Origin of the sequence: Litchfieldia salsa (assembly GCF_900104555.1) — a bacterium.
Classification (GTDB): domain Bacteria; phylum Bacillota; class Bacilli; order Bacillales; family Bacillaceae_L; genus Litchfieldia; species Litchfieldia salsa.
Map to the genome: position 1 here is coordinate 1 of NZ_FNJU01000021.1, position 48,757 is coordinate 48,757.

The following is a 48,757-nucleotide window of genomic DNA, read 5'->3' on the forward strand; positions in this document are numbered from 1 at the left end:
AATAGTATCCAAATCAACAATTTCATTTTTTTCTATTGCAGAAAATACTCCCCAGATAAAATAAACTTCTTTCATATTTGCAAGTTTGTTAAGGTTTTCTCCTGTTATTAAATAATTATTGCGACAGTGACTACTATCGTCATAAATACGATAATCCATAAAGTAATCGAGGTAGTTATCAGGATAAGACCAGTCTAAATCGGTTAGCAGCCAATTATATTCTTTTTCAAGACCATTAAAGGAATTCAAAATTTCTTTTAACTCTAAAAAGTCCTCTAAAATAGTGTTCATTACCTTGCACCTCAATTTATATTTACCTTTATAATAACATTTCTTTCTTAAATTAAACTGCTCCTATAACGAAAGAAGCGACTGCTGCTTATTCAGCAATCGCCCCCGTTAGTGGAACATAGACACTTACTTTTTACCTTTTTTCTTAAAGTCATCTTTTTTATAAGTAAATGTCCCCTGTATTATCTGGCATAATTCTACTTGGTCAGCTTCCCATAATCTATATGCCTCTTCTCCAACAAAAACTCCACCTATTTTTCCTACCGACAGTTTCCGTATTAAACCTTGTAACATTTTATATACATCTTTTTCAAAAGTTGCTTGTTTAATATTCCCTAAATCATCTTCCCATTGCGTAGTAATAGCAATTCTTCCAGTATCAATTCTGTTATGGGATTGCCTTGATAATTGTAATTGAATTGCCCTTGAATTTAGGTTATCTAATGGAAAATTTTCTCCACCTTTCGCTAATTTTACGGTTCTCCATTTTACTAAGTGTGTTTCAGTTTTTGGAACAACAAAATAATGAAGGTAATCTATATCAAAACTGCTGTTCAGGGTATGAATGGGTAATTGTTTAAAAATGTCATCAACAGTGTGTTTATATAAAACTAAATCCCCTTCAAAGAGTAGTTGGACCAACTTTTCATTGTCATATTTATCAAAAATAAAACTTGTTGTATTCCCTTTTAAAAAAGAAGCCATATTTCCTCCAAAACAACAGTTTTTATAAGCTATTTTATCGCTATTCTTCTTAAACTAAACTTCTCCTATACTTGAATAAGGAAAGCCACTACATAGAATGTTTATTTTTTTATAATTTGCCATCCTAAATTTTTATTAGATGCTACTTCTCTAAACATGTATATTGGAATGTTTATTTGCTTATCCAAGAGAAGATTATTAATAACCTCCTCATCTATTTCCTCTTGTTCACTATGGAAAAGACTCATTACTTTCCCTGCGTTTATTTCTACATAGCCATAATTACCAGTTACTTCGGATAAAACGATTCCTATCACTTCGGTTTGTATGTTTACTGAAAGATCTAGAAGAAGTTTATAATCATTTACTTCTTTCGATTCAATGATTGAAATCCAACCTTTACTTACCTGTGAAACTGCTATTTTTCTATTATTTTCTATCGCTAAGATTGAATCATAAGAATTAGGTATTCCAACATCTGGTTGTGTACCAAAAGTGTCAGGTAAACTAACCAATCTTTCTTTTATATTATCAATAATATTATCTATCTTCTCCGTTTTAATAAAAGCTAGTTCGACATTCATCACTAACTCCTCTTTCCTACTTTTACTGAATTTTAGATCCTTGTTCAACTATCCTGCCCGTTACTTCAACAAGGAATGCCAGATATCTTTGTTCAGCATTCGCCCTCTTTAGCTTAATAAAACCTTTAATAAAAAATCTGCTATTTGGCAAAAATGATAATAATATAGCCTTGATAAAGGAGAAACGGAATGCTTTATGAGATTATATCTGGGATACTCCAAAGTATAGGGCAAGACAGCTCTCTAAATACTGAAAAAATCGATAAGAATATAAAACAACTACGGAAATACGAATGGTTCAATGGGTTATATGAAAGTGAAACTTACCGACATTTATTCTTCGGCAATAGGAAAGTTAGAAAATACTTACAAAGCAGTCTTACTGCAAAAAAAATGATGAGAAATCAGGAAGCACAAGAAAAGTTTAAACAATTACTTGATAAGCAAGAAAAAGATTATCAAAACGCCTTAAAATAGACCTTAACATTGGGTCTTTTTTATGTACTTACGTTTTTTAATCGCCCATAAATAGTACAAGAGTATCTCAGTTTCTTCTAAATGAAAATAATATCCTAAATAATAGCGTCTCTGTTTATTAAGGTAATTGTTGGTGGTTCAGTAGCAACTACGTCTACAATGTGGTTTAGTGCAGTAATACCATAGTGCTTAAAAGGTCCAGGATAATCATCTGATGCAATTGTACTTACATTAATAAAATCCAAATATCTTGAGCGTTTATAAATACGGAATGCCTTCCCTTCATAAACTTCATAATCATCCATTATGGAGAAACTTTCGTTTGTTATGGAATATCGAATATACCAATTGAACTCAAAACGGAGAATAGGGAGAGAGTTGTCAATATCAATAGAGTGAGTGTCTTCAATAATATTATCTCCAATTCTAATATCTTCAGATGTTTCGTTTATTCTACAACGTTCTATTGTTAGAATTAAACTGTTATCCTCAGGCTCGTATATTGAGGTCAAATATATATATCCTTGGTAAGTAAGCAATTCAGAGTATTTCACATAGCACCCTCCAAAACCATTGAAAATCTTATTTCTTTATATTACTCCAATAATACTGTATTAATCAGATGTTAATTCTTGTTCAAAAAACCTGCTCCAATAGTGAAATGAGCGTTTCTGCTTGTTCCAGAAACGCACCCGTTACTTCAATAACTCAATATCATTCTTGCTCACTGTTAATAAGTCTAATGTTTTACCCTGAGTATCTACAAATTCAACTTCAACTTCCTCTTCATTGTGAATTATCAGGATAGTTCCCAGTGTTCCAATATCAATATTAGGCGATAATGTTTTGAGACTCTTTATCACATCAAATTCTTTAAACATTTTTAATCTCCTTCAGCACCCACAACAAACTTCTTAATATCATTCTTAATAATCCCTGTTAATTCTTCTGTTTTAAATCCACCTGAATACGCTTCTATATCCTCATAGCAATTGTTTTTTGCTTCGTCTAATGTTTTAGCATATTCAAGAAAATAACCATAATTGTCAGCTTTCGAAAGGGAATAGTATCCACCTTTGAACTCGAAATTTTCTCTACCATTGATGACTACTTTATTAAAATTTAGTTCTGTAAAATATTGATTTATTTCCTTAATTACTACGTCAATATCCTCACTCATATTTATCAACCTTCTTTCAATATCTGCCTCGTTAGTTTAAGTGAAAACCTTCACAATATCATAAATCTTTATACTAAAATCATACCAGAAGATAACGAATTATTGTTCATATTTTCCACAATTATGGTAATCGTAATTGCGCAGTATTAGTCTACTGTGCAGCAAACGATCCCTGTTGTAAATGATCGGTCTTGTTCAACTAAAGCCCCGTTTGTTTAAGTACAATGGTTCACAATTTCATAATGCTTAAGTTTACTTGCTACTAATTCAGAAAGGAATAGTTATCTATATTATCCAAGATAACTATTCCCAATATAAGAAGTATAGTTGTACTGCTCCTTTTCCTAAATTGTCAGATCTAAAAACAAGTACTATTTGTTCGTGATAACTTAGTGAGCTGCTTAAATAAGCGTTAACTCTTAAAATAAGCGTTAATCCTTCTTAGATCATCACTCACCTTTATCTAAACAAGAATTTCCTTTTCTCGTCAGAATATTCTCCATTAAAATCAGTAAGACATTCTATTAAAGTATTGGCATCAGAAGGTAATTTTTCTTCTAGATTAGACCAGCCAATAAATTGTATATTCATTGGTAGATCAATAAGACCTGTTATTGCATCCCAAAAAGCATTCCAGTTCTCACCATAGAAATCAGGAAGTTCAAGGGATTCTTTTAATAATAAATGTAATTCTTTTGATGTTTTAATACTTGATACATCAATCGTTAACATCGTTTGTTCGCCACTCAAATTAAACACCTCAATAAGAATAATGCACCCTTTAGTTGAATATGAAACATAAATTTTTAGTGCCTATTCTTTGGCTTATTCCAATATTTCAGACCTTCCATTGCTCTTTCTAAGTCATCCATATCGTCATCTCCAAGTGTATTATCAAACTTTTGTGATAATATCATTCTAATTTTCGCAAGTCTTTGCGTTACTTTCCAATCATCAATGAAATGTGTTGTTTCGGAGAAATATTCACGTTCTTTTTCTTTATCCAATTTTCCATTGTCGTCAATAAATTCGGCATAGTACGAACCTTGCTTATGCAATGACCTTAATATAATCTCAACTTCTTTAAGAACCTCGATTATTTCTTCACCAGAATATGTTAGCCTTTTATTATTTTCTAACATCCTTAATTCTCCTTTAATTTGTTGGTACCGACTTTTTTTCTCCTTATATTCTGCCAATCTTGAAGGACAGCATTACCGTGTTGTCGTAATCGCTCCCGTTAGTTACACAACTCCGTTAACTCTTCATTCCAAACTTCTTTTAATGTATTTCTAAATAACAGGTCAAGTTCCATTGTTGGATCAGGAATATCTAAGTTTAATCCTTTTGTATAAGCCTCTAAATGCTCTATTTCCTTGTTTATATATTCGTTAATAATATCAACCTTTGGTTCAAGATTTAACTCTTCACCTGCTATTTTACGCTTCAATAACGTAGAAACAGACTCTTTTAATTCTCCTGGTTCCAATATATCTTCTAGTAATGCTTGAAATTCCATTGGTGGGATAGCATTATATTTCTCAATCCATTTAGCAGCTAATATTGGCCGAAGTACATAAAAGTATTTTTTTATTCTTACTTCATTTCCTTGAAGATACTCACGGAAATTTCCCTTTGCCATGTTCAAATAATGATATAGGCAAGAAGTGGGTGAAAATATATTTTTATCTAGTTCTCTCATTCTCTCTATTGTTGAATATGATTGGTAATAAACAATACTTGATTTAAGCCATTCTAATAGAGGGGTATTTGACTTTCTAAATAGCCTAAGTGCCTTTGTTAACTCCCATCCACTAAGGTCTAATAATGGATCCATCGGAATTGATATATGATCCCTAGTTGGTATTTCTATAACATCTCTTTTTTGATCAATTGATAGATACCAGTTAGGTTTATGGATATATATAAACCTAACATCATAATCACTATCTTTAGATGGGAATCCCCATGCTCTACTTCCTGATTCACAAGCGAATAATATTTTAACATCGTTATCTTGTTCTATTTGTTTTATTACTTCATTAATGTGTTCTCTCATATTAATACCTCCATCCGATTAACCAAAACCAAACCATGTTACATTCCTAAACATACTACATCTAGATTTATTCTATTTCTATCATTCATTACCCTTTTTACATAGCAAAAAAGCGTATCATTTTAGATACGCACCCCTTTAGCTGAATAGGAACTCAACGTTTAACCTTGTGGTAAAGCTTCATATTTAAGCCATTCACCACCTATATTCACAATGAGAAAATCGTTACCGATACCAAGAGAAGTAGCATATATCTCAGTACCAATTGAGAGGATCGTTGCCATTCCATTTTGAAAAGTTTCTCCTGGTGAATATTGTTCCTGTATTTCTCCAATTTTTTCTTCAGCGGTTTTTTCAACATCACCATTTGATGAAACTTTCTCATAAACACTGTCATTAAACATAAATATATCTGCATTTTCGTTGTTCTCAACAATTTCATCCGCAATACCTTGGGCTTCAGTCAACACTTTTTCTTCTCCTGTGTTACAGCCAACTATCACTATCATCGAAATACAGACAAGTAATAAAATTTTTTTCAAAATAGCCCCCCTTTCTTTTATAGACGGTAATTCCTATCAAAGGTTTCTTCTTCTACAAGCCTGATTCGTTAGTAAAAAAGGTGACTGTCCCTATTTCGCAATCGCAACCCTTTAGCATAATAAGAGTCAATCTTGTTCCCATCTTAAAAAAGCCCAAAATTGCAACATTTCCATTTTTAAAGGCTGTGTATGATTTAAATATTCTTCATTAACAACCTTAATTACGGGAAAATCAGCTATTACCTCGGTACAGGCGATACTTAATAATTCTTTTTCTTCCTCAGTTGGTTCCCCATCAAAATAACCTTTCCAGTACAACGTTTCGTTATCTAATGCTACTGTTAGTCCTCTTAATCTGTTGGGTATTGAACCTAAAAGGGAGTAATGGCAACTAATAATCATATCATTTATTGCTGAAACCATAATAAAAACCTCTATTTAACAATTGATCCTCAATAAATTATAGCATTTCAAATTCAAGTAACCTGACCCTTTACTTCAATAAAGAAAGGTACTAATCCTGCTTGGATCGTGCCAATTCTTATTCCATATTCGCCCCCAATAGTTTAAGTGTAATAATTCACAAGTAAAAGAAGGAACTTTTATGTTTTATTAAATCTTCAATTTAATTCAAATCGATTCTAACCTTTTCTAATTCAACAGGAATATTGGCACTCAATGTTCCCATATTAACTCTTATTACATAGTCATTTAAGTTAAAATCATTAATTTCACTAATATCAAATGTGCTTCTAAAGCGTAAGTCATTTTTATTAATTGCTTCGACTGAGTGTTTAATGGGCTTCTGATAAATATCTTTTTCTGACTCTTTAACTAAAGTGACATCATTACGAGCAAAATTTTCATAGAAAGAGATATGTTTCTCCATGTTATTCCCATTATTTACTTGAAAGTCAAAAGTAATGCTTTTATCTTGAACAGTAATATGTTCTATTTCAACAGCTAGTTCTTGCCTTGCAGCATTAACTTCAACAGGAGTTGCTTCATCTAACCTTATAAAATGATCAGGTTCACTTAATGCCACTTTAGGACGCACTTCTATATAACTAGTTTCTCCCTTTTTTGACTGTGGAATAATGCTTCTACCTTTAACAATAATTCTATTGTTCTCTTTAATTGTTTCTAAATCTATTCCGTCCGTGGAGATATTGATTTCCTTACCTTGGTCATCATAAGCCTCTAGTCGTACTTGATCATGTTTTCCTTCAAGTGGAAAAGTTGCTGTATAATTAATAGCGGTTGACGCTTTACCTTGGATAATTGAATCAAAATGGATATTTATTTCTGCATTCTCTTTACTTGTTCCTTTGTCCACAATTACTGTCTCAAACGGTAATTGGTTTATCGGAACATCGAACCGCCAACTACCTTCTTTTCCACCTATCCTCTTGAATTCAAGTGGGAAAGAGGTTTCTGAAGGTAAAACGTTTTTTGGATAGCTTAATTGTATATGCCCTATATAGCCATCCTCTGATTGCTCCATATATACTAATTCTTTGCTATCTGAAATACCACCCTTACCATCAAAAATTTCATAAAACCCTTGAAGACTTCCATCTTTTTCAGTTTTTACATTTCCTTTAACAGAGAAAGTGACTCCTACAACAGCTCCATCATAATAAGCACTTGTAATAGATACAGCAACACCTTTATAACTAGAGACTTGATTCAACTCTGTTATTAAATCTTGGGATTGTAAACTCCGACCTATAGCATCATTAAATACAGCATATACATTCCCTAGCAACGGTACTTCTGCCATTGCTTGCGATAAGGTAGGTGAAATGAAACTTGAGGAAATAAATATAGTTGCAGCCGCGACTGCTGGCAAAACAAACTTTCTTGATCTTTTTTTACTTTTAGATACATCATGACTAGCACGATTCTTACCAGCCGTTATGGCACTTAAGACATCATCTTTAGGCACTTCAATCTTTTCATATACTTCTTGAAATGATTTTTTCTCCATTATGGTTCATTCCTCCTAACAATTTTTTTAATCGTTCTTTCCCTCTTCTCAAATGGGTTTTTATAGTATTTTCAGGTAAGTTCATCACTTTGGCTATTTCACCTATAGGGAGATCATGAAAATAAAACAGAATTATAGCATTTTTATGATTTTCATTTAGCGTATTTATAGCCTCTAATAAATCTAAGGTTTCGGCTCTTCTCTCACTTTTTCCATCCAGAGTGAGCTCGATTACACTGTTTAAAGGTAACTCTTTTTTGCTCTTTCTTAAAATATCATACGAGCAGTTTATAAGTATTTTTGTTAGCCAAGTTAAAAAGAACGCTTCATTTTTTAATTGACTAATCGATAAAAAGGCTTTGTAAGATGTCTCTTGAACGACATCCAAGGCATCCTCTCGATTCCGAACATATAAGTAAGCAGTACGATACAATTGGTCTCCATGTATTATAAGAAGTTCCTCTAGACATTCCTTGTTTCCATTTATCGCCTTCTTAATAAGGGTAAGTTCTTGCATCAACGTGACCTCCTTTTCTGCTTATTAGAGCGAGATAGTTATGAAAAAGTTTCAACATTTTTTAAATACTATGAAAAATTCTTTTAACTAAAAAAAGAGCGTCTTATGACGGCTCTTCTAATATAACATCTATATGAAAGTTTATTTGTAGTTTAAGAAAAGCCTCCTTCTATTAACCTGCTCCTTTACTTCAACAAAGAAGGTCGAATGCCCTTGTTAAGCATTCGCACCCGTTAACGCAATAAGAGGAGACCCTCATTAGTAGCCTTTTAGCTTAATATTACTCTTTTAAGGAAATATACTTTTCATACCACTCTTTACCTGTTGACCATTCTTTTACAGGATTCTCTTCACCTAAAATTTCCACAGAAGCAGCAGCCATAATATATTCTTCTAATCCGTTCTCATCACTTTTTTCAAACTTACTTAAGAAGTGGTTAATTGCGATTTCTTTTTGTGAGACTATGTTTTCAAATTCATTTAAATGAGCTTCAATATAATCATTGGGATTTGAAGAAATTTTATTTAGAGCGTTCGAATTAACTATTGTTTCTAAGTCTCTTTCAATTTGTTGGATTATATCCATTTCTTTCTCAGCAGATGTACAAGCAGTTAATACCATTAAAACACAAAGTAAAAATATCTTTCTCATTAAATTCCACCCCTTATTTATGACTTCACTATTGATTAACCTGATCCATTAGTCAAAAAGCGTTCCTGCTGCTGTTGCAGAAACGCCCCCGTTAATTCAATAAGCATCTTCCCATTTTAGAAAGCCTTCGTCCCAGCTACTGATATTGTCAACTTCAAACTTATCTATGTGAAAGCACTCTAAAGGATGATCTTTAAAGCCTGGCAATGAATTGTATTTATCAATAACTTTCTCAGCATTTTCTTTTGTTGCAAAAACACCAATTATCTTTATTTCATCAAAGATTTCACCTTTATATTCATACTCATAGCTATGTTGTAAGAGATATACATATTTCATAGAGTTCACCCTCAATTGACTTTAATTATAGTAATTCCTTCTTAAACTATTCTGCACCTTTAGTTTAATAACTTCTATTAAAAGTGCTTTAATCCTTCTTGGATCAAAGCATCCTTTAGCACAAGAAACGACTGCTCTTATTCAGCACTTGTCCACCGTTTCTTAAAGAATCTACCACTAAAATAGTCCAGTACCTGATAATTTTAGCAATGTGTTTACTATGTATTTTTGACCAAGTTCATAATCATTAAAGACTTCATCATTGTAGATATTACCTCTCTCTCTAAAGCAGGTATACCATTTACCATCTTCCTCAAAAAAATGGAACCCATCAGTCATAGAATATCTACTCGTTGAATAATTCTGTGGGATACCATTAATTGAGACATATTCATATATTTCTTCTTTACTGACCGTAAAAACTTCAGAGTAATTATGATTTTGCATATCTTTAACTCCAAGCAATCTACATGCAAATTTTAATGGATCTCCACAGAGTAGTATCTTTATTTGTGTTTCTTTATCAACCAAAAATATCCACTCCTTATTTATAGAATTTTTTAAACTATCCTGTTAGTTAGCACAAGAAGCGACTGCTCTTATTGAACACTCGAACCCTTTAGTTTAATAAAGAAGCAGTATTAAGAGAAGCATTTAATTCATTTTCTAACTTTTGATAATCTAAACTCCAGTAATATCCATTGCTTCCCTGAACAATGTTTTCTCCCATTGTAAATAGATTACCACCATAAGTGGTGTTATCATTTATTCGGATAAGAACTTTTGTGTAATCACCAGAAGTGTTTATTGAATAGGAGTCAGAAACCTCCACTTTTGAGTGTTTTTTCACTGTTGAAATTTCCTTTGCAATCGTTAACACAGTCTCTTTATCAGTAATCAGGTAAGATGAATTTTCAGTTTGAACGATTACATCTTTAATGTCTTTTTTGGCGAGGTTAAATCCCCATATTGATATATGTGATTGCTGGTAATAAACAAAAGATAAAATTACTATTAAACTTATAGAAATTAAAATACTCCAACCCTTTTTGTTCATGAACTCGACTCTCCTTTTTATAAATACATCTTACATTATTTTAAACCCTCTTGTTCAACTCTTCTGACCCGTTAGTACAATAACTTCCAAAAAAAAACATATCTCCTTCTTATAGAAATCCCGGTAGTTAATCATTAACTGGTATTTTTTTGTTAATTGCAATATGTTCTTCCCATTTACTTTTGATGATGAAATTGTATCAATTATTCCTTCAGGATATATTGGTCTTGCTTAGATTTCATCTAGTATTTTCCAGTCAATATTATATTATTTAAGATTCATTGAGTTGTAGAGTTACTTTCTCTTCATGCATTTTTTCTTCATCTTTCCCTCGCCATTGAACAATCGCATAAACTTCTTCAATATCTTGTATGCTAACTGGGTCTCCTTGAATATTTTTATAAGATTCATGCTCCCCGTAGTATTCTCCGGTAGGTTCCTCTGATATTTCTAGTTCCTCTGGCTTAACTTCAGGATTTGCTTCTGCGATTACATAGTCGTGTAGGGGAATAGGACCTTTACCTTTAAACACAATAAAGAATTCCTTTTGAAAATGAGCTGCTTGATACATCTCTTGTCCCTTCATATACATCCGCCCTTCAAACGTTCGAAACAAAGCCGGTGTAGCTTTCACAGTATAATTTACGATTCTCCAATGCTCACTTTCGCCGCTAAAAATCCCGGTAGTTTGTTCCTTGGGCAATTCTCTTTCATAATAGAGTTTTTCAGCTTCATCAAGCAGTGTATACAATGGAAATCTATTAATAAAGATTTCATTCGTATTCGGATAATTATTCAATTGCTCATACAACTGATTTATATCATCCAATGTTACTCCTGTCCGAAGTTTTAGCCCTTCTTTCTTTAACGTCTCCACAGAATCTTCCGTACTTACTCCTAGAAACAATCCATAAATAGCTTCACGACTAGAAGACAAGGGGTCATCGGAGTCATTCCAATCCAATTTATTAATACTGGTTAAAATCAAAACAAGTATAAGAATTATTACTTGGATTCTCGGAATCACTTCTCTAATATAGGAGGGATTATGAGCTGTGAACGTTTCAATATTTTGCTTAAGGATGTTTCGAAGTTCTTCTATTGTAACGTCTCCTTGCCCCTTTTTCGGTATCTGAATACATTTCCCTTCTTTATCAAATAGAAAGAAATAATTAATATCTTCTACTACTTGAATATAGTGTTTCCAATCGAAAAATTGTCTTTTAGACAGAGATACTAACTCAACGCCAGTCTCTTTTAGAATAAGACTTCTATCCCCTAGGAAGTTGCTATTTACCCGAACTTTATCCCTTATGTAATACAAACTACGTTCCACGGTCGGGAAAACTAAGGCAGACCAAATAAATGTTCTTACGACTGAATAAAGTAATGTCTGGCCAAGAGATAATAGAAAAGTTCCACAGATTAAAATAGTATACAACCAAAAGCGTGTAGTTTTAATTTGTGGAGAATACATACGGGCCTTCTTTGATAACTCCCAGTAATCATTTGAATCTAACTTATATTGTAATTTCATCACTTAACTCCTTCTTATTTTCTGCCATCGAAATAATAAACGATTAAGTTTATTGGGAAGAGTTACTATTTATAAAGGGAATGCCTGTAAAAGATCCACTAGTTTGTTAGAAAAACATATAATTTTATCTTGGATACTCTTCTAGAACTATTTTTACGTGTTCCCCATTGGATATATAATGAGGTTCTTCTAATACTTCGACAGGTCTAGGCTTTATAATAATAAAAGAGAAGATAAAGAAATCACGGCTTATTCCAAAATAATTATCTAATTCTTGTTGGTTTCGTAAATCTTTCATACTTTGATAGGAATCTAGAAATTTTAGTAGATTATTGTATATTAAATGATCATTTTCACTTGATTTTTCTAAAGCATCTTTTAAAATTCTAATTTTGTTATCTATATCATTGATAATATTTTGCTTTACAGACGAGTCGACTTTATCCCAAGCTAACAGTGGTTTGAAGAATTCAGTTCCCTCTGCTACACTAAAGTCTCCTGTATTTAACACGTAGTTTCTGCCGATTTCATTTAAAAGATGCGATAATAACACTTGTTGGTCATACTCTAAATCTAAAAATGCATTTTCTATTTCCTTCCATTCTTTTCCGACTATATATATTGTATCTTTATGATCGTTAAATTCCCCAAAATAATCATTGATTGGTAATTTCTCAGTTAACGCTTCGAGTTTGTAAATAGATAGTGAGTCTGTAGTCTCTTGTGCAATAGCTATTTTTTCTCTAAAATCAGCATCATTATTGTATGAATACAGTAGATTTTCGTTAAACTTGTTTTTTATACCATCAGGTAATCTGCGATATTCTTGCAGAGCTTCAATGTTTGTTAACATTTCTTTAACTAAATCACTCTCCTTTTCTGGAGTTTTGATATCATTTGTTGCTTGATTATTTTCAATTCCATCTTCCACAATTTTCAAATTAAGAAGGTAAATAGTAACTATGAGGAATGAAAAACAAACACAAACAGTTACTACACGATTGAAGATTAACTGTCTTCGGTTAGAAGTGGTAAGCTGCTTCTCTACTTGAGTAATTTTTCTAATCGCTCTTTCTTTTATTACTGCATTATAAGGATTTTCTTTAAAAACCTCTTCATCTAAAGCATTTTTAAATTCTTCCTTATTATTCAAACCAATCACTCCTATTGAATTTGCTTTTGAGTAGCTTGCGTGCACGATTTAATTTTGTTTTGACAGTTGATACATTTTGATTTAAAGTTTCGGCTATTTCACTAGTAGTAAAATCCTCATAATAATATAAAATTATGATTTCTCTATATTTTATCGGTATTTCTAATACTGTACGTGTTACTCTGCTTCTCTCCGTAGAAGAAATAAATAGTTCTTCAGGTGATGATTTATCATTGTTGCCAAAGTGCCCCATAAAGTCTAGGAGTATATCTCTCTTTAAGTAATTTTTTCTTAATAAGTCTTTACTTTTGTTAACTGTAATTTTGTATATCCAAGCTTTATACGAGGATATATGAGGAAGTTTATCGGCATTTTTATATATACTTACAAAAACCTCCTGCATTACATCTTCAGCTAACCTCCAATCTTTAACATATGTATAGGCTAAATTCATCATGGGTTTCCCAAACTCATCGATTAACTCTTCTATACTTTTATCTGAAGTACCTTCTTTATTAAGTGGGATATTCACAGATTCTTCACCTTCTTAAAATAAATATCATATTAGAAAGACGTAGAAAGAAATGTATTGGATTCAACTAATTAAATTTATTTCTTTTCCGTTTGTTATGTTTGTTCCAAAAAATAGGACTTATATATAGAGTGGCTAATGATATTTTTACTTATTTGAGTATCCTGACCGTTGATTCAATAAGTCTTCATTTCGATAAAATGGTCAATATTTCCTTTGAAAATAAGTTTTATATTGAGGAGGAATTAAATTGTTATTGTCTAAAGCATGGGAAAAATATGAGTCTGATAATAGGATCGAGGGATTTTCTCCTCATACATTAAAAGCGTACCGCCTTCAAGCAACACTACTTATTCGCTATTTTAACGACATAGAGATTGCTACCCTTACAACAGAACAATTAAAATGCTACCTATCTGAATCTAGTGAACAGCTAAAAGCATCAAGCCTTGCACATAGAATCCGTTTTATGAAGTCTCTGTTTCGTTGGTCACATGAGGAAGGGCATATCCCTAAAAATCCAGCTTCAAAAATCAGAGAACCCAAAGTCGGAAAACGAATCCCTAAATTCTTAACTGAAAGAGAAATTGAGCATTTACGTGAAGCATGCTTAACATCTATGGAAAAAGCCTTATTCGAATTTATGTTCTCAACTGGGTGCCGAATTGGAGAAATTGTTTCACTTGAGAAAAATTGTATTAATTGGTCTGATCGTTCAGCTATAGTTAGAGGCAAAGGAGATAAAGAAAGAGAGGTATATTTTAATATTCGCTGCGACATTTGGCTGAGGAGATACATAGATAGCCGTACAGATAAAGACCCTGCTATCTTTGTCACAGAACGGTATCCTCATCGAATGAGCATTGCACAAATGAGGAATGTCATTAAACGGATTTCCAGTCGTGCAGGTATTAATAAGGAAATTCATCCCCACCAACTTAGGCACAGCTATGCTACCCATTTACTAAACAACGGTGCCCCACTTGAAGTAATTCAAAGTTTAATGGGGCATGAGAAGAGTGAAACAACACGTATTTATGCTCAATTAAGTGGGAGGCTTCGAAAAGAGTTTTATCAGAAATACATCCAATCATTGTTGGAGCAACACTTACTAATGTGTTGCTCTTTTTAATTCTCGCCCCCTATAGTTGAATAAGGTGAACTTTCATTTTGCCTTTATAAGTTCATATAAAATTATTCAATACCATATCCTATTTCTTCAATTTTCACCAATTTTCCGTTTCTAAATACTTCGAATTTAGTTGGTGTCATTTTATCTATCTGAATATTATAAACTAAATTCTTCTCTCCTGTGGTGTTTTCATCAGTAATATAAATCTGTAAATTCCCCCTCATTTCAACTTTTTCAATCTCTGTTTTCATTGAATCATCCTTAGAATAGATAGTAAAAACCCTTTTACCTGAATGAGCTTTAAGCCCATTCACATATACACCATCTGATATTGTATTTTCTTCTGACTTTATTGGTTTATTAGTATAGTTAGAGTCAGGGGCAAAAGGCAGCTTGATTAACTCCAGTTCATTTTCAACGTGAGTTATAATCTGTTTATTAGTTTCTTCTAACGAAATTTCAGAAGTCGGTTGAACATTACCATTTGTAATAAAAAACAAAGTTGAACAAATGACTATGAAGGCTAAATTTAAAGAAGAGATAATATTTTTCATCAAGAAGATAGTCCTCCAAAAAGATGGTATTAGTACAACTTATGTTTATCTATTCATCAGTATTCAATTAACCTTCTCTGTTAATGAAAAAGCGAATGTTCTTGTTGAACACTCGCAATCCGTTTGTTTAAGTACATTTGTTCACAATCTTACTTCGAACAGGAAAAGGGCTCTTTAGACAGTCTTTCCTGTAAAATCTCGATAGTTTTGCAAGATTTTTTATTATGTTCCTTGTATTTGAGTTTTTATAACTAAACAATCTTTGCAAAAATAATAGAAAATATTCATTTCACCTAATTGAAAATCGACAACAGAAATAAGTTTCCGTTCACCAAGGTCTTGAGTTATTGTTGCAATGTACTTCATCTCTTGGTTACAAATCGGACAGGCTAAGTCTTCAGGGACTTCATCATACAAAGGGGCACCCAAAAATCTACATAAATATTCCGAACCAAATAAATCAAAAGCCGTATCATAATTGGCTTCACTAGATGGGATATCTTCGACCTTCATTTCAATAAGTTTTACATTTGTCCTTGGAAGTGGTACAGGGAGTCTATCTTCCTCATCTTGAACCCAATCTTCTTCAATATTTTCTTGACTTATTACTTGAATGGATTTCCCTCCATTACTTAACTGAAAATATTGAGGTTCCCACACCATCGAACAGTTCAAGCAAGAAACTAACGGTAGAACGTTTAGTCCTTCAGCCTTTATTTCGGAAAGTCTTTCATCTTTTAAATCATAACAAAATATTTGATGCATTTTCTCCCCGCATAATGGACAAACAGGCAATTCACAATCTTGACCACCAAAATAGTGTTTATATACATCGTTTCCTTCTATTACCCTGTACCCTTTTATATCTTTCCAATACTTCCCATAAGGTTTCTTTTTCATATTAAATCCCCGCCTAAGTAAATCTAAATTCAAAACATATTAAAATATATTCCACTTACATTTCCTTCTTGTGCTAACCTGACCAATAGTAAAACAGCGACTGCGGCTTGTTCAGCAATCGCCCCCTATAGTTGAAGAAGGAAACAAATTTAGTTAGATAAGTATAATTAATTTTTAATATTGATTTTAAACCATTTTCCAATTACGCCACCTATACTCATAGCAACGAAAATCCCCCAATTTATCTCTATATTTAGAAATAAACTAAATGTAAACTGCCAAAAAAACAAAAATAAAATCCAATAAATAGAGAATTTTAGTATATCTTTAAACACACTCTCCCCTCCTTAACAATCCTGATCCGTTAGCTTTATAAGCAATTGTCGTTTTCTTCTATGGTTATATTCAACTTTTGACATAAAGCATTGACCACATCCAATGCTTCTTCTCGCTGTTTATAATCAGAAGTGCAAAATCTTATCATTTCTAAATCATTTTCTGTTTGTTTTACAAGTCCTGCTATATCTTCTGGTAAGGTTATCCATGAAAAATTATGTACTAACTCTGCAATACTATATATACCTTCGATAAACTTACGACAAGCCAACTTTAACTCATACATATCATCGTTAAATGGCTTCCAATCAGGGTCTCTTTTATCGTCCTTATTTGGTTTTCTAACTAATCGATTCGCTTCCATTTCACAAGCACCATACCGAATATAATTCTTTTGTCCTTCTACTAATGGAATTTTATTGGCTCCTAAATCATATTCATTCATTTCTTGAAAGGGGTCGTCTTCCCAAAAACATATTGGACATATATCATAATTCCCATCACTGTCTAACGTTTTGTACCCACAACATTGGCATGTATATTTTTTCAAAGCACACCTCAATTCCTTTTAACAACTCTATCTAAAATAGTAAACCCTTTATTTCATTATCCTTCCCTTTACTTCAAGAAGAAGGTGTGAAAATCCTTCTTGGATCATCGCACCCGTTAGTTACACAACCACTTCAAGGAAATCTTTTGATAATGCACCCAAAAACAACGTTCTCCCATTATCATCACAAATTTCTATTTCAAAATGGTTATCATCGTAAACTTCTAAAATCGTACCAATTTGCCCTTTAGTAATACCTTCAACGGGGTAATCTTTTGTAATTTTTACTACGTCAAATTGTTGCACTATAACAACTCCTTGTTTGACTTTTGCTCCCATTAGCATAACAGAAATTAGTCATTAAACATCTTTTCAATATCGTTTTGTTCTATCATTTCTTCTTCTGCACGATAATCATTAAACTCATTTTCAACATTTATACTTAACAGCCCATTCTGAAAGAATGATAATAACCTTCTTGCTTCAGTAACCATCTTAGGTTTAATATTTTTTAATATTTCTCTCTTCCTATCGAACTCGTCGCTATCCCATTTATCTTTTTGTTTTAATTTAGGGAGGTCTTCAATTCAGTAACATAATTAAGTCCTAAATATCGTAGAAATGAATATCCTCTACAATAATCATCATAAATCTGCTCTAAAACTTCTACTAAATCATCTACTTCATAAATTATTTTTTCCAATAGTGAAACAATCCGCATTTGTTCAAATTCACCAAATGGGATTTTTGTTTCAATAACTTTCTCTAAATAATTTTTTATATGCCTATTTCTATAATTCAAATCAAGTAAGTTGAAGTAAAAAACATCGCCATAAACATCTTCAATTTCTGGTGTGTTATAGAGCCATTCCTCAAATTCTGCAACGTTAATTAGTCCTTTGTAAATTTTATAAAATTGCTTTTGAATGTCTTTTTCTTTGTTCATTCTCCTACCTCAACTCCTTTAACTAAGAACTTTTCTTCTTCAATAATCCTGACCGTTAGTAAAAAAGCGTTTCTATTGCAGAAACGCCCTGTTAGTTGTGTAAGGATAAAAATTCATTGGTAATTGATCTCAGTTCATCACTACAATTATGAGAATGGAGGACATTTTGCAATACATTTAAGTAGAATTTCTTTTTCTCTTTTTTCTCTCCCTCACTATCATTTATTATTCGATTTAGCATCCAAACAGTATGAGAAGTAGGGAACCTTTCTATTGATTGAACTAGCTTATCTTCATAACCATTTCCATAGAACTGTTCAACGAAATGTACTAACGGTCCTGGAGAACCAAAGTCTATATCTGGGTTTTGTTCTATAAGGTTTAAAACATGTTCAACAGCATCAAAAGCATTTTCATGTGTTTCTATATCTTCAATAACATCATAAGCAATATCAATAAAATCTTCGTTCAAAACAGAATTATCTAAAATTTCTATTTGTTTCTTTAATCTGCTATCCATATAATCACCTCTCAATATTTAATTCATCTGCCACTATTCTGACCTCTAGTTGAATAAATTCCACAAATAAAGCGTTAATCCCTTCTTAGATTAACGCTACCAAATATTAGAAGATCAAACTGTTTTTACTCCTAAAAAATCGCATCCAGTAATCCCTTGTTTTAAGACAGCATCTTTACATATTTCTGAAACAAACATCGGTATTTCGTAACCTTTAACTTTAAATATATGATAATCACTTACTGCACTTTTGTTTATAGCATATTTTCTTATCGAATAAACCTTTTCATCATCAACTTCAATAACGCTATAATCAGAATGTTCAAGGTTCAATACATCCAATAAGCTAAGGATATTCGCGACAGAATAACCTTTTATTATAGAATTGTCCTTTGAGTTAACAACTCTTATTGGGAGATACTGTATTTGACTTTTATCAATTTCTATTAATAAACTTTTTAATTTATCCGAAACAAGAAACCAACCTAAATTGTTTGCCAAGTAATCTGTCTGCTCGCTACCTTCTTCAGGGTTGAAGTAAAAGGTTAAATCCTCATTCCAATTTTTTATTAACTTTCCTTCTTTGAGATGGAATTGCTCAAACCCTTTACTGTCTTTACAAAAGCATACTATATCGTTTTGATTACTATCATCAAGAAGCAATTTATAATATTTCATATGTACACCAACCACATTTTTCTCTATATTTTACCATAACCTTCTTGCACTATCCTGACCTTTAGCTTAATAAGGATTTCAACAAAAAGGTGCCTTAATCCTTCTTGAATCAAAGCTCCCGTTAGCGTAATAAAAATCTTAATCATTCAAATAGGCATCCCAATCATAATCATCAATTTCTTCAAATAAACCTTCTTTATTTCTTTCAAATGCACACAGGGGTTTTTCATCAATAATAGATAAAATTGAGTCATCAATATTTAATATTACACCGATAGAAATGGGTTGGAAATTTTCAGAGTTACTTAGAAAGTCATCTTCTTCATAACCACTTAATACTGTCCAACCAGAGTCTTGTTCATTATTAGGATTATCTCGTAACATAAAGTTGAATTCCCTTCTATCGAGAACATCTTTACTAACCATAATTTTTGTATCAAAATAATAGTCCCATTCATATGAAGAAGGGTCTTCATACTCTGTATCACAAATATGTTCAACTTTAAATAAAACTTCTTGTCCAACTTTTAACTCCTTTAAATCATAAGGCTCATTAGTCAATAACCCTTTAAAATCTTCGCCATTTCTTTCAGTAATTTCTACCCACATTCTTTCTCCTGCAAGACCATCTTTTTCAGACTCACCCAAAAATATTAGCTTTACAATGTCACCAATATCTAATAGGGCAATTACTTGTTTGCTTGGAATATAAAAAGTATAAGGAGATTCTTTATTTCTATCATAGACATTATCTAATTCCCAAGACAATTGTTATTCCTCCTTTATGCTACTGCTCATAATTACAATTAGTTATCATGTCGTTTTTTACTAAACTGATCCTTTACTTCAATTAGCAGTATGGAGCTGTCGTAACAACTCCGTGATAAGCCAAGTGTCCAATGGAATTAAATTTATATATCCGGATTTTTATCTTTTGTGTTATTCGATAAGTACCTAATAAATAGGATACCAATTAATATAAAAATAGTAATTACACCAATTGTGAATCCAAGTGGATGATCAGTTGCCCTAACCCACAATGGAGTGCTTAGAATACCATCTCTCCAACCATTTTCTCCACTATACACCGTGCCTTCTGTTCTATATAGAATAGCCCATGATAGGTACACTTTTGAAACCAGTAAACCAAGAACAAATCCGAAAAATGCTCCCCAAAGTACATTATTTTCATTATTCATTGTGTATTTCTCACCTCTTCTATTCTAATTACCAACTCTACGCCTTTAGTAGCAAGTAGTCATAGATAAAGTCTAGTAAAAATAGTAGAAAATAAATAAACTCTTACCCTAAATTGCATACTCTTTCATCTAAGACCTTCTTTTATTAACCTGACTATTCCTTTACTAAGTCTTCAATTCTATAAAGAGGGCAATAATTCCTTTAAAGTATGTTTTCATTAGGAGGAATTGAATTGTTATTATCAAGAGCATGGGAAAAGTATGAATCTGATAAAAAGATTGAGGGATTTTCACCTCATACACTGAAAGCCTATCGACTTCAAGCTACACTTCTTATTCGCCATTTTAACGACATTGAGATAGGTACACTTACTACTGAACAATTAAAAAGCTATCTATCTGAATCTAGTGAACAATTAAAACCATCAAGCCTTGCACATAGAATCCGTTTCATGAAGTCTCTATTTCGATGGTCACATTAGGAAGGGCATATCCCTAAAAATCCAGCTTCAAAAATTAGAGAGCCGAAAGTCGGAAAACGAATTCCAAAATTCTTAACTGAAAGAGAGATTGAACACTTACGTGAAGCTTGTTGGACCTCTATGGAAAAAGCATTATTCGAATTCATGTTTTCAACTGGGTGCCGCATTGGAGAAATTGTTTCTCTTGAGAAGAATTGTATTAATTGGTCTGATCGTTCAGCGATTGTTAGAGGTAAAGGAGATAAGGAAAGAGAAGTATATTTTAATATCCGCTGCGACATTTGGTTAAAGCGATATATAGATAGCCGTAAAGATAAAGACACTGCTATCATTGTCACAGAACGGTATCCTCATCGAATGAGCATTGCACAAATGAGGTATGTTATTAAACGGATTTCCAGTCGTGCTGGTATTAATAAGGAAATTCATCCCCACCAACTAAGGCACAGCTATGCTACCCATTTACTAAACAACGGTGCCCCACTTGAAGTGATTCAAAGTCTAATGGGGCATGAGAAGAGTGAAACAACACGTATTTATGCTCAACTAAGTGGGAGACTTAGGAAGGAGTTTTATCAGAAGTATTTCTAATTGAATAACTGCTAGAGCAACACTTTGTAATGTGTTGCTCTTTTCAATTCTCGCACCCGTTAGCACAACAAGAACTGTAGTTATTTTATTTCTGAAAGGTTAACCCATATAACTGCTTCTATAGGATGCTTATAAGGGGTAATACCAGCGTAGCTGTCACCAAGGGCAAAGTATATGGCTATAAATGTACCAATTGCATTCTGTTCGTTGAACTATCGTACCGATTAGCGCAATGAAGCAGTTGTAAAGAGATCCCGCGGCAGTACAAAAAGACTAAATATTTCGTTTCTCGTACTCAAAGGGTACTTCACACGAGTAAATTTCATGGAAAAAACCCTTATACGGAATATCGTCTTCCAGGCATTTTATGAGATACGACAGCTCCTCGTCACACTCCGGCTCTTCGCTATTATTGTGCATCACCTCAAATGCATCTACAATATTTTCCATGAGGGTTACCTTTATAAATAAGGACAATTTATCCAACATTGTACAATCGATCGTGGTCTCGGATCTATATCCTTCGAGGACTGTTTTAAAGTAATCATCCATAAACTTTTTGCGTTTATCCGCGTCTGGTTCAGCTGCTATCCAGCACACTCCGTGTGTCCAGAGATCTGCCAAGTCATACATATACCAACCGAAACATGAATTATCAAAATCATATACGGTTATTTGCCCTGTATCAAAATCTATCGAATAATTCCCATCGTTGTAATCAAAATGGATCATACCATAAGACTCACGGTTCCTGTCCAATCCTTCTAAGGTATTAAGGAGCTCTACCAGTTTCTCCTTAAGCAGAGATAAGGAGCTGGGTATCAGTTTATCGAAATATTCGGCATTGTATTTATCAAAAAAACTATACCGACGATGGACAGGAGTATATCCTTTCGACAATGATGCAGTTTCCCCAGAACTTTACCGCAGTTATAATAATATTCGGTAATAGGAACGCCTTTCCGGTACCGATAATGATTTTCTACAAGCATTTTTCCCTTCGCTTTTTTAAACAGGCACATAAAAAAGATATGATTATTATGATTGACCTCTTCCAGGAGATTCCCCTTCCGGGAGCTGACTACATCCGAGACACTTCCGCCATGCTCGAATAGATACCTGATATACTCAACTTCGCCCAGTAAATCTTCCCGACTCCGATCAGGTAAGAAAGCAATTCTGAGTATTTTGGCATTCGCGCCCTCTTTCTCACAGGTATATACAACATTCCGCCCTCCGTCATGTCCTGGAATCAGCTGGATGTCATAGCCTTCTAACCCGAACAACTCCGATGCTAATGGAAGTAAATAGGTATTGCCAATTGAAACAACTTCGTTATAATTCATACTATCTCCTTTTCGTAAAAAATCTATTTTTTATACAATAAGAACAAATCAAAATAGCGGTACGTTCTATGAACTTTTTTGATCAATTTAAGTGTATTTCACTCTGATGAGCGCAAACCATTCCATTTGACAATATTGGCCATCATATACATCTGTATCGATCTTTTCGAAAAAAAATTCGTTATCCAGAAGCTCATATCTCCCTTTGTGCTCCTCTACTAGCCTATCGATCGCGTTATACAGTGCCTCTGCGCGCAGTGCGTCAATCTCCTCGTAATGATGGTTACCAATATAGAGAAAGCCGACGCACAAGGAAGCAGGGACGGTGCAGCCTGAAAAGCCGTTAGGAATATCACTCAGATTCTTTACACGCATAGAAGGTAGATAGTACGTCCAACTTAGCGATGGATCAAGTGTATTCGTTAGACCGTAATAGATGTTGGGCTCCACTGGATCAGGCACTTTGTGACGATTGTTCCACCAAAACTGCTTGGCAGCTTCGGGCGCTTTTGTAAGAGAATCAGCGATTTCAATTCGATAACTTTGCCCGATTAAATGAAAAGATGGGATCATTACCATATCAGGTCCGTACACCACATTACCGCAAACATTGTTCTTTGGAAACAGATTAAAAGGAGGTGTTACCTGAATGATTCTGCCGGAATGTCTGCATTCGCCAGGTGTAAGACCATACTCGCGTTTAAACGCGCGTATGTAGGTTTGCTCATGTTCATAACCGCATTCGATTGCAATGTCGAGGACACGTTTCTCGGTTAACATAAAAGTCTCCAAGCTGGCGGCTAGCTTTCGAGAGCGGATATAGCATTGTAGTGGAACGCCGAAAGCAATTTAAAGAGTCGACGCAAATGTTGCTAAACTAGTAACCTTCTTACGCAACCTACCTTTTATCGCCACGAGCTTTGTCAATCTCGTTAGTTTGTCAACCATTCCATATCATAACTATTCCTGCCATGTAAAATGTCATCTCGCCTATTTCTCTTTCCTATTCATTTCCCGTAAAGTATTAAAACGATACTCCTTGATGGTACAACCATCATGAGCTCTCGATTCTCAAACAAATCATTTTCTTATTGTCTCACTCAAATATCAGCTGATTTAGTATAAATTAAAGTAAAAAACCTTGAAAGGCATTTAGCCAATCAAGGTTCTCAAATTTTTCCTTATGATAGTCCCCAAACACTTAACTCATAAAAATATTCCGTTCGTTCAATACACAAACCAAAATTAAAATCTTCTGCAACTAGAATAAAATCTCCATATCCAACTGAAAACTTTGTTAACTCAATAATTTCATTTAAGTGACTAAATACTTCATTAACATTAACCAACACTGCTTCTATTTCATTTTCTCTAAAAAACAATAGTCTTCCTTGTTTTGGTATTACTTCGATATTATCAATAGTATCATTTAACAATTGTATTGATTTTTGAATATGTTCTTTATAGCTATCTCCTTGCAATTGAATCTTATTTTCCCTTGTGTTAAGTAGCGAAAACACATTCTTACAAAATAAATCATTATCTTCAATATCTAAAAAAGGTTCCTCTGTAAGATTCATGAAGTTTATTTCTTTTACCAAATTCTTTCTTCTACTTTGTCTTTTTAACAGCTCCATTTTTGTTTTTCTTTCGTCACTCAAATTAATCACCTTTCTCATGGTCGACCCTTCTTTTTATAACCAACAAAATCTTCCGGGGAATGTCCAGGATACTGATTATATCTTCCTTTTTCCAATGGGCTTCCCTTCAAATCGTCAGCACCATGAAAGTGAGGACCTCTCCCGAATTTATCCTCTCGGTGCTCTATAATATATTTTTTCTTACCATCTACTTCAAATTCATATACTCTTCTATTTTCAGTTGTTCCATCATAAACATCGACAGGTTTCTTGTGCTGAGTAGAGTTAGGTATTCCCGCCCTTCTCTTTGCATCCCTAAATGCTCCATTTTTTGTTAATACCTTATCAATTTCATCCGTACCCTTATGTTGTAATATTATACTATTTTATTTTTAAAAAACCTTGAAGGATTCAGTCCTTCAAGGTTTTTTAATAAGCTATCTAACCTATATTTATTAATAATTATTTTTTCAAAATCGCTTGAACTTCACTAACTTTTATATTGTAATGTTTTTTGTTTACAAACCAAAATTCTTTTAATTTTGGGAGGTTAATAATAACTTCAAGATTACCATCTATAATTGTTGTATCTCCCCCTAACCAAACTTTTATCAAGTTTAGACAATATTTTAGTGGTTTTATCGATTGTATTTTTCCACAATCCTCAATTAATAAGGTCTTCAAATTTGTCAAATTACTCAATTGATAAAGGTTATTTAATTTTTTACAATTTTCAGCCTCAAATTCTTCTAATGATTCTAGGTGGTCAATCGATTCCAATGATTCTAGTTGATTACACTTAAATAGATCTACAGCTTTTAAGTTAATCAAATTATCTATTCCTTTTAATGTCTTTAGTTTGGTTGAAGTTAATTGTAACTTTTTTAAGTTGCTATAATTGCTAAGGGCAACTAAGTCTTCATTTGGATATTTAATAATATTCAAAGACTCAATTGAAGAGACGTTAAACATATTTTTAAAATGTTTATTCCACTTAACTTGAAGTGTTTTTAATTTTTTGAAATTTATCATATCTAAATCGAAAGACAAGTTACAATCTAAACCTATATATTCTAATGATTTCAAGTCATACATTGCACTTAAATCTTTTATATCATCTGCATAGACTTCTACTCCTTTTAGGAAAGGCAGTGTCTTTAAAAAAGAAACATCTTTATCTGCCCATCCTGTAAATCTACTTAGTCTAAGGTTTTTAATTTCTTTTTTAAGCATTATATCTTTCAGACTTTCATCCCAATAGCTAGTTAACACTAAACAGTCACCAGAATTTTTTTCTCCAGTGTCAATAAAATATTTTTTATCATCGGTCATTTTAGTAAATGCCTCCTTGATTGACCTATAGGATCAACTTTGTTTGCTACCTTATCAGAGAATCGTGCAGGAACACCACCAGTTATTTCTTGTATCCTTTTATGTTCGGCTATCTCCCTTGAAGTTTTTCCACCCTTTACTTCAGTTAATTTCACTGAACTATTAGGGTCATATTTCCCAGATTTCTCATGTTGTTTAAGTCTATTTTTAATATTCTTAGATTGTCCTATATAAGGTTTTCCTGTTTTATTGTCAAAGAATTCATATATGCCCTCATTCACTTTTTTAGGTTTTACCGTACCCTTAGAGGGTCTTTTTGCAAAGCCAAGCCCATACCTAGCACCCTTTAACGCAGACTTACCAAAGCCCCCTGTGAATATCCCCACGCCTGCAATAATTCTCTCACTCGCAGAAAGCTTCTTACCTGTCACGAGGTCTTTCCCAATAATGGCCTCTAATCCACTTTTAATGTTACCAACCACCGGGATAAAATCAAGAGCTGCTGATCCCACTTGTCGCTTGAAGGTAGATGATGATGGCAAGCGGAATTTTTTAAATTTAGCTAATCCTGCTAACGCAGAAACACTTGGTTTAAAGTCAAACCCGTAGTTTGAGAATGTCGGGCTACTAAATACATATTGATTTTTCACTGATTGTGCGGTTCGGACACTGTAAGATGGAATCCCTCCAGAAATGGCTCTGAAATGCCCACTTCTTGCTGCTATGATTTCCGCTCTTGTTGGTGGAGGTGGAGTGACCGTTCCTGAGCCTCCACTGCTACTTCCGCCACCTGTGCTTCCTCCTGAACTACTTCCACCGAGTCCACCATATTGGACAAGGGCTCGGTACGTTTGTGGACCTGCAATACCGTCTACAGTGATGTTCGAATAATCTTGGAACCCAATGACTGCCCCTTCTGTCATTGGACCAAAGATACCATCAATCGATCCAGGTGAGAAGCCTACATTCGATAACATTTGCTGTAAATCTGCTACATACGCTCCTCTGTCACCACGTTCTAATACTTGTCCTGTCCATTCTATGGTTTCGGCGTAACGACCTGTTGGGTCAATTAAGGTGACCGGGTTGTTATGAACGTAAGCATAACGGTTCAAGCTGACCGGTTGATCTCTCCAGCCTGAGAAGGTGTCTTCTGAGATAAAGCGTCCTTCATTTGGACTGTACCATCTTGCACTGAAGTCAATCAAGCTTGCTTTCGCATCATACGACTTACCAGAGAATCCAATCGTGTTATGAGGTGCTGCCATATGGGTAAATAAATTACCAAACGCATCATAACGGTACTTCATGATCTGCTCACCAATTCGGTCAGTGACATCCATGATATTACCAGAACCATCTTCATGGTAATATAATAACCCGCCTCTAGTTCGTAGGTTTCCCTCATCTCCTTCTTGTTTTCTACCATGATAGCCAAACATTTTACGTGCTATGACTTGATTAGAATCCATGTAATACTGAGCTAACGGCTGTCCATTTTCTCCGTATTCCTTGAAAACATTCATGCCGTCATATAGATACTGAGTCGTCTCGGTATAGGTTGCTTCTCCAAACTTATCTTTTAGCCCGTTCTTTTGACCATTTCCTTGATCAATCGCATGAACAGGACCTTTTCCTCTTCCATTACCTGGTAGTTTAACATCGTAGTACGTTTGCTCACGGGATGCTTTTCTTCTAAACGCATCATAAGTAAACTCAACTTGTGATCCATCTGGATAATAAACACCTTTTAATCGGTTATCGGTCGTATACTCATACTTCACGATACCTTCTTTGGTCTCCTTCTCCACAAGGTTTCCGTTTGCATCATAGTAGAATTGGTCATTACCTTCTTGAACAAGTTCATTTACTTCATTATAAACGTAATTCGTTTCTTTTCCATCTTCTACTTGCTTGATTCTGTTCCCAACATTGTCATACTGATAGGCAACTTGACGAACCGGATCTTTGAAATAATCAGGTACTTCTGGGAATGCTTCATCCTTTACATAAAACTCTGTCCATTTTTGTGGACCTTTTCCGATCCCATGGTATACTTCTTCTTTTGGTTTAGCCTTTCCGTTGTTACCTGAAGGAGTGTCAGTTGGTTTACCTTTTCCTTTTTCTGCTGGTTGCTCTTTCTTTTCTTCTTTATTAGGTCCCTTAGCTGGCGGTTCATCAGTTGTAGAATCACTACCATCTGTCTTATCTGGCTTACCGGATGGAGTATTATGTTCCACTTCTTCGGCCTCAGCTGTTGTTCCTCCAAAGAAATCCACTAAGAACTTCCATATATCTTTAAAGAATGTCACTACACGGTTCAGAACTGCTTGAAGACTCTTGGTAAAGGAGGATAGAATTCCTTCCTCTTTTCCATTTGTCTCTTTCTTGCTGTTGGATGAAGTGATTTCTGTGTTTGCAGATGAAGGTCCATCCTCTTCCTTGATATCTCTAGCGTCTGATTTAACATTTACTTCTTCATCATTTGAATCTTCAACTGACGTAGAAGCTGGTTTTTCTCTTCCACCAAAGAAGGTTTTGATTTTTTTAATGAACGAAGGCTCTTCTTCATCAGAATCCTCTTTAGAACCTTCTGTTTTATCTTGATTGGATGTTCCATTCTTCTCTTTATTTTTTGGTGGAGTATAGGACGCATTTCGAATGTCTTCAATTTTTTCCTTTGGATAGATGACTTTCGTTAGGCGGGAAAGGTCATCATATTCATACGTCGTTTTCGCACCATCCTCTTCCACTTGACTTAATCGATTCCCGATTTTGTCATAGGAATACTTGAAGGAGACATCTAGCTGTTCTCCACTACCTTTATGAGCTAACGAGGTAAGCTGATTGTTTTCGTTAAATTGATAGATGCTAGATACACCACTTGAGCGATTTACCGTCGATAATTGACCGTCTGGATGATACGCAAAAGATGTTGTGTTTCCATCAGGATCTACTAAGGCAGCCATTTCATTTCGCTCATTATACGTATACTGGATGATTCGGTCTTCTGGGTCTTTAATTTGGGTTCGGTTCCCTACCTGGTCATACGTAAATTGAGTGGTCTTCCCTAATGTTGTATTGGTGATGGACGTTACCTGGCTTAAGGCATCATAAGCAAATACCTCTGTTGCACCTGGACTCACACCCTTCGTCATGTTCCCTACACCATCATATTCATAGGCAAGTTTTTCGTCTCCTAAACCAACGCCTATTAACTCTTGGCGTTTATTGTAGCTATAGGAAATATCTTGTCCTTTCGGGTTGGTTTCACCAGCAAGATTTCCTACCTGATCATATCGGTACGTATTGGCTTCTCCGAGTGCATTAATTTCTTTAACCAGCTGCCCTACTCCATCATACGACCACTGTGTCTGATTTCCATTTGCATCTGTACTCTTTGTTAACTGCCCTAGTTGATTGTATAAATGAGTAGTTTTGTTCCCTAGAGCATCGGTTACAGAAGTCATATTCCCCACTTCATCATAACCGTAACTGGTGATGTGTCCTTCAGCATCCATGACTTGAGTTAAATTCCCCAACTCGTCATACATGTAAGAAGTCGTGTATCCCTTCGGGTTGATTTCCTTGATTAACCGATTTAATCGGTCATATCCATAAGAAGTGACATGATTTTCTTGATCCGTCATCTTCGTTAGATTCCCACTACCATCATAACGATAGGAAATGCTATAGCCTATTGGGTCGGTAACTTTTGTTACGTTTCCAACAGAATCATACGAAAACGCCGTTGTATATCCACGTTCATCTTGAATCGATTGTACTGCACCAGCTTTGGTATACGTTAAGGCTCTTGTATGTTGAAGAGGATTTAACATTTCCGTTAACTGGTCCTGTAAGTCATACGTGTACTTCCAGCTTTGTCCACTCTCATCTGTGTAAGATGTCATGTTACTGTTGGCATCATACGACATGGATACTTTGTATCCTTCTTGGTCCACCATTCCCAGGACATTACCAATCCTATCGTACGTGATGGAAGAAGTATGACCTAATGGATTCTTAATGTTAGTCAAACGTTGGAGAGAGTCATATTGATAACTTGTTACTTCTCCTAATGGATTCTTAACCGTTTTCACCATACCACTCGGATAGTAGGTATACTCTGTTTTGTTCTGTAATGCATCTACTTCCGCTATTAGTTCCCCTGCTAAGTTATAGTCAAATATAGAAATTCCACCGTTTTTATCCGTGATGGAAGTTAACTGGTCGACTGCATCATACTGATAGCGAACCTTTTGCCCTTTCGGATCAATTTCCTCGATTAGACGTTGCAACTGGTCGTAACCATAGCGAGTGACATTTCCTTCCGCTTCCTTAACGGTTGTAATTCCGCCAAATGAATCGTACGTATACTCAGTTGGATGACCATTTGGATCGATGAAGCGTTGCAGTTGATGATTGTCATTAAAGAAATATTGATAATTAGCCTGGTTTGGTAAGGTAACCTTGACTACACGCTTTCCAAGGTCATATTGATAAGACGTTTCATGTCCCTCTTCATTGACAAGGCGGGTCATTCTTCCTAATTCATCAAAGCTAAATTGAGACGTATGGTTCAATGGATTCGTTATTTTCATTAACTGACCCATTTGGTCGTAATCGAATTGATAGCTGGCCTTTCTTGCATTAGTGACAGTTGATACTAGCCCCAAATTATTATAAGAATAACTTGTAGTGTTCCCTTCTGGGTCTACTTCTTTCGTTAGTTGTCCAAGACTATCATACTCAAATGTTGTCACGTTACCAAGAGAATCTGTCATTTTGCTGACCTCTCCAAGTAAGTTATAAGAATAACTTGTGACATGACCTTCTGGATTAATAACCTGTGTCACTTGTTGGAGGTCATTATAGACAAACTTCGTGGTTCTTCCTATCGGATCACTCGAGGATGTCACATTTCCCCACACATTGTATTGATACGTGGTTTCTGCCCCTTTCGGGTCTTTAACCTTCAGAAGTTTCCCCATGGAATCATAAGTCATGTTATACGTATGCCCTAAAGCATTTGTTATCTGGCTCGGATACCCATGAATATCATAAGCATATGTGCTGTAGAGCTTCCCATTTAAGAAGACCTTCTCTACTTCTTTACCTTTGTATTGATAGGTCCAAGTCCCTTCCTGTGTGACTTGTTTTACTGGACGATTTAACACATCATACTCAAACATTTGTTTTTCAACTAATGGTCCAGACTGTTCCATCATACTCCCTAAAGCATCGTAACGATAAGACACAGTAGAGCCTAAAGGTCCTTCTACTTTTACCAATTGATCTTTGGTGTTATAAATGTAGCTTGTCGTTGCCCCATTCGGCTCTTTCTTCGAAACCACTTGTCCTTTGTTGTTATACATATATTGATAAAGAGCGTTGTTAGGTAGCTTCGCAGAGACTAATCGACCTTTCTCATCATAGATGTATTGGATCGTTTGACCTTTCGCATCTTTAATACTAGTGACGCGGTTCCCTTTATCATAGATGTAGGTTGTTGTAGAACCATTCGGGAGCTTCTCAGTTAATAAACGCCCCACTTTGTCATACGTATAGGTTGTCAGTTGACCTAGTTGATTTTTCATTGTTTGTAGTTGACCAAAAGAATCATAGGTAAAGGTGGTGATTTTTTGATCGATACCTTTTGCCTCTAACACTAACCCTCTGTGATCAAGAGTGAATACTTCTTTTTCCCCTAATGGGTACTCAATAGATTGAAGACTTCCATTTGAATCATACGTTCGTTTCCATGTTAGTCCTGCCTCGTCCGTAATGGACGTTGGCAATTGAAAGTCAGGATGATACACAATGGTTGATTTCTCCCCTAAAGAGGATTGTTCTAAGGTTACATTGTCGTATTCATCATATTGAAGCGTAATCGTTTCAAGTGAATTTTTTACTTGAATCAGTCGATCTCGACTATCGTATTGATAGCTATGCTGATTTCCGTTTGCATCCACTTTTAGGGTAATCAAATCCTTGTCGTTATAACTATATGAAGTGGTTTGTCCTAGCGCATCCTTTTCCAAAACCTTCGCTTGTTCGTAAACATACGTGGAAACAATATCTCCCTCATGTTTAACTTGTGTTATCTTGTCACCAAGGTACATGTAAGTTTTTGTACCGGTTTGAGAATGCGTAGAGCTGATTAAACGATGGTTGCTGTCATATGTAAAGCTTTCCGTTAATCCATCGGGATAGATTACCTTTTTCAGCTCCTGGTTCTCATATGCATAAGATGTGACACGACCAATCGGATCTGTCATGGAAGAAATTAGTTTTCCATTATAGGTGAAAGTGACGGCTCGTCCGTCCTGAATGGTAACCTTTGTTAATCTTCCTTGTTCATCGTAGGTAAACGTCATTCGTTCCCCTTTACGGTTTTCAACGGCTACTAATTTACCTGCAACCGCATCAAAGTTCTCTCTCCAAGGTGCCTCATACCCTTTAAAAATATAGGTAAGACCGTTAGGATGAGTCACATGATATTCATCTTCAGAAATTCGTTCAAGAACAGATTTAATGTTACCTTCCGTCGTGTAATGACCTTGATCTAATGGATAATAAATATTTGTATCGTTATCATATTCATCCACAAGTAGAGTTTCATCATCTTTGTGGAACGTATAATTGATTTGTGTTCCATCAGACTTAAATTCAGCAATATGGAAATCAGCAAACATTTGAATGGAATGTTCATATGGGAAACTCCACCCGTATCCAAATGGTGACAGCTTTTCTTTGTTTGAACTTTTATATAAGCGTTGAATCGTGATTGGAAATCCGTAAGAAGGAAGAACAAAATCATCCCTTTGGAGAACGAGATTTCCTTTCGGAATTTCTACAGGTGATACATAACCTGGATTTTCTACAGGTAACTGAGTAGAATGATTCCCTAGTAAACTAGGAACTTCCGGCTCTCCTTGTGTTGCACCTTGATTAATAGCCCCTAAGAAGCTCTGAGAGTAATCAGGAGCTTCACCCGGTTGTGGTAACCACTCCTCAAGTAAAGGATCCATAAATAACTCTGGTGGCGCTGCTTGTGCATTGCTTGCAAATCCTGGTAAGACAGAACTACCAATTAATAAAATGGTTAGAAAATAAATAATGACTTTTGCCCCTATCTTTTTAGACAAAACAAAAACTCCCTTTCTATCAACGTCATACTAAGCACAACAAAAATGGCGTTGCATGAATAGTGATATCAAGAGAGTGGTAAATTCGATATCAATTCGGTAACCCAGCCATCTTAGCATTGTCATGCGTTAGATCTGAGGCTTTGCGTCCCCGACTTTCGACGGGTTTGCCAGTATCGTTGATTAAAATCGTTATAAAGTAACAAGACTTTCAGACTACTTTATTCTACAAATATCGGGATATTTCTGCAATAAAAATTCTAAATTTTTTCGTCAATTGTAAAACTTCAAAATTACCATTAATGGTCAGTCATAAACGATTAGGATTTTTTTACTAAAAACTCTATTTGTTTGTGCCGATATATAGCAAGTAATTTATCTTCACTCTATTTTTTACTATTATTGGAGGTCATCATGAAAAAGTATTTATTTATTTTAGTTGGAGCCCTATTCATAGTGTTAGCTGGATGTGGGACAAAATTATCGAAAGAGGAAGTCGTAAGTAACGCGATTAATGCAGAAATCAATAGTGTTGAGGTAGATGGAACGGTTGAAGTTGAAATCAATTCTAACGGACAGAATATGACCCAATCTCTTGAATTAGTGGTTAAATATATACAAGAACCCTTCATCACTTACGTTCAAATGAGTACCGTTGATGGCGACGTAGAGTTATATAGTGATAAGGATCATACTTATATGCTAGTACCAGATGTGGAGGGTTGGCTAAAAACATCAACAAGCGATACACCCGGGATGTCTGATTTAGCAGGTGGACAATCTATAAAAGAAGATCTTGAGAGATTAAAGAAATTTGACGACTTATTTGCATTCGAACCAATTGAAGATGGATATATTCTAAAAGTGGCGTTAACAGAAGAAGCAAGTGAAGAAGAACTTGCTTTAGTAAAAGAAGTCTTAAAGGAATCTGTGCAGGATGTAGAATTTGAGGATGTACGAATTAATTCTTTTGACTATGTGTTAACGATAGACAAGGAATTCTTATTAAAATCAACTGTGGCTAAATTAGACTTAGAGGTAACTGCAGAGGGTGAAGAAGCAAGCATTGTAACGAGTGCTGATGTAAACTATACCAATGTTAACAATGTGAAGGAGTTTTCAGTACCGACTGAGGTAGTGGAGACTGCAGTAGAATATTAATTTGTTTCGTTACAGAGCATGGTCGCAAAGGGCCATGCTCTGTTTTGATGGTGATTTATCAAAATATAAATATGGTCTTGTTGAACTATACTTTCCCGTTAATGGAATAGTGGGTGCAATTCCTAATTCCTAAAGCAATCGATAGCACATTATATTACTTTAGGATTTCTATCTTCAACACTAAATCATCAAAATTATCATCAGGATGTCCCTCATTACAATGATAAAGTTTGCCATGCTCTATTTCTTCAACAATCATTGCGGCTCCATTATGCCAGGCATGCACAACCCCATCACCCGTATCCCATACATTCCAAACTTCTAATAAGCCGTTCTTAGTTTCAAATTCAACATCTATAAATTCAGGTGAATATGCTTCCCAAAATCTAATGTCTTTTACTTTATCATTATCATATGATAACGTTTTATCTGTTTTTAGGTAAATACCTTGTTCCCATTCTGAATTCGTATTAAAAAAAGTAATGCGTATTTTCCCCTTCTTACCAACATCAAAATAATCAATCTTCTGTAATTTTTTACCTTTATAGTTGATTGGTTGTCCCTGTGATCTTATAAATTCCGATTGAAATTCAGGCAATGTAGTACATCTCCTTAACCAAGGATATATTTAAAATAATTGTTTGCTTATTCAACTATTCTTGCACAAGAAGCAACTCCCTCTTATTGAGCACTCGCACCCCGTTAGTGGAGTAACAAACTAATTATTCTCCACTTCATTTAGGTAGTCCATAAATTTATCATGAAGCTCTATATTGCCCTTTAATGATTGTCCCGTATCTTTTTCAATTAAGTCTACTGCAAAACCTAAATCGTCATTATAACCATCAATCAATTCCATTACTGAATAAAGGACAGACTCAATGATCTCATTCTGATGTTCTTCTAAATCAACTGTTTCTATCCCATTTTCTAACTTGCTTAGGGAAGTAATCACGTATTCGTCTTTAATGCCTTTTAAAGCATGAAATAATTGCTTTTGTTTTTCATCTATCATTTCTAAACACTCCATTTTAATTAGCTATTAAAATTCGCCACCCGTTATTTAAATAGTCCCCAACTTATGAATGTATCTTGATATTCCCATCTTTCAACACATATTCCAAAACTATAATTAGGCTCAATTAAAACAAAATCCATACGCCCAATTGGATAACCAGTGAAGTCCACTAGCCAATCAACATTTTTAAGAGCATCTTTAAGAGTGATATTTATAGCACCTGTTTCCCTATAATTAAGGTGAAACAATAACACTTCACTATCCAATTTTGTAGGACTTAACAAGGGTATTATATATTTACTTAATTGTTCTTTTACTATTTCTGGACTATGCTCAAATTTAAATTCATTTTTATAATCAATAGCTCTGTCTATTCTTATAAATAATTGCTCCAATAGGTTAGAGGTTAATCGAGTAATTAATATCACAAAAAGAATTCAATGTTAGACTAATGTTTCTTTCTTCAAAATCCTTTATAATTGCTTTTCTTTTGTTTTTTATTTTAAGTAAATTTATTTTTTCACTACGACTTAATTCAGTCATTTTAATTCTCCTAATTCGAGTAAATTTCCTAACCTCATCCTATTTTTTAACATCGACTACTCCACCACTTAATATTAACATTAATATCCTTAGTTCTAAGGAAAAGAAAAAAAGCGTTCCTATTCATAAGGAACGCCCATTACACGAGATCCTGTCGTACAATCTCGACATCGATTGTAATTTAACTATATACAAATTCCATTTTATCTGCCACGGATGTTAATACCATCTTTAAATCAATTGCACAAAAAAAATGCTTTGCGTCAGGATTTTTTTAAAGCTTTAAAAACCCATTCGTATTTAGTTTTAGATAATAGTTCCTGATTACCCAAGTAAATTTTGCAATTCATTTTTGTTGTTCCTCAAAAGCTTTAATACTATTCAAAAGTTAAGATTACCTTGATTTTACTAATAGTGATAAAGACCTTGCCAGTTGACATTTAAGCGATTCTTCCCTTCGTGAAGAAGGTGTGAATATCCTGTTGGACCATCACACCCATTAACAACTATAATAAAGAACAATCATTGAAAGTATCAATTCGTTATTTCGGTAAATCATTTTTAAAGGAGGATAGTTCTTTAACTATCACTTTCTTTTATCTCAATCAATTATTCACTAAGTTTTTAAGAATAACATTGATATTCCATTCCATCATTTCTATATAGGAGTCACCATCTTCACCAAGTTTACCAAGAGAATCAGTAAATAATTCACCTCCAATAGCCACCCCTGTCTCTGTAGAGACCATTTCCATACTACGAGGATCTATACTGGTTTCAACAAACAATACTTGTACGTCCTTTGTATTTATTAAATCAACAATTTGTGTGACTTGTTGTGGTGTACCTTGATTCTCCGCATTAATTTCCCAAATGTACCCAGCCTCAAATTCATAGGCTTCGCTAAAATATTTAAAAGCACCTTCGCTTGTAACTAAAAAACGCTTTTCTGTAGGTATTTTATTAAAGCTGTCCAACGCGTGTTGGTGCAGGTCTTGTAATTTCGCAATATAATCTTTCGCATTCTTTTTATAAACTTCAGCATTTGTAGGATCTACTTTAATCAGTCCATCTCTTGCATTTTCTGCATACTTAATACCGTTTCGAATATCAAGCCATGCATGGGGATCTTCCTCGCCTTTATTTCCGTCTGATGTTAAATATTTTGGCACTACACCTTCACTTAGTCGGTATACAGGGCCACCCTCACCAGACTTTCCAGCTGTTTCAATCAGCTTTTCAAACCATGAATTCCCTTCTTCAAGATTTAATCCATTATAAAAAACAATGTCAGCGTCTGTTGTTTTTTGAATATCTAGGGGAAGTGGATCATATTCATGGGGGTTTGACCCAACTGGCGCTAAACTATGAATCTCAACTCTATCGCCACCTATATTTTTTACTATATCGTATAGAATCGAGTACGTCGTAACGACTTGTAGCTTATCTTTATCTTTTCCTACTTGACCATCCGTTTCTTTACTTTCAGTACACCCTGCTAGAATGACAATTGACAACAGACTAATAATAAATATTTTTTTTTAAAATGGTTCATCGTGATTCCTCCCTAAATCTTTAATTTTTTTATGAAAGTGATAGCTTTTTTCTTTTTGCTTTTATAGAACGCCATAGGATACCTTGTTTTGGAGAGAAAGCAAAAGCTAGTAAAAATAAAACAGTTGAAACCAAGACAATACTTGCTCCTGAGGCTAGGTTATAAGTGAAGCTAAAGTATAGCCCAACAACCGACGCTAGCACTCCTAAACCAGCTGAAAGATAGATCATTACCCCTAATCGATCGGTTAATAAATAGGCAGTCGCTGCAGGTGTTATTAACATAGCCACTACAAGTACAATTCCGACCGTTTGTAAAGAAGCAACTGTTACCATAGTAAGTAATGTCATTAAAAAATAATGGATAATTTTAATGGGAAGTCCATATGCTTCTGCCATAGTAGGATCAAAGGAAGTAACAAGAAGCTCTTTATAGAACAAGAAAATGGAAATTAATACAAACACTCCTATTCCAAGTGTAGTCCACATATCCGATGGTCTAACTGCTAATACATTACCAAACAAGATGTGATAAAGATCCGTACTACTTTTCATGACAGTAATGAGAATAATCCCTAGGGCAAAAGCTGCTGTAAACATAATCCCGATGGAGATATCATTTTTAATTCGACTATTTTGACTGATAAAGCCAATTCCCATGGCAGTTAAAACACCCGTTACTACCGCACCAATAAAGAAGTTGATTCCAAACATATAGGCGATAGCTACCCCAGGAAGAACCGCATGGGAAATGGCATCTCCCATGAGGGCCATTCCTCTTAAAATGATAAAGCATCCAACCACTCCACAAACAATACCAACCATGGTTGATGTAAGAAGAGCCTTTTGTAAGAAGTCATAATACATGACAGCATCAATAAAAGACATTTACACATTCACCCCCAATTTTTCAAAAAGGAAAATTGCCCAACATATGCTTTAGATAAAGTCTCTGCTTGTAAAACTTCATCTGTATGCCCAAAAGCAATTAACTCCTTATTTAATAGAATTAATTGATCAAAATAATGACTGACTTTACTTAAATCGTGGTGAACAACAAGAATGATTTTCCCACTTTTCTTAAGATCTTTTAAAATAGTAATAATGGTCTCTTCGCTCGCTATATCTATTCCAACAAAGGGTTCATCTAAATAAAATATTTCTGATTTTTGAGCAAGTGCCCTTGCTAAGAATACTCTTTGTTGTTGTCCTCCTGAAAGTTCACCAATTTGACGCTTACTAAACTCCTCCATCCCTACTCTTTCTAGGCAATGTTGAGCCCATTCTCTCTCTGTTTTCTTCGGACTTTTGAACAACCCTAGGTTAGGATATGTCCCGATTAAAACTGTATCAAATACCGTTATTGGAAAGTCCCAATCAATATTGTTTCTTTGTGGAACATAGGCAACAGACCTTCTTTGTTCATTAAAGCTTTTGCCGTAAATCTGAATATCTCCTTTATCTTTAGGGATCAGATTTAACAAAGATTTTAATAAAGTTGATTTCCCTGCTCCATTTGGGCCAATAATCCCAACTAAATTACTGTGTTCAATTGAAAAGTTTATGTTTTTAAGGGCCTCATTACCATGGTAAGACACAAATAGCTCTTTCACTGTAAGTGCTGATTTCATACCATTTCCCCCTTTCTTAAAGTTATAAAGTTTCCCTAAGGCAAGTTTTTGCGCAAAAAAATATAGGAACATGCTAGAGAAATTAAAAGTCTCTTTTCTTTCAATATGGTAATAATTAACCTTTTACTAATAAATATATTCCCTCGTCCACATAAAATTCATTAGAACAAATTTATTTCCTTAAGGAAACATTTTATACCTAGGGAAAATATCTGTCAATGCAGAAAGTATTCTGACCTTGATAAATTTGTGATGGGTTTGAACCTAATTCAAATTTTGTTATATAATACTATAGGGGAATTAGACAATTGGGATGAAAGGCGGAAATAAATTGCCAACACCAAGTATGGAAGATTATTTAGAAAAAATTTATATAACCATTGAAGAAAAAGGATATGCTCGTAGTGTAGATATAGCTTCTTCTCTTGGTGTCCTTCCATCTTCTGTGACTAAAATGATGCAGAAATTAGACGATGTAGATTTAGGGATTTATGAGAGATATAGAGGATTCATCCTTACAGATAAAGGAAAGAGACTCGCAAAAAAATTAGTGGAAAAACATCAAATGTTAGAAGAGTTTTTACAGCTAATCGGAGTTCAAGATCAAAATATATATGAGGAAGTAGAAAAGCTTGAGCACTACATTAGTAAAGAAACCGCTCTTTGTATATCAAGCCTACTTGATTTTTTTGTAGAAAACCCATCTATAAAGGATTCCTATTTAACTAACTTTAAAAAAAATAACTAAATATGAAGTATAATTCAATGAGTTACAATATAAAAGGCATCTATCAATGATATGCTCCCCATAAGGTCAAAGATTAAAAAATAAAAATCTGACTACCGAATGGGGAGTATTTTTATTTCCAAAAGAGCGTTTCCTCCAAAAATAAAATTAGAGTCATACAAATGTGTGAAGACGGTACTTCTTCTACCTTATCTGAGATTGTTAAAAAGTATAAGGTTAGTGAGGTTACAATAAGAAAATGGAAATATCAATTTGATACATATGGTTCTAAAGGTCTTAAGGAGTCTTCAACTTGGAAAAAGTAAACTAAAGAACTAAAACCAGTCTGGTTGTACTGCCCAGCTAAAGAATTTCTTTTTGAATTTGTTCTTTTTCAAAATAAGCACCTTGTTGAATATACAAAAAGAGCCAACATCGTTAGCTCTTTTGTATTTAGAATGTATGGGCTAAATCCTTAGCTCGTGCAATTGCATTTTCCTTAATTTCTTGTGCTTTATCAGGCATTGCTGCTTGTCCTTCCACAAATAAACCTTCAAACGATGGGACTCCATAAAATTGCATCATAATATTTAAATAGCGGTGGCCCATTTCCATTTGAGCAGCTGGTCCTTCTGAATAAATCCCCCCACGAGCTTGTATATGTAAAGCTTTTTTATCAGTTAACAGTCCTACTGGACCTTGTTCTGTGTATTTAAATGTTTTTCCTGCAACAGAAACTGAATCAATATAAGCCTTTAAGACTGGTGGAAAAGAAAAATTCCACAAAGGTGATACAAAAACATACTTATCAGCTGAAATAAATTGTTCACATAGTTCTGATAAACGACCTACTTTTGCCTTTTCATCTGCTGACAACTCTTCAAATCCTTTTCCTGATTGGAGTTTTCCCCAACCACTAAAAACATCAACATCTATTTGTGGAATATTCTCTTTATAAAGATCAACATTCACAACTTCGTCATTAGGGTTTGTTTCTTTGTAGGTATCAATAAATGCTTTGCCTACTGCCATACTATAAGATTGAGTATCATCATGTGGGTGTGCTGTAATATACAATACTTTTGCCATCTTTTTACTTCCTTTCTTTACCCTTATTTTGTCATTCTAGTTTGTGTTTGGAATAAAAATATATACCATTATCTTTAATTAATATATTTTTAATTCAAGGTAAATTATATAACTATCTTCAAGCCAAAGCAAATCATCTGACCCTTACCTAAATAAGAGTTTTTCTTGTTCAATGAACGCACCCTCTTGCTTAAGTACAGTTCTTCACAAAGTTTATGACGAAAGATGTAGTATTTAATACGCAGTATCGTTGTACTGTGCAGCAAAGATTATTAAAAAAACAGATGCTTCTTCAACAAAAGCCCCCTTTAAAGTGTTATTTTTCACAAGCTTTCATTATTATAGGAATGCTGCCCCGTTTATCATATTAAAAACATATCTCTGAAAAAGTTCTGATTAATTAAGAAGAACGTTAACATTGTTAACGTCCTCTAGATATTTACTTAATCGGTTATGTTATAAACTAATATATCGAATAATTCACCATTAACATAAAGTAACATTGCCCATTCACCTTTTAAAGGAATATTCACGCTTGAAGGTATGTGTGCATCCGCTCCATTATTCTTTCCACCAAGTTCAATTGTCCAGCCTGATGTTAGGATTTGATGGACAGTGTCCGTTTCTTTATGCAATCCAACGACCGTTAACTTGTTTTCAGTGGTATTATCAATCCCCCACAGATGCCACATCCACTTTTGGTTAATGTTTAAACTAGGCATATCCGCACCAATAACACCTGATTTGTTATCATTCCCTATGATATTATTACCTAAATCCACTGCCTCCTTGTTCCATTCAACGTTCTCAAAGTCTTTAATCAAAATATAGGAAGGTGTATTTTTAGGTAAAATTATTTTTCTTTGGTTTTTTTCTGGTCCAACAGGTAATACGACATCCCCGTATAATTTCTTATCAAAATACACCTCGTATTTCCAAATGCCACTATCAGGTACTGTAAGTGAAGCTGTAAATCTACCTAAACTTGAATACCCTGGGGTAGGTTCGGAAATTTTTAATGGAGTTAATACATTAATACGATCACCGGTTTCTTTATGAATTGCGTATATTTCAATTTCTTTTCCTTTATAGGTATTGAAAGACTCCTTAAAACTAAACACATACCCATAAGGTTTACCAGCAGAAAGATAAGGATCTGGAAAAACGTTGAATAGTACCTTACTATTCTTTGAATATTCCTCCCGTACCCCCCATTCATTTTCAACTGTCTGCTTAGCACCTTGGTTTACACCATCATTCGAAGATAGGTTAGTAAATAACCCTGTATAAACCAAAAAGAGGAATAAGGATGCTGCCAGAGTCGATATTAAATAAATAGAGACATTTGGTTTTCTAATTTCATTTGTTTGAAGAGAGGACCTAATCTTTCTTTTCTGAATCTCAGTAAAGTGCTTACCTTTATGAGTCGATGAATTCATAGCACCCCTTAAATTACTAAGCTCCTTTTCCATGTTACCTCCACCTTTCCATCAAGACTTTTAGTTTTGCCCTTGCTCTATTCAATCTAGTTTTGACCGTATTATTATTTATTTTTAATATCCTACTAATGTCTTCAATCGGTAGTTCTTCATAATAATATAGTGTAATTACCTCTCGATACTTGATTGGAAGTGCTAATACACAAGTAGATAGGAATTCCTCTTCACTACTCTTCATTATGGACATTTCTGGCGATAACTCTAACGTCCTTGAACTGATAATAAGGTTAGAACTCATAACAACCCTTTTGAAGAATGAACTCTTTAATAAATCTTTGCACTTGTTTATTGTAATCCTATAGATCCAAGCCTTAAAAAAGGTGATTTTATCGATGTTTTCATATTCCCTATAACAAGTAATGAATACTTCTTGTACAATATCTTCTGATATACTCCAATCCTTTGTATAATTAAAGCAAAGCTTAGTTAACCTTTCTCCATAAACATCCATAATTCTTTCAAACCATTCATCCTTAATTTCTATATCCACCATTTCATCCCCATTTGCTTTATTCAAGTTACTACCACCTCTGTTCTCACTCTTTATGCTAAGACGACCGAGATTTGCTTTGGTTTCATTTTTTATATTTTAACAATAAAAAACTACTCAAATGAGTAGTGAGATAACTTTTTATCCTCTTATCCTTTATTAATAAAATTGACCTTTACTTCAATAAGGATAGGCGGTACCTCTTTATTGAAGCATCGCTCCCTTTAGCGGAACAGTGGTAGTAGGAATTAACACTTTATTTAGCTTTTTGTGCTAAATCAATTGCTACTGCTAATTTAATTTGGTTTATCTTACTAAGACCTTTTTTATATTCAATCAGAGTTATAGGGTCATCCACTTGTACTACACTCTTACTTTCACGTTCTACCTCGACCTTAACTATTCTATCGGTGTTAATTAAAATTGTATAAAAGTCTTCACCCTGGCCTGGAATCCAATCAATAATATATGACGATGTCATACCTTGAAACAATTTTCTTAAAGTGATTAATCAATCTACTTTTTCCTCAGTATTAACTAGTCCATCATATGATTTAATCAATTGTTCTCTAATGTCTTCTTCTGCCTTACTTCCTCTAAGTTTAAAAGCCATCATCCTTGTATTGATTGAACTTTAGATATATTTTTTTACTAAAGCACCCCGATAGTTGAAGAACTTAATTGGTGTTATCTATCAAAAACCTCTTTGCATCCTCAAGATTAGAACTTTCAAAAACAATATTACGTTTACCTAAAATATAAATATAAGGTGATTTAGTAGCTTCTAAAGATGGATACTCCTTTTGGGTCAATTCTAAATCAAAAGCAATTAAATTTACGCCTTCATGTTCATCTTCAAACTCTTGCAGCCATTTTAGCTGTTCTTCATTTCCTTCCTCTGGAACAATATATATAACTTTGTATTGTTCTCCAGATAAAGCATAAGGAATATCATCTTTCTTTGAACAACTTATTAACGTAGCTAATGTTGTTATAAATACTAATCCTATAATCATATTTTTCATTGTATTCCCCCTGTTTTTATACTACACATCCCTATTTAAGATTTTTAAATATAGTATGAATAAATTCCACAAAAATAGCGTCAATCCCTTCTTAGATCAACGCCCCCGTTAATTAAATAGACTAATAATTTTTTTCATCTAAATACTCTCTATATGCTTTCTGAACTATATCCTCTTTGGCTGATATATTTGAAATTCTTTTATGCAGATCGTTTAGTAGATACAATCCTCTTAATATACAACCTACTACGATTCCAAAAGCAACAATACCACCTACAAGTGGCCCCATCATCAATAAAACGAAGCCTAAAATGGCACTTAAAATAATTGATATAAGTAAATACATATAATGCCTCCCACACATACTGTACTACAAATAATCCGTTTATCTTATTAAAGAATACTGCTCATGCTCATTACTTCACCAAGAAAAGCCATACATCCTTATTGAAGTATGGCACCCGTTTGTTTAAGTACATTTGTTCACAATCTTTGCATTGAATAAGAAAAAGCTGCCACAATGACAGCCAGTTCTAATTTAATATCTACGGGAGTGTTAATTTTAATTAGATAAAATGCCCTTCCCGCCTTTTGTTATTAAGGTGCTGATTCTTTCCATACCAGTAATAATTGGTTTCGCACGACTTATTAATGTTTGGGTGGCTTCAAGACTTAGAGACGCTTGATGGGCATCTTCATTAGCCCACACTTCATAAACATAAACAGAATTTGGTTCATTATCAGAAATATTCACAAGATATACTTCACATTCATCCAGACTCTTCATTGATTCTGCCGCTTCTAACAGAATATCAACCATTTTTTCTTTTTCGCCTTCTTGTACCATAAACTTGTTAAATAAACTAAATTTGCTCATACCATCCTCCTTAATTTTGTAACCTGTTAATTATTTCTATATCTATACACGCTTTTCCTATCATTCCCATAAATAAAACTAATCAAATCTTCTTGAGCTAACCTGCTCCGTTACTTCAATAAGAAAAAGCTGCCACAACGACAGCCTTTATCTTCAACTCTTGCACCCTTTACTTTAAATACACTTTTTCACAATCTTGTTCTTTGTAAGTTGATTTCTTTTGATATTGAAACACAAAGCTGCCTTAATAATTCTCTAACTCATTACTTAAATCTCTTAATAACACATCTATCTCCACCATTACTAAATCTTCATTGATTGGGAAAATGGATGGTTTAACTCTATCTTTCTTCATACCAACAAGCCATTTTTCAATAAACTCATATATGTCAATCGGTTCAGCTTTGAATTTATTCCACTCATTAACTGCACAGTATTCTGCAAATTCTTTTTTAGGAAAGAAAGGAATCAACATATTACCATCAACATCCTGTGCTGTTGCCCAACCATCGTCATATAAAGCCCAGACTTCTTCATAATCAGCAACCTTTTTAATAAAATACTCATATCTTATATTTGGTGGCTGTTTAATAACGGAATCAAATTCTCTTTGGTTCATATTTATATCCTCCAGTTACTACATTTAACAAGGCATTTAACATATTCTCCAATACTGATAAAAACACCTTCTTAAACTAACCTTCTCCGTTACTTCAATAAAAAAGCGTTCATTAGTTATTGAAGCATCGCCCCAGTTACGCAATAAGATTTATTTCTCTATATTATAAACTTTATATACTTCATTTGAATTTTCTTTAAAGACATAAATGCGTTCACATTTGATGCATCGCCATAAATCATATTTAGGGGAAGGGATATTTTAGACTTCACTTTCAATTAGCGATAGTAAGAAGTCACCAAAATCGTTTACTAAGATATTTGTTTCATTAGTACCAGATACATATTCGATTACTGGTGGTTCTCCATTTGACTTGATTTGATTAAAATCAAGACAGTTTAACACGCCCATACCCGTATCATATATAACAAGTAAGTTCCTTGGTAAATTAAAATCTCTTCGTTCTGTTAAAGTAAACCACACAGCATCAGGTACAGAAGAATTTTCAAAGTCATCATTTATAACACCATATATTTCCTCTGCTCCGAAGTTACCAGCACCATATCTTTTAATGAAATCTCTATATAATGGGGGAAATTCAAGTCCTAAAACCAATTCAGCTTTCTTGATTAATTCTTCTGAACGCTCACCCATAAAGTCTGCATTTTCAACATACTGCTCAATTAAATTGATTGCTTTCAAATAAGTTTCTCTGCTCATTTTAATTCCCTCCAAAGAAAGACCAATCCAACTTATTTTATACCCTGCCTTGCTCCACTAAACTGACCGTTAGTGAAAAAGCGACTGATCCTCTTGACAATCGCACTCCGTTAATTAAAGAAGCCATTACCTAAATAACCCAGAGTTATTTCTCCTTCGCGATTAATCTCAATCACATATTTACCCCTCACGAATAGGAATGTATTTGCTGATACTGCTATAACATCATCAAAAGCCTTTTGAATATTATCGAATTTAGCTTTCAATACGGGGAATTTATCATGGCTCCAATAAATTTCAATTTCTTCTTCTGAACTTAGTAAATCTGTTAACTCAACTATATTGTTTATGTTCAAAGGGTTACTAAACTTTTTCCAATCTAATCTTCCCCACTCAGTAAATGGAACATGTTCTTCAAATAGGTCATAAAGTTCTTCACTCTTATTGTCGGAAAAAATTGTCACACCATCACCCAAAGCCACTATACATTCATCAAATAAAGCTCCATAATCTTCCTTGATTTTTGCTTTTTGTTTTTCAATTAATAATTCTAATTTCTTCTTTCTGTCTTCTTTTTTCATTAATCTCCATCCATTCAAAAGGAATGTCGCTTTTTAAATTAACCTGCCTCAATAGCTGAAGAAGCGACAGCCCTATTTGTGCTATCGCCCCCGTTACTTTAATAAGAATAACTCACTTTAACGAATAAATGCCATTTCTTTTTTATCAAGAGCATCTTTTAACCATCGAGGGTGCATTTTCAATAAATCATGAGGTAGGGTTTCTTGTCCAAAAAATTTAATCTCAAGTGATTCATCTGAATTACATCTAAGTTCTCCTCCTGTAATTTCAGCTAAAAAACAAGTTGTTATGAAATGTACTACTTTACCATTTGGATAAACAAACACTTGTGAATTAGGGTCAGAATAAACACCTATTAGCTTTTTAATTCTTATATCTAAGTTTGTTTCCTCTTTTACTTCCCTAATAGCTGCTTCAGAAACTGTTTCTCCTATTTCTACATGTCCCGAAGGAATCCCCCATAATTCTACATCTGCTCTTTTCTGTAATAAAACTTGGTTCTTCTCATTCAAAATTACTACAGCAACACCAGCTTTTAATTCATCAATTTTCTCCATACAATAAACCTCCTTACAAAATAAAAAAGGTCCGAGGGGAAGGATTTCAACGCATAACAAATACGCTGAACCTTTCCCCTCGGACCTTTTATGTCAATAGGTGCCTTTTACTTTTGTAAAAGATGTAGCCCTCGGTCACAGACCTATAATAGCGGAACCCTAGCTACAATTTTCCAGTTCATAAAACGAAAATTATTATTTTTTACATTTCATATTTTATAATAAATCATAAAATAATTAAAGGCGTTCTTTCACTAAACTGCCCTTTACTTTAAGAAAGAGATACGGAAACACCTAAATTTGTGTGATTATATACACCAATGGGTTTGATTTATCTTCAGTCCCGAAAAAGAATAATTTATTGCCTAGGAATAACTCATAATAACTTTCCTCAGAAGGAATAGGGTCTCCATTTAGTCCTAGAGTCATTTGTGGTAAAGCATTTGGTAATATTTCAAACTGATAATTTTCTAACATTTGAAGAAGGAAGAACATAGGAACTTCATCATACATTGATGGAGATTCGTCATCTAGCAGCCAGTTTGGATTTCCCCCCAATTTATCTAAACTAATATTTAAATTCTTAGTAGCCTTAAGGCTAATTGGTTTGTACTTGATCTTCTCTGTATATTTCTTGGTAACAGCTTCTTTAGTTTTAAAAACTAAAATCTTAAAATTCCGTTGATAATTATGTAGATAACCCTTAGGTAATTTTATATTAGATAATATCCCGTCTGGCATTTCTGGAATTAAATATTCTTCACTTACACAGGTAGTACAAGCAAAGATAGCCATTGATAAGCCTTCCCATTGGTGATTGGTAGGAATTGCAATTTGAAAGAAAAATGTGAGTTGAGAACCACAAAGTTGGCAATCAGGAATACAAATATCACGAGGTAAACTAGGTTTACCCCCAATAAATGAAAGGTAATTTCCTTCCTTCACATTTTCATCTATCTTCAATAAATAACAATCTCCCATTTCTAATTCCCCTTAATTTATATTCGATTCTTTTATTATTTTAAGCCATGAAGATTAAGTCAGTAAAATCCTTTGTTATTAAGCTATACTTCCTCTTTAGCTTAATAAGGATTTCAACAAAAAGGTGCCTTAATCCTTCTTGGATCAAATCTCCCGTTACTTCAATAAAGTCTTATGACTGGTTATAAGACTTTAGGCCTTTCCAACCTTTAAAAGTGTTTCTGAAATTACTCGATAAATCATTACCTTTACTTAGGAGTAAGACTAAAGATGAATCCCACAATACCAATTCAGCCACCGCTAATGGATGTTGAATCACTGGGTTTTCCACCCAAAAATTAGGATTGCCATCAGCATATGGTTCATCTTGAATAGTATCCAAATCAACAATTTCATTTTTTTCTATTGCAGAAAATACTCCCCAGATAAAATAAACTTCTTTCATATTTGCAAGTTTGTTAAGGTTTTCTCCTGTTATTAAATAATTATTGCGACAGTGACTACTATCGTCATAAATACGATAATCCATAAAGTAATCGAGGTAGTTATCAGGATAAGACCAGTCTAAATCGGTTAGCAGCCAATTATATTCTTTTTCAAGACCATTAAAGGAATTCAAAATTTCTTTTAACTCTAAAAAGTCCTCTAAAATAGTGTTCATTACCTTGCACCTCAATTTATATTTACCTTTATAATAACATTTCGTTCTTAAATT

The 48,757-nt window shown here is 34.0% G+C and carries 59 protein-coding genes, 3 pseudogenes and 1 riboswitch; of the genes and pseudogenes, 6 read left to right on the top strand and 56 right to left on the bottom strand.

Annotated features, from left to right (window positions below; all coding sequences use genetic code 11):
- From BLQ56_RS21985 to BLQ56_RS21995, 3 genes and pseudogenes are all read right to left on the bottom strand, one after another.
- A pseudogene (locus BLQ56_RS21985) lies at positions 1–291 on the bottom strand (hypothetical protein); the annotation flags it as partial.
- A gap of 126 nt (positions 292–417) precedes the next feature.
- Positions 418–996 carry a hypothetical protein gene (locus tag BLQ56_RS21990; RefSeq protein ID WP_090859603.1) on the bottom strand — a complete coding sequence of 193 codons (579 nt, stop codon included), beginning with the start codon at positions 994–996 and terminating at the stop codon, positions 418–420.
- A 101-nt stretch (positions 997–1,097) separates the two neighbouring features.
- Positions 1,098–1,580 (bottom strand): hypothetical protein, encoded by a 483-nt coding sequence (locus BLQ56_RS21995; RefSeq protein ID WP_090859604.1) that lies wholly within the window; start codon positions 1,578–1,580, stop codon positions 1,098–1,100.
- A gap of 189 nt (positions 1,581–1,769) precedes the next feature.
- Here BLQ56_RS21995 and BLQ56_RS22000 point away from each other — a divergent pair, with 189 nt between their 5' ends.
- Positions 1,770–2,057, top strand: coding sequence for a hypothetical protein (locus BLQ56_RS22000; RefSeq protein ID WP_090859606.1), 288 nt, complete (start codon positions 1,770–1,772; stop codon positions 2,055–2,057).
- Between the two features lie 95 nt (positions 2,058–2,152).
- Here BLQ56_RS22000 and BLQ56_RS22005 read toward each other — a convergent pair whose 3' ends face one another.
- The 17 genes from BLQ56_RS22005 to BLQ56_RS22085 form a co-directional block, all read right to left on the bottom strand.
- Positions 2,153–2,611: a hypothetical protein gene (locus BLQ56_RS22005; protein WP_090859608.1), complete on the bottom strand. Its 459-nt coding sequence runs from the start codon at positions 2,609–2,611 to the stop codon at positions 2,153–2,155.
- Between the two features lie 141 nt (positions 2,612–2,752).
- Positions 2,753–2,938, bottom strand: coding sequence for a DUF4926 domain-containing protein (locus BLQ56_RS22010; RefSeq protein WP_090859610.1), 186 nt, complete (start codon positions 2,936–2,938; stop codon positions 2,753–2,755).
- A 2-nt stretch (positions 2,939–2,940) separates the two neighbouring features.
- A complete protein-coding gene (locus tag BLQ56_RS22015; protein ID WP_090859611.1) occupies positions 2,941–3,237 on the bottom strand; it encodes a hypothetical protein in 297 nt (98 codons plus the stop codon).
- A gap of 459 nt (positions 3,238–3,696) precedes the next feature.
- The gene (locus BLQ56_RS22020) at positions 3,697–3,969 is read right to left on the bottom strand and encodes a barstar family protein (protein ID WP_090859703.1); all 273 of its coding nucleotides are present in this window, start codon (positions 3,967–3,969) and stop codon (positions 3,697–3,699) included.
- Between the two features lie 74 nt (positions 3,970–4,043).
- Positions 4,044–4,379, bottom strand: coding sequence for a hypothetical protein (locus BLQ56_RS22025; protein WP_090859612.1), 336 nt, complete (start codon positions 4,377–4,379; stop codon positions 4,044–4,046).
- A 98-nt stretch (positions 4,380–4,477) separates the two neighbouring features.
- Complete coding sequence (locus BLQ56_RS22030; RefSeq protein WP_090859614.1) at positions 4,478–5,296, bottom strand: nucleotidyltransferase domain-containing protein; 819 nt, start codon at positions 5,294–5,296, stop codon at positions 4,478–4,480.
- A gap of 161 nt (positions 5,297–5,457) precedes the next feature.
- Positions 5,458–5,838 carry a hypothetical protein gene (locus tag BLQ56_RS22035; RefSeq protein WP_090859616.1) on the bottom strand — a complete coding sequence of 127 codons (381 nt, stop codon included), beginning with the start codon at positions 5,836–5,838 and terminating at the stop codon, positions 5,458–5,460.
- Between the two features lie 126 nt (positions 5,839–5,964).
- The gene (locus tag BLQ56_RS22040; protein ID WP_090859618.1) at positions 5,965–6,261 is read right to left on the bottom strand and encodes a MafI2 family immunity protein; all 297 of its coding nucleotides are present in this window, start codon (positions 6,259–6,261) and stop codon (positions 5,965–5,967) included.
- 202 nt (positions 6,262–6,463) lie between these two features.
- The gene (locus BLQ56_RS22045; protein WP_090859620.1) at positions 6,464–7,828 is read right to left on the bottom strand and encodes a DUF4179 domain-containing protein; all 1,365 of its coding nucleotides are present in this window, start codon (positions 7,826–7,828) and stop codon (positions 6,464–6,466) included.
- Entirely contained in the window at positions 7,797–8,345 is a 549-nt protein-coding gene (locus BLQ56_RS22050) for a sigma-70 family RNA polymerase sigma factor (protein WP_090859623.1), read from the bottom strand. The genes BLQ56_RS22045 and BLQ56_RS22050 overlap by 32 nt, the downstream gene beginning before the upstream one ends.
- A gap of 280 nt (positions 8,346–8,625) precedes the next feature.
- Positions 8,626–8,997, bottom strand: coding sequence for a hypothetical protein (locus BLQ56_RS22055; RefSeq protein ID WP_090859625.1), 372 nt, complete (start codon positions 8,995–8,997; stop codon positions 8,626–8,628).
- Between the two features lie 96 nt (positions 8,998–9,093).
- On the bottom strand, positions 9,094–9,336 hold the full coding sequence (locus BLQ56_RS22060) for a DUF7336 domain-containing protein (RefSeq protein WP_090859627.1): 243 nt from the start codon (positions 9,334–9,336) through the stop codon (positions 9,094–9,096).
- Between the two features lie 177 nt (positions 9,337–9,513).
- The gene (locus tag BLQ56_RS22065; RefSeq protein ID WP_090859629.1) at positions 9,514–9,867 is read right to left on the bottom strand and encodes a hypothetical protein; all 354 of its coding nucleotides are present in this window, start codon (positions 9,865–9,867) and stop codon (positions 9,514–9,516) included.
- Positions 9,868–9,955: 88 nt separating this feature from the next.
- Positions 9,956–10,393 carry a hypothetical protein gene (locus BLQ56_RS22070; protein WP_090859631.1) on the bottom strand — a complete coding sequence of 146 codons (438 nt, stop codon included), beginning with the start codon at positions 10,391–10,393 and terminating at the stop codon, positions 9,956–9,958.
- Between the two features lie 271 nt (positions 10,394–10,664).
- Entirely contained in the window at positions 10,665–11,930 is a 1,266-nt protein-coding gene (locus BLQ56_RS22075; protein WP_090859633.1) for a YcxB family protein, read from the bottom strand.
- Between the two features lie 124 nt (positions 11,931–12,054).
- Positions 12,055–13,083 (bottom strand): hypothetical protein, encoded by a 1,029-nt coding sequence (locus BLQ56_RS22080; RefSeq protein ID WP_090859635.1) that lies wholly within the window; start codon positions 13,081–13,083, stop codon positions 12,055–12,057.
- The gene (locus BLQ56_RS22085; protein ID WP_090859637.1) at positions 13,076–13,615 is read right to left on the bottom strand and encodes an RNA polymerase sigma factor; all 540 of its coding nucleotides are present in this window, start codon (positions 13,613–13,615) and stop codon (positions 13,076–13,078) included. Before BLQ56_RS22085 ends, BLQ56_RS22080 begins: the two co-directional genes overlap by 8 nt.
- A gap of 250 nt (positions 13,616–13,865) precedes the next feature.
- Here BLQ56_RS22085 and BLQ56_RS22090 point away from each other — a divergent pair, with 250 nt between their 5' ends.
- Entirely contained in the window at positions 13,866–14,747 is an 882-nt protein-coding gene (locus BLQ56_RS22090; RefSeq protein ID WP_090859639.1) for a tyrosine-type recombinase/integrase, read from the top strand.
- Positions 14,748–14,809: 62 nt separating this feature from the next.
- Here the strand turns inward: BLQ56_RS22090 and BLQ56_RS22095 are convergent, their stop codons facing one another.
- The 11 genes and pseudogenes from BLQ56_RS22095 to BLQ56_RS22135 all read right to left on the bottom strand — a co-directional run bounded on the left by BLQ56_RS22095 (position 14,810) and on the right by BLQ56_RS22135 (position 20,430).
- Positions 14,810–15,304, bottom strand: a complete 495-nt coding sequence (locus tag BLQ56_RS22095) for a hypothetical protein (RefSeq protein WP_090859641.1) — start codon at positions 15,302–15,304, stop codon at positions 14,810–14,812.
- 219 nt (positions 15,305–15,523) lie between these two features.
- Positions 15,524–16,201 (bottom strand): hypothetical protein, encoded by a 678-nt coding sequence (locus BLQ56_RS22100; protein WP_090859643.1) that lies wholly within the window; start codon positions 16,199–16,201, stop codon positions 15,524–15,526.
- 167 nt (positions 16,202–16,368) lie between these two features.
- Positions 16,369–16,536 (bottom strand): hypothetical protein, encoded by a 168-nt coding sequence (locus tag BLQ56_RS23705; protein WP_175490423.1) that lies wholly within the window; start codon positions 16,534–16,536, stop codon positions 16,369–16,371.
- Between the two features lie 302 nt (positions 16,537–16,838).
- Positions 16,839–17,087 (bottom strand): annotated as a pseudogene (locus tag BLQ56_RS23970) (CPCC family cysteine-rich protein); the annotation flags it as partial.
- Between the two features lie 120 nt (positions 17,088–17,207).
- Positions 17,208–17,393 (bottom strand): DUF4926 domain-containing protein, encoded by a 186-nt coding sequence (locus BLQ56_RS22110; protein WP_204381098.1) that lies wholly within the window; start codon positions 17,391–17,393, stop codon positions 17,208–17,210.
- Positions 17,394–17,440: 47 nt separating this feature from the next.
- Positions 17,441–17,581: a hypothetical protein gene (locus tag BLQ56_RS23710; RefSeq protein WP_175490424.1), complete on the bottom strand. Its 141-nt coding sequence runs from the start codon at positions 17,579–17,581 to the stop codon at positions 17,441–17,443.
- A 71-nt stretch (positions 17,582–17,652) separates the two neighbouring features.
- Complete coding sequence (locus BLQ56_RS22115; protein ID WP_090859649.1) at positions 17,653–18,033, bottom strand: hypothetical protein; 381 nt, start codon at positions 18,031–18,033, stop codon at positions 17,653–17,655.
- 91 nt (positions 18,034–18,124) lie between these two features.
- Positions 18,125–18,553 (bottom strand): hypothetical protein, encoded by a 429-nt coding sequence (locus BLQ56_RS22120; protein WP_090859651.1) that lies wholly within the window; start codon positions 18,551–18,553, stop codon positions 18,125–18,127.
- A gap of 114 nt (positions 18,554–18,667) precedes the next feature.
- Entirely contained in the window at positions 18,668–19,231 is a 564-nt protein-coding gene (locus BLQ56_RS22125; RefSeq protein WP_090859653.1) for an imm11 family protein, read from the bottom strand.
- Between the two features lie 138 nt (positions 19,232–19,369).
- The gene (locus BLQ56_RS22130) at positions 19,370–19,999 is read right to left on the bottom strand and encodes an immunity protein Imm33 domain-containing protein (protein ID WP_090859655.1); all 630 of its coding nucleotides are present in this window, start codon (positions 19,997–19,999) and stop codon (positions 19,370–19,372) included.
- Positions 20,000–20,142: 143 nt separating this feature from the next.
- The gene (locus BLQ56_RS22135) at positions 20,143–20,430 is read right to left on the bottom strand and encodes a hypothetical protein (protein ID WP_090859657.1); all 288 of its coding nucleotides are present in this window, start codon (positions 20,428–20,430) and stop codon (positions 20,143–20,145) included.
- A gap of 233 nt (positions 20,431–20,663) precedes the next feature.
- Between BLQ56_RS22135 and BLQ56_RS22140 the strand changes: the two are divergent.
- A pseudogene (locus BLQ56_RS22140) lies at positions 20,664–21,503 on the top strand (tyrosine-type recombinase/integrase).
- 273 nt (positions 21,504–21,776) lie between these two features.
- Here the strand turns inward: BLQ56_RS22140 and BLQ56_RS23975 are convergent.
- The 6 genes from BLQ56_RS23975 to BLQ56_RS22170 all read right to left on the bottom strand — a co-directional run bounded on the left by BLQ56_RS23975 (position 21,777) and on the right by BLQ56_RS22170 (position 32,969).
- A complete protein-coding gene (locus tag BLQ56_RS23975; protein WP_238457346.1) occupies positions 21,777–22,403 on the bottom strand; it encodes a phosphotransferase in 627 nt (208 codons plus the stop codon).
- A 533-nt stretch (positions 22,404–22,936) separates the two neighbouring features.
- Complete coding sequence (locus BLQ56_RS22150) at positions 22,937–23,698, bottom strand: helix-turn-helix domain-containing protein (RefSeq protein ID WP_090859659.1); 762 nt, start codon at positions 23,696–23,698, stop codon at positions 22,937–22,939.
- A 332-nt stretch (positions 23,699–24,030) separates the two neighbouring features.
- A complete protein-coding gene (locus BLQ56_RS22155) occupies positions 24,031–24,528 on the bottom strand; it encodes a YxiF family protein (RefSeq protein WP_175490425.1) in 498 nt (165 codons plus the stop codon).
- A complete protein-coding gene (locus tag BLQ56_RS24175; protein WP_090859660.1) occupies positions 24,525–24,869 on the bottom strand; it encodes an HNH/endonuclease VII fold putative polymorphic toxin in 345 nt (114 codons plus the stop codon). Before BLQ56_RS24175 ends, BLQ56_RS22155 begins: the two co-directional genes overlap by 4 nt.
- Positions 24,870–24,951: 82 nt before the next feature.
- A complete protein-coding gene (locus tag BLQ56_RS22165; protein ID WP_090859661.1) occupies positions 24,952–25,821 on the bottom strand; it encodes a leucine-rich repeat domain-containing protein in 870 nt (289 codons plus the stop codon).
- On the bottom strand, positions 25,818–32,969 hold the full coding sequence (locus tag BLQ56_RS22170; RefSeq protein WP_090859663.1) for an RHS repeat-associated core domain-containing protein: 7,152 nt from the start codon (positions 32,967–32,969) through the stop codon (positions 25,818–25,820). The genes BLQ56_RS22165 and BLQ56_RS22170 overlap by 4 nt, the downstream gene beginning before the upstream one ends.
- A 95-nt stretch (positions 32,970–33,064) precedes the next feature.
- Positions 33,065–33,151: riboswitch (cyclic di-GMP riboswitch) on the bottom strand.
- 232 nt (positions 33,152–33,383) lie between these two features.
- Between BLQ56_RS22170 and BLQ56_RS22175 the strand changes: the two genes are divergently transcribed.
- Entirely contained in the window at positions 33,384–34,130 is a 747-nt protein-coding gene (locus tag BLQ56_RS22175) for a DUF6612 family protein (RefSeq protein ID WP_090859665.1), read from the top strand.
- A 154-nt stretch (positions 34,131–34,284) separates the two neighbouring features.
- Here BLQ56_RS22175 and BLQ56_RS22180 read toward each other — a convergent pair whose 3' ends face one another.
- The 6 genes from BLQ56_RS22180 to BLQ56_RS22205 form a co-directional block, all read right to left on the bottom strand.
- Positions 34,285–34,728, bottom strand: coding sequence for a hypothetical protein (locus BLQ56_RS22180; RefSeq protein WP_090859667.1), 444 nt, complete (start codon positions 34,726–34,728; stop codon positions 34,285–34,287).
- A gap of 120 nt (positions 34,729–34,848) precedes the next feature.
- A complete protein-coding gene (locus tag BLQ56_RS22185; RefSeq protein ID WP_090859669.1) occupies positions 34,849–35,145 on the bottom strand; it encodes a hypothetical protein in 297 nt (98 codons plus the stop codon).
- Between the two features lie 44 nt (positions 35,146–35,189).
- Positions 35,190–35,576 carry a YxiF family protein gene (locus BLQ56_RS22190; protein WP_175490426.1) on the bottom strand — a complete coding sequence of 129 codons (387 nt, stop codon included), beginning with the start codon at positions 35,574–35,576 and terminating at the stop codon, positions 35,190–35,192.
- Between the two features lie 720 nt (positions 35,577–36,296).
- A complete protein-coding gene (locus BLQ56_RS22195) occupies positions 36,297–37,211 on the bottom strand; it encodes a metal ABC transporter substrate-binding protein (protein WP_420798185.1) in 915 nt (304 codons plus the stop codon).
- Positions 37,212–37,275: 64 nt separating this feature from the next.
- Positions 37,276–38,133 carry a metal ABC transporter permease gene (locus tag BLQ56_RS22200; protein ID WP_090859677.1) on the bottom strand — a complete coding sequence of 286 codons (858 nt, stop codon included), beginning with the start codon at positions 38,131–38,133 and terminating at the stop codon, positions 37,276–37,278.
- An 8-nt stretch (positions 38,134–38,141) separates the two neighbouring features.
- Positions 38,142–38,876: a metal ABC transporter ATP-binding protein gene (locus BLQ56_RS22205; protein ID WP_090859679.1), complete on the bottom strand. Its 735-nt coding sequence runs from the start codon at positions 38,874–38,876 to the stop codon at positions 38,142–38,144.
- Between the two features lie 313 nt (positions 38,877–39,189).
- Between BLQ56_RS22205 and mntR the strand changes: the two genes are divergently transcribed.
- On the top strand, positions 39,190–39,624 hold the full coding sequence (gene mntR / locus BLQ56_RS22210; protein WP_238457348.1) for a transcriptional regulator MntR: 435 nt from the start codon (positions 39,190–39,192) through the stop codon (positions 39,622–39,624).
- Between the two features lie 146 nt (positions 39,625–39,770).
- The gene (locus tag BLQ56_RS24275) at positions 39,771–39,929 is read left to right on the top strand and encodes a helix-turn-helix domain-containing protein (RefSeq protein WP_386756495.1); all 159 of its coding nucleotides are present in this window, start codon (positions 39,771–39,773) and stop codon (positions 39,927–39,929) included.
- A gap of 127 nt (positions 39,930–40,056) precedes the next feature.
- Here BLQ56_RS24275 and BLQ56_RS22215 read toward each other — a convergent pair whose 3' ends face one another.
- The 13 genes from BLQ56_RS22215 to BLQ56_RS22275 form a co-directional block, all read right to left on the bottom strand.
- Positions 40,057–40,692: an FMN-dependent NADH-azoreductase gene (locus BLQ56_RS22215; protein WP_090859681.1), complete on the bottom strand. Its 636-nt coding sequence runs from the start codon at positions 40,690–40,692 to the stop codon at positions 40,057–40,059.
- Positions 40,693–41,135: 443 nt separating this feature from the next.
- Positions 41,136–42,164, bottom strand: a complete 1,029-nt coding sequence (locus BLQ56_RS22220) for a hypothetical protein (protein ID WP_090859683.1) — start codon at positions 42,162–42,164, stop codon at positions 41,136–41,138.
- Position 42,165: 1 nt separating this feature from the next.
- Complete coding sequence (locus BLQ56_RS22225) at positions 42,166–42,708, bottom strand: sigma-70 family RNA polymerase sigma factor (protein WP_238457349.1); 543 nt, start codon at positions 42,706–42,708, stop codon at positions 42,166–42,168.
- Positions 42,709–42,937: 229 nt separating this feature from the next.
- Complete coding sequence (locus tag BLQ56_RS22230; RefSeq protein ID WP_090859710.1) at positions 42,938–43,162, bottom strand: hypothetical protein; 225 nt, start codon at positions 43,160–43,162, stop codon at positions 42,938–42,940.
- A gap of 196 nt (positions 43,163–43,358) precedes the next feature.
- Positions 43,359–43,706: a hypothetical protein gene (locus tag BLQ56_RS22235; protein ID WP_090859685.1), complete on the bottom strand. Its 348-nt coding sequence runs from the start codon at positions 43,704–43,706 to the stop codon at positions 43,359–43,361.
- Positions 43,707–43,827: 121 nt separating this feature from the next.
- The gene (locus BLQ56_RS22240; RefSeq protein WP_090859687.1) at positions 43,828–44,052 is read right to left on the bottom strand and encodes a hypothetical protein; all 225 of its coding nucleotides are present in this window, start codon (positions 44,050–44,052) and stop codon (positions 43,828–43,830) included.
- A gap of 216 nt (positions 44,053–44,268) precedes the next feature.
- Entirely contained in the window at positions 44,269–44,583 is a 315-nt protein-coding gene (locus BLQ56_RS22245; RefSeq protein WP_090859689.1) for a putative quinol monooxygenase, read from the bottom strand.
- A 244-nt stretch (positions 44,584–44,827) separates the two neighbouring features.
- Positions 44,828–45,202, bottom strand: a complete 375-nt coding sequence (locus BLQ56_RS22250) for a DUF2750 domain-containing protein (protein WP_090859691.1) — start codon at positions 45,200–45,202, stop codon at positions 44,828–44,830.
- Positions 45,203–45,463: 261 nt separating this feature from the next.
- Entirely contained in the window at positions 45,464–45,922 is a 459-nt protein-coding gene (locus tag BLQ56_RS22255) for an SMI1/KNR4 family protein (protein WP_090859693.1), read from the bottom strand.
- A 110-nt stretch (positions 45,923–46,032) separates the two neighbouring features.
- Complete coding sequence (locus BLQ56_RS22260; RefSeq protein ID WP_090859695.1) at positions 46,033–46,503, bottom strand: CDI toxin immunity protein; 471 nt, start codon at positions 46,501–46,503, stop codon at positions 46,033–46,035.
- Positions 46,504–46,620: 117 nt separating this feature from the next.
- On the bottom strand, positions 46,621–47,061 hold the full coding sequence (locus BLQ56_RS22265; protein ID WP_090859697.1) for an NUDIX domain-containing protein: 441 nt from the start codon (positions 47,059–47,061) through the stop codon (positions 46,621–46,623).
- 294 nt (positions 47,062–47,355) lie between these two features.
- Positions 47,356–48,042, bottom strand: coding sequence for a hypothetical protein (locus BLQ56_RS22270; RefSeq protein WP_090859699.1), 687 nt, complete (start codon positions 48,040–48,042; stop codon positions 47,356–47,358).
- A 172-nt stretch (positions 48,043–48,214) separates the two neighbouring features.
- On the bottom strand, positions 48,215–48,757 hold a 543-nt coding region (locus BLQ56_RS22275), incomplete at its 5' end, for a hypothetical protein (RefSeq protein ID WP_238457350.1).

Excerpts from the sequence above, each read along its gene's own strand:
- BLQ56_RS22270 (WP_090859699.1), bottom strand. The coding sequence starts at position 48,042 with ATGGGAGATTGTTATTTATTGAAGATAGATGAAAATGTGAAGGAAGGA.
- BLQ56_RS22015 (WP_090859611.1), bottom strand. The coding sequence starts at position 3,237 with ATGAGTGAGGATATTGACGTAGTAATTAAGGAAATAAATCAATATTTT.
- BLQ56_RS22030 (WP_090859614.1), bottom strand. The coding sequence starts at position 5,296 with ATGAGAGAACACATTAATGAAGTAATAAAACAAATAGAACAAGATAAC.
- BLQ56_RS22220 (WP_090859683.1), bottom strand. The coding sequence starts at position 42,164 with ATGGAAAAGGAGCTTAGTAATTTAAGGGGTGCTATGAATTCATCGACT.
- BLQ56_RS22045 (WP_090859620.1), bottom strand. The coding sequence starts at position 7,828 with ATGGAGAAAAAATCATTTCAAGAAGTATATGAAAAGATTGAAGTGCCT.
- BLQ56_RS22230 (WP_090859710.1), bottom strand. The coding sequence starts at position 43,162 with ATGACATCGTCATATATTATTGATTGGATTCCAGGCCAGGGTGAAGAC.
- BLQ56_RS22125 (WP_090859653.1), bottom strand. The coding sequence starts at position 19,231 with ATGAAATATTATAAATTGCTTCTTGATGATAGTAATCAAAACGATATA.
- BLQ56_RS22200 (WP_090859677.1), bottom strand. The coding sequence starts at position 38,133 with ATGTCTTTTATTGATGCTGTCATGTATTATGACTTCTTACAAAAGGCT.
- BLQ56_RS22100 (WP_090859643.1), bottom strand. The coding sequence starts at position 16,201 with ATGAAAAAGAAACCTTATGGGAAGTATTGGAAAGATATAAAAGGGTAC.
- BLQ56_RS21995 (WP_090859604.1), bottom strand. The coding sequence starts at position 1,580 with ATGAATGTCGAACTAGCTTTTATTAAAACGGAGAAGATAGATAATATT.
- BLQ56_RS22060 (WP_090859627.1), bottom strand. The coding sequence starts at position 9,336 with ATGAAATATGTATATCTCTTACAACATAGCTATGAGTATGAATATAAA.
- BLQ56_RS22245 (WP_090859689.1), bottom strand. The coding sequence starts at position 44,583 with ATGAGCAAATTTAGTTTATTTAACAAGTTTATGGTACAAGAAGGCGAA.
- BLQ56_RS22215 (WP_090859681.1), bottom strand. The coding sequence starts at position 40,692 with ATGGCAAAAGTATTGTATATTACAGCACACCCACATGATGATACTCAA.
- BLQ56_RS21990 (WP_090859603.1), bottom strand. The coding sequence starts at position 996 with ATGGCTTCTTTTTTAAAAGGGAATACAACAAGTTTTATTTTTGATAAA.
- BLQ56_RS22010 (WP_090859610.1), bottom strand. The coding sequence starts at position 2,938 with ATGTTTAAAGAATTTGATGTGATAAAGAGTCTCAAAACATTATCGCCT.
- BLQ56_RS22155 (WP_175490425.1), bottom strand. The coding sequence starts at position 24,528 with ATGAGAAAGGTGATTAATTTGAGTGACGAAAGAAAAACAAAAATGGAG.
- BLQ56_RS22205 (WP_090859679.1), bottom strand. The coding sequence starts at position 38,876 with ATGAAATCAGCACTTACAGTGAAAGAGCTATTTGTGTCTTACCATGGT.
- BLQ56_RS22260 (WP_090859695.1), bottom strand. The coding sequence starts at position 46,503 with ATGAAAAAAGAAGACAGAAAGAAGAAATTAGAATTATTAATTGAAAAA.
- BLQ56_RS22115 (WP_090859649.1), bottom strand. The coding sequence starts at position 18,033 with ATGAACAAAGAAAAAGACATTCAAAAGCAATTTTATAAAATTTACAAA.
- BLQ56_RS22255 (WP_090859693.1), bottom strand. The coding sequence starts at position 45,922 with ATGAGCAGAGAAACTTATTTGAAAGCAATCAATTTAATTGAGCAGTAT.
- BLQ56_RS22185 (WP_090859669.1), bottom strand. The coding sequence starts at position 35,145 with ATGATAGATGAAAAACAAAAGCAATTATTTCATGCTTTAAAAGGCATT.
- BLQ56_RS22175 (WP_090859665.1), top strand. The coding sequence starts at position 33,384 with ATGAAAAAGTATTTATTTATTTTAGTTGGAGCCCTATTCATAGTGTTA.
- BLQ56_RS22000 (WP_090859606.1), top strand. The coding sequence starts at position 1,770 with ATGCTTTATGAGATTATATCTGGGATACTCCAAAGTATAGGGCAAGAC.
- BLQ56_RS23710 (WP_175490424.1), bottom strand. The coding sequence starts at position 17,581 with ATGGTTACTGAAGCAAGAAGGTTATTATCATTCTTTCAGAATGGGCTG.
- BLQ56_RS22165 (WP_090859661.1), bottom strand. The coding sequence starts at position 25,821 with ATGACCGATGATAAAAAATATTTTATTGACACTGGAGAAAAAAATTCT.
- BLQ56_RS22020 (WP_090859703.1), bottom strand. The coding sequence starts at position 3,969 with ATGTTAACGATTGATGTATCAAGTATTAAAACATCAAAAGAATTACAT.
- BLQ56_RS22075 (WP_090859633.1), bottom strand. The coding sequence starts at position 11,930 with ATGAAATTACAATATAAGTTAGATTCAAATGATTACTGGGAGTTATCA.
- BLQ56_RS22040 (WP_090859618.1), bottom strand. The coding sequence starts at position 6,261 with ATGGTTTCAGCAATAAATGATATGATTATTAGTTGCCATTACTCCCTT.
- BLQ56_RS22050 (WP_090859623.1), bottom strand. The coding sequence starts at position 8,345 with ATGCAAGAACTTACCCTTATTAAGAAGGCGATAAATGGAAACAAGGAA.
- BLQ56_RS22135 (WP_090859657.1), bottom strand. The coding sequence starts at position 20,430 with ATGAATAATGAAAATAATGTACTTTGGGGAGCATTTTTCGGATTTGTT.
- mntR (WP_238457348.1), top strand. The coding sequence starts at position 39,190 with ATGAAAGGCGGAAATAAATTGCCAACACCAAGTATGGAAGATTATTTA.
- BLQ56_RS22055 (WP_090859625.1), bottom strand. The coding sequence starts at position 8,997 with ATGAGAAAGATATTTTTACTTTGTGTTTTAATGGTATTAACTGCTTGT.
- BLQ56_RS22250 (WP_090859691.1), bottom strand. The coding sequence starts at position 45,202 with ATGAACCAAAGAGAATTTGATTCCGTTATTAAACAGCCACCAAATATA.
- BLQ56_RS22070 (WP_090859631.1), bottom strand. The coding sequence starts at position 10,393 with ATGAACAAAAAGGGTTGGAGTATTTTAATTTCTATAAGTTTAATAGTA.
- BLQ56_RS22240 (WP_090859687.1), bottom strand. The coding sequence starts at position 44,052 with ATGTATTTACTTATATCAATTATTTTAAGTGCCATTTTAGGCTTCGTT.
- BLQ56_RS22265 (WP_090859697.1), bottom strand. The coding sequence starts at position 47,061 with ATGGAGAAAATTGATGAATTAAAAGCTGGTGTTGCTGTAGTAATTTTG.
- BLQ56_RS22235 (WP_090859685.1), bottom strand. The coding sequence starts at position 43,706 with ATGAAAAATATGATTATAGGATTAGTATTTATAACAACATTAGCTACG.
- BLQ56_RS22025 (WP_090859612.1), bottom strand. The coding sequence starts at position 4,379 with ATGTTAGAAAATAATAAAAGGCTAACATATTCTGGTGAAGAAATAATC.
- BLQ56_RS22120 (WP_090859651.1), bottom strand. The coding sequence starts at position 18,553 with ATGGATAGCAGATTAAAGAAACAAATAGAAATTTTAGATAATTCTGTT.